The organism is Aestuariirhabdus sp. LZHN29 (genome assembly GCF_049985285.1).
GTDB lineage: Bacteria > Pseudomonadota > Gammaproteobacteria > Pseudomonadales > Aestuariirhabdaceae > Aestuariirhabdus.
In genome coordinates this window covers 111,175-167,641 of sequence record NZ_JBNIEU010000001.1, presented here as the reverse complement: position 1 = coordinate 167,641, position 56,467 = coordinate 111,175, and the positions used below count along the sequence as shown (strand labels likewise).

General features: G+C 53.9%; 54 protein-coding genes, 2 tRNA genes, 1 other RNA gene and 2 pseudogenes (2 of these 59 running past the window's edge). 38 read left to right on the top strand and 21 right to left on the bottom strand.

Annotated elements, in window-relative coordinates:
* Window positions 1-125: the 3' end of a winged helix-turn-helix transcriptional regulator gene (locus ACP3PW_RS00845; RefSeq protein WP_426414758.1), read on the top strand. It extends 232 nt beyond the left edge of the window; the window shows 125 of its 357 coding nt (coding positions 233-357); the start codon falls outside the window, past its left edge; it ends in the stop codon at window positions 123-125.
* Between the two features lie 110 nt (window positions 126-235).
* Here the strand turns inward: ACP3PW_RS00845 and ACP3PW_RS00840 are convergent, their stop codons facing one another.
* Together ACP3PW_RS00840 and ACP3PW_RS00835 are read right to left on the bottom strand one after the other, a co-directional pair.
* On the bottom strand, window positions 236-604 hold the full coding sequence (locus ACP3PW_RS00840) for a helix-turn-helix domain-containing protein (RefSeq protein WP_426414757.1): 369 nt from the start codon (window positions 602-604) through the stop codon (window positions 236-238).
* Between the two features lie 33 nt (window positions 605-637).
* A complete protein-coding gene (locus ACP3PW_RS00835; protein ID WP_426414756.1) occupies window positions 638-940 on the bottom strand; it encodes a type II toxin-antitoxin system HigB family toxin in 303 nt (100 codons plus the stop codon).
* Between the two features lie 59 nt (window positions 941-999).
* Between ACP3PW_RS00835 and ACP3PW_RS00830 the strand changes: the two genes are divergently transcribed.
* The 4 genes from ACP3PW_RS00830 to ACP3PW_RS00815 all read left to right on the top strand — a co-directional run bounded on the left by ACP3PW_RS00830 (window position 1,000) and on the right by ACP3PW_RS00815 (window position 3,977).
* Complete coding sequence (locus tag ACP3PW_RS00830; RefSeq protein WP_426414755.1) at window positions 1,000-1,200, top strand: helix-turn-helix transcriptional regulator; 201 nt, start codon at window positions 1,000-1,002, stop codon at window positions 1,198-1,200.
* Between the two features lie 504 nt (window positions 1,201-1,704).
* Window positions 1,705-2,847, top strand: coding sequence for an ImmA/IrrE family metallo-endopeptidase (locus ACP3PW_RS00825; RefSeq protein WP_426414754.1), 1,143 nt, complete (start codon window positions 1,705-1,707; stop codon window positions 2,845-2,847).
* Window positions 2,847-3,323 (top strand): DUF4411 family protein, encoded by a 477-nt coding sequence (locus tag ACP3PW_RS00820; RefSeq protein ID WP_426414753.1) that lies wholly within the window; start codon window positions 2,847-2,849, stop codon window positions 3,321-3,323. The genes ACP3PW_RS00825 and ACP3PW_RS00820 overlap by 1 nt, the downstream gene beginning before the upstream one ends.
* 75 nt (window positions 3,324-3,398) lie before the next feature.
* Window positions 3,399-3,977, top strand: coding sequence for a hypothetical protein (locus tag ACP3PW_RS00815; protein WP_426414752.1), 579 nt, complete (start codon window positions 3,399-3,401; stop codon window positions 3,975-3,977).
* Between the two features lie 528 nt (window positions 3,978-4,505).
* On the opposite strand, the gene ACP3PW_RS00810 is transcribed toward ACP3PW_RS00815, so the two are convergent.
* The gene (locus tag ACP3PW_RS00810) at window positions 4,506-4,880 is read right to left on the bottom strand and encodes a hypothetical protein (RefSeq protein WP_426414751.1); all 375 of its coding nucleotides are present in this window, start codon (window positions 4,878-4,880) and stop codon (window positions 4,506-4,508) included.
* A 258-nt stretch (window positions 4,881-5,138) separates the two neighbouring features.
* Here ACP3PW_RS00810 and ACP3PW_RS00805 point away from each other — a divergent pair.
* A protein-coding gene (locus tag ACP3PW_RS00805; RefSeq protein WP_426414750.1) for an IS3 family transposase occupies window positions 5,139-6,253 on the top strand; the annotation gives its coding sequence in 2 pieces (ribosomal slippage) (window positions 5,139-5,391 and window positions 5,391-6,253; 1,116 coding nt in all).
* A 204-nt stretch (window positions 6,254-6,457) separates the two neighbouring features.
* Window positions 6,458-6,565: pseudogene (locus ACP3PW_RS00800) on the top strand (glycoside hydrolase family protein); the annotation flags it as partial.
* On the opposite strand, the gene ACP3PW_RS00795 reads toward ACP3PW_RS00800, so the two are convergent.
* The 8 genes and pseudogenes from ACP3PW_RS00795 to smpB form a co-directional block, all read right to left on the bottom strand.
* A complete protein-coding gene (locus tag ACP3PW_RS00795) occupies window positions 6,538-8,325 on the bottom strand; it encodes a DUF2357 domain-containing protein (protein ID WP_426414749.1) in 1,788 nt (595 codons plus the stop codon). The pseudogene ACP3PW_RS00800 and the gene ACP3PW_RS00795 overlap by 28 nt on opposite strands.
* Before the next feature lie 86 nt (window positions 8,326-8,411).
* On the bottom strand, window positions 8,412-10,157 hold the full coding sequence (locus tag ACP3PW_RS00790) for a hypothetical protein (RefSeq protein WP_426414748.1): 1,746 nt from the start codon (window positions 10,155-10,157) through the stop codon (window positions 8,412-8,414).
* Entirely contained in the window at window positions 10,157-11,395 is a 1,239-nt protein-coding gene (locus ACP3PW_RS00785) for a DNA adenine methylase (protein WP_426414747.1), read from the bottom strand. The genes ACP3PW_RS00790 and ACP3PW_RS00785 overlap by 1 nt, the downstream gene beginning before the upstream one ends.
* Before the next feature lie 14 nt (window positions 11,396-11,409).
* Window positions 11,410-11,601, bottom strand: a complete 192-nt coding sequence (locus ACP3PW_RS00780) for a helix-turn-helix domain-containing protein (RefSeq protein WP_426415894.1) — start codon at window positions 11,599-11,601, stop codon at window positions 11,410-11,412.
* 523 nt (window positions 11,602-12,124) lie between these two features.
* Window positions 12,125-12,480: a transfer-messenger RNA gene (gene ssrA / locus ACP3PW_RS00775) on the bottom strand.
* Between the two features lie 47 nt (window positions 12,481-12,527).
* Window positions 12,528-13,121: a histone deacetylase family protein gene (locus ACP3PW_RS00770; protein WP_426414746.1), complete on the bottom strand. Its 594-nt coding sequence runs from the start codon at window positions 13,119-13,121 to the stop codon at window positions 12,528-12,530.
* A 46-nt stretch (window positions 13,122-13,167) separates the two neighbouring features.
* Window positions 13,168-13,566: pseudogene (locus tag ACP3PW_RS00765) on the bottom strand (histone deacetylase family protein); the annotation flags it as partial.
* A gap of 123 nt (window positions 13,567-13,689) precedes the next feature.
* The gene (gene smpB, locus ACP3PW_RS00760) at window positions 13,690-14,166 is read right to left on the bottom strand and encodes an SsrA-binding protein SmpB (RefSeq protein ID WP_426414745.1); all 477 of its coding nucleotides are present in this window, start codon (window positions 14,164-14,166) and stop codon (window positions 13,690-13,692) included.
* A 111-nt stretch (window positions 14,167-14,277) separates the two neighbouring features.
* Here smpB and ACP3PW_RS00755 point away from each other — a divergent pair, with 111 nt between their 5' ends.
* Genes ACP3PW_RS00755 through ACP3PW_RS00745 form a run of 3 tightly spaced genes read left to right on the top strand, consistent with a single transcriptional unit; the run spans window position 14,278 to window position 16,416 of the window.
* Entirely contained in the window at window positions 14,278-15,666 is a 1,389-nt protein-coding gene (locus ACP3PW_RS00755) for a sodium-dependent transporter (RefSeq protein ID WP_426414744.1), read from the top strand.
* A 6-nt stretch (window positions 15,667-15,672) separates the two neighbouring features.
* The gene (locus ACP3PW_RS00750) at window positions 15,673-16,104 is read left to right on the top strand and encodes a type II toxin-antitoxin system RatA family toxin (RefSeq protein ID WP_426414743.1); all 432 of its coding nucleotides are present in this window, start codon (window positions 15,673-15,675) and stop codon (window positions 16,102-16,104) included.
* The gene (locus ACP3PW_RS00745; RefSeq protein WP_426414742.1) at window positions 16,105-16,416 is read left to right on the top strand and encodes an RnfH family protein; all 312 of its coding nucleotides are present in this window, start codon (window positions 16,105-16,107) and stop codon (window positions 16,414-16,416) included. It begins immediately after the preceding gene.
* A 77-nt stretch (window positions 16,417-16,493) separates the two neighbouring features.
* Here ACP3PW_RS00745 and ACP3PW_RS00740 read toward each other — a convergent pair whose 3' ends face one another.
* Window positions 16,494-16,976: an outer membrane protein assembly factor BamE gene (locus ACP3PW_RS00740; protein ID WP_426414741.1), complete on the bottom strand. Its 483-nt coding sequence runs from the start codon at window positions 16,974-16,976 to the stop codon at window positions 16,494-16,496.
* 96 nt (window positions 16,977-17,072) lie between these two features.
* Here ACP3PW_RS00740 and fur point away from each other — a divergent pair, with 96 nt between their 5' ends.
* On the top strand, window positions 17,073-17,474 hold the full coding sequence (gene fur, locus ACP3PW_RS00735) for a ferric iron uptake transcriptional regulator (RefSeq protein ID WP_426414740.1): 402 nt from the start codon (window positions 17,073-17,075) through the stop codon (window positions 17,472-17,474).
* Between the two features lie 23 nt (window positions 17,475-17,497).
* Here the strand turns inward: fur and recN are convergent, their stop codons facing one another.
* On the bottom strand, window positions 17,498-19,168 hold the full coding sequence (gene recN / locus ACP3PW_RS00730; RefSeq protein ID WP_426414739.1) for a DNA repair protein RecN: 1,671 nt from the start codon (window positions 19,166-19,168) through the stop codon (window positions 17,498-17,500).
* 203 nt (window positions 19,169-19,371) lie between these two features.
* Between recN and grpE the strand changes: the two genes are divergently transcribed.
* The 7 genes from grpE (at window position 19,372) to greA (ending at window position 29,274) form a co-directional block, all read left to right on the top strand.
* Entirely contained in the window at window positions 19,372-19,992 is a 621-nt protein-coding gene (grpE, locus tag ACP3PW_RS00725; RefSeq protein ID WP_426414738.1) for a nucleotide exchange factor GrpE, read from the top strand.
* Window positions 19,993-20,164: 172 nt separating this feature from the next.
* Entirely contained in the window at window positions 20,165-22,090 is a 1,926-nt protein-coding gene (dnaK, locus tag ACP3PW_RS00720) for a molecular chaperone DnaK (RefSeq protein ID WP_426414737.1), read from the top strand.
* Between the two features lie 125 nt (window positions 22,091-22,215).
* The gene (gene dnaJ / locus ACP3PW_RS00715) at window positions 22,216-23,361 is read left to right on the top strand and encodes a molecular chaperone DnaJ (protein ID WP_426414736.1); all 1,146 of its coding nucleotides are present in this window, start codon (window positions 22,216-22,218) and stop codon (window positions 23,359-23,361) included.
* A gap of 16 nt (window positions 23,362-23,377) precedes the next feature.
* Window positions 23,378-24,181 carry a 4-hydroxy-tetrahydrodipicolinate reductase gene (dapB, locus tag ACP3PW_RS00710; RefSeq protein ID WP_426414735.1) on the top strand — a complete coding sequence of 268 codons (804 nt, stop codon included), beginning with the start codon at window positions 23,378-23,380 and terminating at the stop codon, window positions 24,179-24,181.
* 193 nt (window positions 24,182-24,374) lie between these two features.
* Window positions 24,375-25,505, top strand: coding sequence for a glutamine-hydrolyzing carbamoyl-phosphate synthase small subunit (gene carA / locus ACP3PW_RS00705; protein WP_426414734.1), 1,131 nt, complete (start codon window positions 24,375-24,377; stop codon window positions 25,503-25,505).
* Window positions 25,506-25,574: 69 nt separating this feature from the next.
* The gene (gene carB, locus ACP3PW_RS00700) at window positions 25,575-28,799 is read left to right on the top strand and encodes a carbamoyl-phosphate synthase large subunit (RefSeq protein ID WP_426414733.1); all 3,225 of its coding nucleotides are present in this window, start codon (window positions 25,575-25,577) and stop codon (window positions 28,797-28,799) included.
* Window positions 28,792-29,274, top strand: coding sequence for a transcription elongation factor GreA (gene greA, locus ACP3PW_RS00695; RefSeq protein WP_426414732.1), 483 nt, complete (start codon window positions 28,792-28,794; stop codon window positions 29,272-29,274). The genes carB and greA overlap by 8 nt, the downstream gene beginning before the upstream one ends.
* Window positions 29,275-29,336: 62 nt before the next feature.
* Here greA and yhbY read toward each other — a convergent pair whose 3' ends face one another.
* A complete protein-coding gene (gene yhbY / locus ACP3PW_RS00690) occupies window positions 29,337-29,645 on the bottom strand; it encodes a ribosome assembly RNA-binding protein YhbY (RefSeq protein ID WP_426414731.1) in 309 nt (102 codons plus the stop codon).
* 150 nt (window positions 29,646-29,795) lie between these two features.
* Here yhbY and rlmE point away from each other — a divergent pair, with 150 nt between their 5' ends.
* The 15 genes from rlmE to pnp all read left to right on the top strand — a co-directional run bounded on the left by rlmE (window position 29,796) and on the right by pnp (window position 45,100).
* Entirely contained in the window at window positions 29,796-30,416 is a 621-nt protein-coding gene (gene rlmE / locus ACP3PW_RS00685; protein WP_426414730.1) for a 23S rRNA (uridine(2552)-2'-O)-methyltransferase RlmE, read from the top strand.
* A 166-nt stretch (window positions 30,417-30,582) separates the two neighbouring features.
* Window positions 30,583-32,541, top strand: coding sequence for an ATP-dependent zinc metalloprotease FtsH (gene ftsH, locus ACP3PW_RS00680; RefSeq protein ID WP_426414729.1), 1,959 nt, complete (start codon window positions 30,583-30,585; stop codon window positions 32,539-32,541).
* A 67-nt stretch (window positions 32,542-32,608) separates the two neighbouring features.
* Window positions 32,609-33,436 carry a dihydropteroate synthase gene (gene folP / locus ACP3PW_RS00675; protein WP_426414728.1) on the top strand — a complete coding sequence of 276 codons (828 nt, stop codon included), beginning with the start codon at window positions 32,609-32,611 and terminating at the stop codon, window positions 33,434-33,436.
* A gap of 17 nt (window positions 33,437-33,453) precedes the next feature.
* Window positions 33,454-34,794, top strand: coding sequence for a phosphoglucosamine mutase (gene glmM, locus ACP3PW_RS00670; protein ID WP_426414727.1), 1,341 nt, complete (start codon window positions 33,454-33,456; stop codon window positions 34,792-34,794).
* Between the two features lie 79 nt (window positions 34,795-34,873).
* Window positions 34,874-35,620: a triose-phosphate isomerase gene (tpiA, locus tag ACP3PW_RS00665; RefSeq protein ID WP_426414726.1), complete on the top strand. Its 747-nt coding sequence runs from the start codon at window positions 34,874-34,876 to the stop codon at window positions 35,618-35,620.
* 4 nt (window positions 35,621-35,624) lie between these two features.
* Window positions 35,625-35,990, top strand: coding sequence for a preprotein translocase subunit SecG (gene secG, locus ACP3PW_RS00660; protein ID WP_426414725.1), 366 nt, complete (start codon window positions 35,625-35,627; stop codon window positions 35,988-35,990).
* A 15-nt stretch (window positions 35,991-36,005) separates the two neighbouring features.
* Window positions 36,006-36,092 (top strand) — tRNA-Leu (locus ACP3PW_RS00655).
* Window positions 36,093-36,203: 111 nt separating this feature from the next.
* Window positions 36,204-36,280 (top strand) — tRNA-Met (locus tag ACP3PW_RS00650).
* Window positions 36,281-36,427: 147 nt separating this feature from the next.
* Window positions 36,428-36,883, top strand: a complete 456-nt coding sequence (gene rimP / locus ACP3PW_RS00645) for a ribosome maturation factor RimP (protein WP_426414724.1) — start codon at window positions 36,428-36,430, stop codon at window positions 36,881-36,883.
* Window positions 36,884-36,944: 61 nt separating this feature from the next.
* Window positions 36,945-38,459, top strand: a complete 1,515-nt coding sequence (gene nusA / locus ACP3PW_RS00640) for a transcription termination factor NusA (protein WP_426414723.1) — start codon at window positions 36,945-36,947, stop codon at window positions 38,457-38,459.
* A gap of 13 nt (window positions 38,460-38,472) precedes the next feature.
* Window positions 38,473-40,986 carry a translation initiation factor IF-2 gene (gene infB, locus ACP3PW_RS00635; RefSeq protein WP_426414722.1) on the top strand — a complete coding sequence of 838 codons (2,514 nt, stop codon included), beginning with the start codon at window positions 38,473-38,475 and terminating at the stop codon, window positions 40,984-40,986.
* Window positions 40,987-40,992: 6 nt separating this feature from the next.
* Window positions 40,993-41,388, top strand: coding sequence for a 30S ribosome-binding factor RbfA (gene rbfA / locus ACP3PW_RS00630; protein WP_426414721.1), 396 nt, complete (start codon window positions 40,993-40,995; stop codon window positions 41,386-41,388).
* 6 nt (window positions 41,389-41,394) lie between these two features.
* Window positions 41,395-42,318 carry a tRNA pseudouridine(55) synthase TruB gene (gene truB / locus ACP3PW_RS00625; RefSeq protein WP_426414720.1) on the top strand — a complete coding sequence of 308 codons (924 nt, stop codon included), beginning with the start codon at window positions 41,395-41,397 and terminating at the stop codon, window positions 42,316-42,318.
* A 142-nt stretch (window positions 42,319-42,460) separates the two neighbouring features.
* Complete coding sequence (rpsO, locus tag ACP3PW_RS00620) at window positions 42,461-42,730, top strand: 30S ribosomal protein S15 (RefSeq protein WP_426414719.1); 270 nt, start codon at window positions 42,461-42,463, stop codon at window positions 42,728-42,730.
* Window positions 42,731-42,991: 261 nt separating this feature from the next.
* Window positions 42,992-45,100, top strand: a complete 2,109-nt coding sequence (pnp, locus tag ACP3PW_RS00615; RefSeq protein WP_426414718.1) for a polyribonucleotide nucleotidyltransferase — start codon at window positions 42,992-42,994, stop codon at window positions 45,098-45,100.
* A gap of 384 nt (window positions 45,101-45,484) precedes the next feature.
* Here pnp and ACP3PW_RS00610 read toward each other — a convergent pair whose 3' ends face one another.
* On the bottom strand, window positions 45,485-46,666 hold the full coding sequence (locus tag ACP3PW_RS00610) for an acetyl-CoA C-acetyltransferase (protein ID WP_426415893.1): 1,182 nt from the start codon (window positions 46,664-46,666) through the stop codon (window positions 45,485-45,487).
* Window positions 46,667-46,825: 159 nt separating this feature from the next.
* Here ACP3PW_RS00610 and miaA point away from each other — a divergent pair, with 159 nt between their 5' ends.
* The gene (gene miaA / locus ACP3PW_RS00605; RefSeq protein WP_426414717.1) at window positions 46,826-47,743 is read left to right on the top strand and encodes a tRNA (adenosine(37)-N6)-dimethylallyltransferase MiaA; all 918 of its coding nucleotides are present in this window, start codon (window positions 46,826-46,828) and stop codon (window positions 47,741-47,743) included.
* 58 nt (window positions 47,744-47,801) lie between these two features.
* Here the strand turns inward: miaA and rpoD are convergent, their stop codons facing one another.
* The 4 genes from rpoD to rpsU form a co-directional block, all read right to left on the bottom strand.
* Window positions 47,802-49,607: an RNA polymerase sigma factor RpoD gene (gene rpoD / locus ACP3PW_RS00600; RefSeq protein WP_426414716.1), complete on the bottom strand. Its 1,806-nt coding sequence runs from the start codon at window positions 49,605-49,607 to the stop codon at window positions 47,802-47,804.
* 187 nt (window positions 49,608-49,794) lie between these two features.
* Window positions 49,795-51,651, bottom strand: coding sequence for a DNA primase (gene dnaG, locus ACP3PW_RS00595; protein WP_426414715.1), 1,857 nt, complete (start codon window positions 51,649-51,651; stop codon window positions 49,795-49,797).
* An 80-nt stretch (window positions 51,652-51,731) separates the two neighbouring features.
* Window positions 51,732-52,181 (bottom strand): GatB/YqeY domain-containing protein, encoded by a 450-nt coding sequence (locus ACP3PW_RS00590; RefSeq protein ID WP_426414714.1) that lies wholly within the window; start codon window positions 52,179-52,181, stop codon window positions 51,732-51,734.
* A gap of 22 nt (window positions 52,182-52,203) precedes the next feature.
* Window positions 52,204-52,419, bottom strand: a complete 216-nt coding sequence (rpsU, locus tag ACP3PW_RS00585) for a 30S ribosomal protein S21 (RefSeq protein ID WP_426414713.1) — start codon at window positions 52,417-52,419, stop codon at window positions 52,204-52,206.
* Between the two features lie 227 nt (window positions 52,420-52,646).
* Between rpsU and tsaD the strand changes: the two genes are divergently transcribed.
* The 3 genes from tsaD to ACP3PW_RS00570 are packed head-to-tail and all read left to right on the top strand — an operon-like array spanning window position 52,647 to window position 54,577.
* Entirely contained in the window at window positions 52,647-53,705 is a 1,059-nt protein-coding gene (gene tsaD, locus ACP3PW_RS00580; protein ID WP_426414712.1) for a tRNA (adenosine(37)-N6)-threonylcarbamoyltransferase complex transferase subunit TsaD, read from the top strand.
* On the top strand, window positions 53,698-54,057 hold the full coding sequence (gene folB, locus ACP3PW_RS00575) for a dihydroneopterin aldolase (RefSeq protein WP_426414711.1): 360 nt from the start codon (window positions 53,698-53,700) through the stop codon (window positions 54,055-54,057). The genes tsaD and folB overlap by 8 nt, the downstream gene beginning before the upstream one ends.
* Complete coding sequence (locus ACP3PW_RS00570; protein WP_426414710.1) at window positions 54,050-54,577, top strand: 2-amino-4-hydroxy-6-hydroxymethyldihydropteridine diphosphokinase; 528 nt, start codon at window positions 54,050-54,052, stop codon at window positions 54,575-54,577. Before folB ends, ACP3PW_RS00570 begins: the two co-directional genes overlap by 8 nt.
* On the opposite strand, the gene ACP3PW_RS00565 is transcribed toward ACP3PW_RS00570, so the two are convergent.
* Window positions 54,506-55,225, bottom strand: a complete 720-nt coding sequence (locus ACP3PW_RS00565) for an SDR family oxidoreductase (RefSeq protein ID WP_426414709.1) — start codon at window positions 55,223-55,225, stop codon at window positions 54,506-54,508. The genes ACP3PW_RS00570 and ACP3PW_RS00565 overlap by 72 nt on opposite strands.
* The gene (locus ACP3PW_RS00560; RefSeq protein ID WP_426414708.1) at window positions 55,218-56,375 is read right to left on the bottom strand and encodes a polynucleotide adenylyltransferase; all 1,158 of its coding nucleotides are present in this window, start codon (window positions 56,373-56,375) and stop codon (window positions 55,218-55,220) included. Before ACP3PW_RS00560 ends, ACP3PW_RS00565 begins: the two co-directional genes overlap by 8 nt.
* A gap of 89 nt (window positions 56,376-56,464) precedes the next feature.
* Here ACP3PW_RS00560 and ACP3PW_RS00555 point away from each other — a divergent pair, with 89 nt between their 5' ends.
* Window positions 56,465-56,467, top strand: the 5' end (the start) of a protein-coding gene (locus ACP3PW_RS00555; RefSeq protein ID WP_426414707.1) for a hypothetical protein. Its footprint extends 297 nt past the window's final position; only the first 3 of its 300 coding nucleotides appear in the window; it begins with the start codon at window positions 56,465-56,467; its stop codon lies beyond the right edge, outside the window.

Sequence of the window (56,467 nt, the reverse complement as noted above, 5' to 3'; positions counted from 1 at the left end):
TGGTAATACGGACTGTAATCAGCGATCGCCCCGTAGCGGTGACTTATGAGCTAACCGAGTTCGGGCGTTCTGCTTTGGATATTCTTGATCAGTTAAGGGTATGGTCTGAATCTAATGAGTTGTGAGTTACAGGAAAGCCTCGGCGCTAATTAGTGCGAACCATTCTGCAACTCGAAAGAGTGTCCGGTTGGGATTGATCAGTACAATCTCGGCTGTGCTTTGAACCCCATCAGTCTTATGCACGCGCTTGCGGTGGCTTGATCAGAGACTCAGCCGGAATACCCAAGCCCTCGTGCAGCTTCCAGATCATTTTTAGCGTGAGCGAGCGTTTGTGATTGAGAATTTCATAGACTCGGTTGCTTTTACCAATCATGGGCTCGAGGTCTTTCACTGTTAAACCTTTACGTTCCATTTCGAACTTGATGGCTTCAACAGGGTCAGGTAGTTCCATAGGGAAATGTTTGGCCTCATAAGCTTCGATAAGCGTGGCCATGACATCCAGCTTTTCACCTTCGGGGGTGTCCGGGCCTGCCATCATCAGGCTTTCAATTTCTTTTAATGCCGCTCGGTAGTCGGCATCAGTTTTAATCGGTTTGATGTCCATAATTTTTACCTCTCGTTTCTACCTTTAGGGCAATTAAATAGTTTGCACTTCAATTTTGTCGTATTGCGCATGGGTACCGATGAAACGGATATAGACCACGCGATAGGCATAGTTGATCCACACGACCAAACGGTACTTGTTACCTGCAATATTGAAAACCACTCGCCCGTCTTTGAGGATGCTGGCATTTCTGAAGTCCTGCTTTACATCAGCTGGAGCGCTCCAGTCAGCTGCTAAGGCATGTCGATACCAAGCAAGCGTAGGCTCTTTCGCATCCATGTATTCTGGGTTTACCTCCCAGAAAGTTTTCAGTGTCGATAAGGCAATGATTCTCATAGAGTTAATGATAGTCCCAAAATGGGACTTGCTCAACTAAAATATACTGGAGAATCAATATGAATGAATATCAAGCACTTATGACGCAAAGAGAGTTATGTAATCGTTGGCAAGTAAGCGAGGCAACGCTTGAGCGATGGCGATCTGAGGGCATTGGCCCAATTTACGTGAAACTGGGCGGCCAGGTCAGATACAGGCGAGAAGATGTGCTGGAGTATGAGGACAGCTGCTTGAGAAGGAGTACGTTTGAAGCTGTTTGAAGGTTGGTTAGTACGCAATTGCCCACATCAGCCCTAATTTCTTGATAGTAAAGTTGTGGGTTAATAAAAAGCCCTAATGGCCGGTGAGGGCTCATTAGGGCTATTTACAAGATGGTGGAGACGGCGGGAATTGAATAGGGCTGCTAACCTATTGTTATTTAATGATTTGGTTTTTATGATTTTGAATTATGTTCCTTCCTGTGTTCCTAAAGTGCTTGGACGGTCGTGGTCCTTAGTGGCTAAACTTATATTTAAATGATTATATAGAGCTACAGAGAGGTTCTTGGAATTCAAAGGTTTGAAGGCAGGGATTACTCTGAAAATGAGGGTTGCTTTGTAGGCATCAAAAAGCCACCTAAGGCAATGAATGGTAGTTGTATGGGCTGCCTTATAACAATAATATTAGTTCAGTGACACTTCTAAAAGAACTCTTGGCTCGACATATACAGCTAGATAATTAAAATACCACGCTGAATTTGAAATGTAATAAAAGCAGAGACATAGATGGCCACGGCTTACGCACACATTAACCCAGATATACTTAGCTGGGCTCGACAACGAGCTCGGATAAGTATTGATGCGTTAGCTAAAAAGCTCAATATTAGTGAAGATCGCTTAGATGGGTGGGAAAGCGGGGAAGTTTCTCCTACGTTCAAGCAGGCTCAAAGTTTTGCCGCTAAAACATATATTCCCTTTGGCTATCTTTTTTTGCGCGAGCCTCCAAGAGAGACTTTACCTTTACCGGACCTTCGCACTGTTGGAGGTGACATACCGTTAGAGCCTAGCACTGAGCTGCTAGATATGGTTCAAATTGTGCTGCGCAGACAGCAATGGTTTCTTGAGTATTTACAAGATCAAGGTGTTGGTGAGAACACTCATGTGGGGCGTTTTAACGCTGGATCTTCTGTTGAAGAAATCGTTACGGATATGCGAAATACTTTGAACGTGGGTCTTTATCCTGAGCGAGGGTCTTGGGAAGATTATTTTAAGGAGCTAGTTCTGCGTATAGAGGGTATTGGAGTGCTTGTTATGAGGCAGGCAGATTTGGGGCATTACACTCGACCATTATCTGTAAAAGAATTTCGAGGTTTTGCTATATACGATTCTATTGCGCCAGTTGTTTTTATAAATCAAGCAGATGCACCAAGTGCGCGCCTTTTTACGCTTATTCATGAGCTTTCTCATATATGGATAGGTCAAAGTGGTATATCTGATGCTGCACCTACAACACAATTTGGTGAAGAAGTTGTTTGTAATGCTGTAGCTGCTGAATTTTTAGTTCCTAAGCTTGAATTCCTTCATTTTTGGAAAGAATTGGAGATGTGGCAGGATAATTTGCCACTAATGGAGGCTCAGTTTCATGTGAGCAAGTGGGTTATTGCAAGAAGAGCCCAATCTTTAAAAAAGATTTCTTTAGAGCAATACCAGCAATATGTAGATGATCTAAAAGAGCAGTATAAGAACCGAGAAAGGCAGAAAGGTGGCCCAAGTTATTATGTGACTAAAAAAGGTCAGGTTAGTGCACTGTTTTCAAAATCTCTTGTTAGCGAGGCCTTGAGCGGGAGGGTTTTGCTAAGAGATGCAGGGCAATTATTGAATATGAAGCCTAGTAATATTGGTAAATATTCTAGGACGTTGGATATTTGATGTACCTTCTTGATGCGAATACGTATATCCAGGCAAAAAATTTACACTACGGTATGAAATTTTGTCCTGCGTATTGGGAATGGCTTGACCAACAGTATGAATTGGGTGTTTTAGGTAGCATAACCAGTGTCTACGAGGAGCTGGCTGGTAAAGGAGATGAGCTCTCTGAATGGGTTACAAATCGGAAAATACAGTTCTTACCGGTGTCGTTACCTGAAGTGCAGGATAAAATGGTTGAGGTCGCCCAACACGTTGTGGACTTGCCAAATAAAACCCAAAGTAATGTTAGTCAGTTTTTGTCAGGGGCCGACCCTTGGCTGGTTTCTAGGGCGGCAGCAAAAGGTGAAACTATTGTAACTCACGAAGTTCTAGTCCCCTTGCAGAGTAAAAAAGTTAAAATTCCAAACCTGTGTCGTGATTTTGGAGTTCAATATATAGCTACTTATCAGCTACTTATCAGCTACTTAGAGAGCTAAATGCTCGTTTCGTCTTGGCTACGTAAATGGTGAGATAGAGGTCCGTTTAACTAGAGCTTATGTTAGGTCAAAATTGTGGATGAATATTTAGACATAGTTATGAATTATATGTCTCAGTATGGATTTTGTGTCAGAGATACATATATTGAGAGTGGAAACCTTGATGATTACTACAAAAACGGGAATCAATTTAACGGGGTTAGGTGGGTTGGTTTTGATTGGATAGGTAATGATGATAATACCCATGTAGACGCAAATTGCTCCTACGAGCTCGATGGTTATGAATCGAAAGCTTATGATAATTACCGTATTAAAGTGCCGTTAAGGTTTGAAGAGTCAGGTAGGTGTGACCCCATAATTCACGAGTGTGTACACTTTCTACAAAGAAACACAGCAGAAGATGAAAGTTCATATGTTCGTTGTAATGAAGATCGTAGTAATTATGTTGATTATGTTTCTCAGTCGCAGGAATACCAGGCGTTCATAGTACAGATTGCTTATATTGTTGATTATCAAAGCGAATATATTTCTTCCCTTATGGATCAGGATGATCTTAATGAAGTTAATCGGTTGTTAAATAGCATTAAAAATAATGGTGATGCGGAAGATGGTGTGGCTTTAATTTTGCTGTGTAGTAATGCAGGAGTGGTGTGAGTCGAACTAACCGATTAGCTTTAATTTAGTAAAGTGTTGCTAGTTACAGCCTTTTAGCTTTCCGCATCTTAATTCTAGGTTCTTTCTAGGTTTACGAGTTGAGGGTATCAGCAGCGCAGTATTTGCCTAGTTATAATCTACCCTAAGCCTTCCTTCCTTGGTTTACCTACATCCCTTCTGAAGCCCAGCAATCACGTGGTTAAAACACTTTTAAGTAAGGAAATATCCAGGAAGTACCAGGCGCACTTGCTGGGTTTGTGTTGGCGTGGTGACTGCTAGAGGGCCCACTTTATTTTCTGCAAGCCACCAGCGGCAGGGGCTCCAGGGTTGCAGAATGCTTAAAACGCCCTAAACCGGCAAACCCAAAGCCAGCAAGCAAGTGCCTAGCAAGTTTTATAACTAAACAAATACTGCGCAGCCTTAACCCGCAGGCTAAAAGTACGAATTAGGACCCGCCATGCCGGCATGATAGCTGGCAAGTTTGAATGACGAATATAGACTGAAAAAACCTAGGGATTTCTAATTTTTCTATGTGGCTTTTTTATGCTGAACCTCACCGTAGCTGTCTGTTACCTCATCAGCTAAAAGCAAGGCCGAAGAGTCTAGAGCTAATTTGTCCGATCCGTGGTGTGAACGAATTGTTTGAATAACATCAAAAGCATAAATTGAGGCAGTTGTTTTTTCGCCCCGAGAAATAGCATCCTCTACCCAGTAGGCCATAATTTCTACAAGGCAACTTTCTGTTCCCCTCTTTGACCTCATGAGTTCCGCGCGAAGAGCCCTTAAATCCGCTCTACTAGCGACAATTAGTTGCTTAGCTTGAAGTACCGACATTTCGCCAATCATTGCTAACGAGTTCGCCAGTTTAGTATCAAACATAGCAAGTTTAATGGCCCCAAACATATCTCTTTCTCCGCTGTAATTCGGGAACAGTTTAACGTTTGTTCCCCTTGGGGAAAAGCCTTGTATGACAGTACGCTTGTCGGGTCCCGCAAAGGAGCAGACTGAGACTCCACCGCCGTGTCTATCGCTTACACGGTGGCGGGGCGTTATCTGCCCCCAAAGCAATGTTAGAAACTATATTGTAAACCTCCCTGTTTTAGTGCCACTGATAGTTAGAGTTCTCCGGCATAATACAGCAATGTGAAAGGAGAACGGACAATGCGCAAAACACGGTTCACGGAATCCCAGATCGTACAGATCTTGAAGTCAGTTGAAGGCGGTCGGAAGGTCAAGGATGTTTGCCGAGAGCAAGGCATCTCTGACGGTACCTATTACAACTGGAAGTCGAAATATGGTGGGATGGAAGCATCCGACATCAAACGGCTAAAAGCGCTGGAGGAAGAGAATAGGAAACTCAAACAGATGTTTGCGGACCTCAGTCTGGAAAACCGAGCGCTTAAAGACGTTATCGAAAAAAAGCTCTGAGGCCAGCAGCTAAACGCGGACTCGTTGATTACCTGCGAGGCACCCACGGATTGAGCATCAGGGCGGCTTGTAAGGCACTGTGCCTGAGCAGGTCCGTTTACCACTATCAGCTCGATACTTCGCGTGATGATCCTGTGATCGATGTGCTGCTGGCTTTAACGGACAAGTACCCTCGGTATGGTTTTAGAAAGCTATTTAAAGTCATGAGGCGCCGAGGGCACGCCTGGAACCATAAGCGGGTTTACCGTGTGTACTGCCTGCTCAAGCTCAACCTGAGGCGAAAAGGGAAAAAGCGTCTGCCTAACAGAAATCCAGAGCCACTGTGCGTACCAGAGCTGGCAAATCACTGTTGGTCGATAGATTTCATGGCCGACAGTTTACGCTGTGGAAGGCGCTTCAGGACATTCAATGTAGTTGATGACTTTAACCGCGAGGCTTTAGCTATCGAAATAGACCTGAACCTACCTGCTCAGCGAGTGATACGGACACTGGATCGAGCCGCATCCTGGCGTGGCTATCCAAAGAAGCTACGCATGGATAACGGGCCGGAGTTTATCTCGACGGCACTGGCTGAATGGGCTGAAGAGAATGGCGTAGAACTGGAGTTCATCAAGCCGGGTAAGCCAACTCAGAACTCCTACATCGAGCGCTTTAATCGGACATATCGAAACGAAGTATTGGACTTTTACCTTTTCTCTCGGCTATCAGAGGTACGAGAGATTACCGACAACTGGCTGCGCGAATACAACGAAGAGCGGCCGCATGAATCACTAGGTGACTTGACTCCTCGAGAGTACCTGGTGACTCATGAGAAACGGTTGGAAAACTCTAAAAACCAGTGGCACTAAAACAGGGAGGTTTACAACTTGACTCCTCGAGAGTACCTGGTGACTCATGAGAAACGGTTGGAAAACTCTAAAAACCAGTGGCACTAAAACAGGGAGGTTTACAACTTGACTCCTCGAGAGTACCTGGTGACTCATGAGAAACGGTTGGAAAACTCTAAAAACCAGTGGCACTAAAACAGGGAGGTTTACAATAGCGAAGCGCCAGAGCAATTCATGCGTTGGGTTTGGGCGGATGGGCGGAAGCTAAACGGCCTCCTCAAGCGGCGGAGTGCTGAATCGATACTTTATCGGAAGCCATACTCTTCTTCATAATTGAAATCATTTTTTATCAACGAGTGGATGCAGTTTTGGATGTGTTTGCTAATGCAGCCCAGTTGTTCGCTCTGAACGTCTGTTTCTGTCGGTTTTAGAGGGAAGGCACCGACGCTCGGCATAAGGTTACTATTCCGATAGGCTTTATCTGGGTTACGCACATACAGTTCATTTATACGCTCATTTCCCGGATAGAGAACATAGCTTCCTCTACTACCAAGTATCGCATCACGGTAGGTGTGCATTTTATGAATATCTTCACGCTTGAAGGACGATGCAATATCGCTACCACTTAATTCTGATTTCCACTTTGATAAATCAAGGCGGTATTTCGCATCAAAATGCAGCCAGTGAACAATGCCGTGCATTTCCATAGAAATGCTTACATCTGGGTTAAACACGCCAGAATAGGAATCCGCCCACTGCGTTGATTTATCATCGAGCAGATTAAAATCTTTGTTGTAATAAAGTTGGAGAATGACCTGCTTATCATCGTGGCTGTACAGAAATTTAATTGGCTTATCGTTCTTGCTGATAAGGTCTTTCATAAACTCTTTATCTCGGTTCATAAAAGACAGATCTGGGTCGCCTGTAGAGTCCGTCAGGCGACAAAGTAAGTCGTGCATCATCAGGTAGCACCACATCTCATAAAGGTCAGGAACAGGTTTTATATCACCGCCTACAGCCAGCAATGTGCTTTCGCTTTCGAGTTTGATGCTCAAGCCAAAAGCAAGGTAAAACATCATAAACTCGCGGTAGCCTTTGCGGTTAGACATTACCATCGAGTTAGGAAATTCCTCGCTTGTGCCTATCTCCTGCCAGAAGGGATGAAACAGAATAGCGTCGAGTTCTTCACTCCAATTATTCATCGCATTGTGCGAGGCTTCATACTTATTAGGCATCCGCCTTTTTAGGTGCTGCAATCGCTCCCTTAACAGCATCAGCGAGGTTTTTACAAAACGATTATCTTTGGTGTCATAGGACGTTTTAATGCGGCGTTCTGGCAAAGTTAACGGTGTATGCCCCGAAAAGCTGTCCTGTAATACTCCACCGCGCATAAAGTCATAATCAATGGCGGATTGCGCTAATGTCGCCCAATCGGGATTTGTGGCAAAGGCAGCATTTTCTTTGGCGATGACGGACGATATTTTTGAAGATGGATTATTGATAATCTCGCGCACATAGTTGGTCAAACGACCATTGCGGAATAATCGCCTGAATGCCATTAGCTCCGCCATCGGAGAAATTTCATTATCAGCAGAAACACCAAAGGCGGTTTCTGTGGCATTGTCAAAGCGTATGAGCAGAGAAGCACTATATTCTGATATTTGATGAAGGAGCTGTTGAAACTCTTCGTAGTAATCGAGTTTTTGCGTCAGCACTTCAACAGGGATAGAAATGGACGTGCCTTGCTCGACCTCAATATCAAGATAAGCTGTGCCTGCACTGTTCTCGAAATTAAACCGCCCCGTAATGCGATAACGCCCGCCCTGTAGCTCTGCACAGGAATCGGGGCCGTTAAATTTCACCAGATGTTTGATTCCTGCATCGGTAAACGGAAAGATAGGGTTATCTTCGCAAGCTGCTAAAAAATCATTTGCCGTGAGTGGTAACTCGATAGCAAATTCATATTCCGTATTATCGCGCAGTTGGATCTTCTGGAAAATATCCGCATCAGCATGATAAGCCAGTAGGGGAATTCCTCGGCATGGCTTATCATCGGGAATGCCACGTATCTCATTGCCTTCAAGATCAATCATCAACGCATCATTAAACGCCCTGACTCCGTTAGGATAAAGGCTAAATAAAATGCCTGAATCAGCAATGACGAGCTTCCGTACACGCATCATAATGTCGAGAAATAGTTAGCAAAGCCGGTGCTCATAACATCTTTCCGCATCTGCTCCAGCTTCTCGGCAGATTGCGTTAACCCTTCTTTTTCAAAGAGGGCTTTCATGCCTTTAAATATCGGCGTTAATGTATCTCTGTTGCCGTGAATCTTGGGAAGGATCTTTTGTACCGTCACACGGTCAAGAATCGCGGTTTTTGAGTTGTAACCATCTTTGGCAGTGAAATTCTCATGGAGCTTGCTACATACCGAAATATAGCGGCGAACCTCGTTGGTCGTGCGCGGCCCGAAACGGAATTTACCAAGCACATCAAACAGCTCGTCAAGATAAGCGTCATAATCAGAGCTGAGGTCAATAGCAGCACTGCCCGTCATAAAGGTAGAGAGTTTCTCTGTCGATACGCCTAATACATCCTCTTCGAACAAGGTAAATTCATGCCCGACACTTGACGGTCTGGGTGGTGCATATTGAATAACAAAGGAACGATCCAACACTTTAGGGGAAAACATATAGGTGGTTTCATCCATGTTAACCGTACCGATAAAAAACACATTGTCGGTAATGTAGAGTCCTTTTTTCTTAATCGCATTGAGAATGTAAGTAGTTTGAATAGGATCTGTTACCCCTGACTTATACAGCAGGTGCAACTCTTCCAAACCAAGCACAGGCTCGGATTTTTCCTCTTTTGCAGTTTCCATTACAGAGAGGAATTTAGAAAAATACATCTCAACATGCGAGAGGTTCATTTCATCCAAGATAATGAAAAACGGTATGTTGGCATATTCGGGATAATTAGCTTTCAGCAAGGTATCAATCAGTTTGGTTGTTACATAATTCTCGCCCGATCTGCCAAATGGATTTTTATAGCCAAGCAAATGACGACCATCTGTCCAGCCTGCTTCTACAGGAATAAAGGCATGATTAAAGTCGGGTTCATCAGGTACAGGATTCATTTTTGCGGCAAGGTCACGAATGGTTTTGGTTTTTCCTGTGCCTGTCGTGCCTGCCAGAATCACAAACGGTTTCGATGCGAGTGCAGAAATCAGCACAGCACTGGTTTCTGTATCCTGATCTACAAGGTCGAGCTTGGGCGGCTCTTCTTTCTTAACTTCATCCCCTTCAAGCCATTGTTTGAACTGCTCCATTGATATGCCAAGCACATCATGGAAGCCGTAATAGGCGCACTGCTCGTAGAAATCCCGTGAAAAATAATCATCGGGTGCAGGAATTTTCCAGCCAGTCTTTTGGAGCTTATAGCCAATGACCTTTTTAACAAGCGGGCCAATCTCCAGGAGGAATAAAGGCGATACATCGTAATCGGTTTCATGTGCGCCCTGATTAAGTGGACACATGCCCTGTTTATTCATTGAATAGACAAGGTTTGTATAGGCTTTTTCTGCGAGATCATCCCGCTTTAAACATCCACGCATTTCCGATAATTTGGATTTGGAAAGCACTTCAATTAGGGTTTTATGCGAGTAGATGATTGAAATAAACACCAGTGCTTCAATAGCTTTATCGCCCAGAGGTCTTACCTCATCCCACACTTCGGGAAATTCACCCGTAGTTTCATTGTAGGAAAGCATCCCTTTAATTTGAGCACCCTCTAAATTGATGCTCTCATAAACCCCTTCGATATTGTCGAGGATTTCATTTCTAGGATGCTTTTTGATGACCTCTGCGACCTTGAAATAGCCGTTCTTGGTGAGCGATACTTTGAGTGCATCAAGACCTTTCGCCATTAGTTTTTCCTCGCCAGTAACATTAATTCTTTAACGTCACGAGAACGATCATTCTGGCGACCCATTGTCATGTGTTGATGATCCAGATCTTCAACCCAGATTTCATAATTAGAGTTAAGTGTTTTCTTCGATATATCTAGCAAGGTTTCCAATGAAATCATTGCTGTATCACTGTAACTCAATGCAAGGTTGGCGCCTGCCATTTTAACGCCAGCAAACAGATCTTCAAATGCGCCATTTACCTGTGATCTTATGCAGAAAGGTGATTGGTGGCGTTCTTCCCTGTAACGCCCTTTAACGATGCTGCCACCTTTAATTTGAAGGTCAGGATAGTCATAGAGGCAAAGCGTTTCCATTGCGTGATAAAAGCGGCTGTAATGCACAAAGGCATAAGGGGGATCAGCGTAAACAGTACCACCCTTTAATTTTTTAAGGCAGTCTGTGTAATTGAGCGTGGTAATGGAATGGTTAAGGTCGGTGACATTTTCTTTTGACCAGATAATCATCTGGTCGAGCTTTTTGACGAAAAGATTCTGTAAAATTTTCTGTCGATAGATATTAATATCGAGCATAGAAGATTCTGTCTTTGCATCCCGATATTGCGCGTAATGTCCTGTTCCCTGACTGCTATATGCCATTGCATGAAGCAAGGTAGACATGGTAAGGGCATATTCCGCCTGTTTAAATTCTCCATTCTTAGCGCGCTTATCAATTGCCTGTTTGATAGCATCGATCCAAAGGCACTGCTCCGCAGACCACCATGTGCCAGAATAATTCTTCACAAATAAATGATAATGATGGCGGAATGTCTGATCGATAAGCGCACGATTGCGTTCTTCAATCTCATTGAACTCTTCCAGAGAGTCAAAGCCTTCATACTCAATATCCGTGGTGATTTTCGCTCTGGCTTTTTTGTAGTAATCCGTTGCTTCCTGCATCAATGATTCACTGTCTATCTTCTTAACAGGCTTTAAATAGACAGAAGCAATGAGCGATGAATAGTGCTGAATATCATTGGTTAAAATGGGATAGGATGCGCCTAATGCCCCTGACAGGCTGGCAGCTCCGCTAAATAAATCACAAACAACGCCACCGTTGTAAATTGACTGAATAGATTCTGAAACAAAGTTGATGATTTTAGCCTTTGATCCCATATATTTTATGAGCTGCGGGTACGCTCTGGGAGTAACGAGCTGTTCTTCTTCTGGGGCGTAATCAATGGCTGCTAATGTGGTCATGTAAGGCGATTCCCCTAACCTATGTTTTTTTTTAATAATGGCTGCTGCATGGAATTGTGTTCTGACTCAATCCATGCGTCGATTTCACAGGACTTGAAACGCCACGATGAACCTACCCGAAAGGCAGGGATCTTCCCTGACATAGCCATTCTGTATATTGTTCTGTCATTCACCTTCAAGTAGGTCGCAACCTCTTTGATGGTCATTATTTGATCGGGCATTACGCTCACCAAGCACTCGGTGTAAAAATGTCGAAAAAGTACAGTTATGTACATAAAAAGTCAATTTTGTTCTACCTGTCCAGTTGTCTCAGTTCGCACTAGGAGGCGGAAAGCGTTGGTTGCATTGCGCTGTGATGCAGCTGTTTTATCTAACACTCCCATCAATTATCTGTTTTGGGGCAAATCTAGGGCGCAGATTTTCATATTGTTTTCTGTCTATCTAAGATGGCTCAAGTTACGCAGCTAACCCAATTTTTTAATCAAACTCCTTTCCTGAGTCCATTAATAAGCTACTGATTTTAAAGGGTTCTCTGTTCTCAGCTCATGGACTTGGGCTTGGCGTGATGAGGAGAGGTACTGAGAGTATTCGGCCATTCAGAGAAGAATTGCCGGTGAAAGTCCGCGATTACAACGGTGGCGAAGTCCGTAAGTCCCTGCCACATAAGGGCTGTAGCGCGGGTTTTAGGCAATAAAAAACCCCAACTGATAACAGTTGGGGTTTCGTATTTGGTGGAGACGGCGGGAATTGAACCCGCGTCCGCCAGCACTCTGCCGTTGGATCTACATGCTTAGATGCGTCTACTGAGTTAACCCAAGTCGGCCCGACGATCAGGGCGAGGAGGGCGAGTCTGTTAGAGTTTTAGCAGCGCCGTTCCAGACAAACTTTGCCGCGATCCTGTTCTGCGTGCCGTCTGAGTCCCGTTTACAGGCATCCGATGTCAGACGTAGGCTGGATTTAGGCAGCCAGTGCGTAGTTTTCGTCGTTAGCAACTATAAAAGTTGCAGCGATTGTTTTACGAGAGTCACTACCCTCTCGACATGCACCTCGGGTTTCGTCACCGTCGTCGAATCCAAATCGTCCCCGGTAAACCTTCAGTTGAGGCGATTATACACCCTTCGGCGCGGCGGGGTTAGGGTTTCTGCTCAAACCCCTGCAACACGTTGGCTGTATTCTCGCCCAGGGCTTCTACGGCGTAGCCCCCTTCAAACACAAAGAGGGTCGGCAGCCCCATACTCTTTAATATGCGGCCCATTTCCAGGTAATCAAGGCTTTGCAGGGAAAATTCTCCCAGCGGGTCGTCGCTATAGGTATCGAGCCCCAGCGAGACCACCAGTGTATCGGGTGAAAATTTGTCGATTCGCTGGCTGCAGGTCTCGAGGGCTTGCCGGTATTGCTGCCAGGATGTACGGCCAAGGGCCAGCGGGATATTGAGGTTGTAGCCTTGCCCCTGGTCTTCGCCGGTCTCATCGGCAAAGCCCAGATAGTGAGGGTACTCGTCGTCGGGGTCGCCATGAATCGAGGCGAACAGTACGTCATTACGATGGTAGAAGATGCTTTGGGTGCCGTTGCCGTGGTGGTAATCGAGGTCCAGTATCGCGATCCGCCCCTGACCCTGGTCGATCAGGTGCTGGGCGGCAATAGCGGCGTTGTTGAGATAGCAGTAGCCGCCCATCAGGTCGCGGCCAGCATGGTGCCCGGGGGGGGCGACAGAGGGCAAAAGCACTGCTCTCCCCGGCCAGTATCAGGTCGGCGGCCGTCAGGGCGCAATCGGTCGAGCTCTGAATGGCGCTCCAGCTGGTTGCTGTCAGGCCAACGCTGAGATCAAAAGCGTAGTACCCCAGTCGTCCCTCAATATGGCGTGGCAGCCGTTGGCGTAATCCGCGATTGGGAAAAAGAAAGGGCAGGGCCACCGCTTTATCGGGGAAGGTTGCCTGCCACTGGTTCCATGCATCGCCCAGAAAGTCGATGTAGTCTGCACTGTGTATCCGCTTTAAGGGGGCGACTCCATGCTCGGTGGGGGGGGTTACGGGGCCAAGCTCCCGTTGCGTGAGGGCGTTGAGTACCTGTAGGGCGCGCCGGGGTTGCTCGAAGTTCGGGGTAGGCTCACCACCGAGAACTTCGAACGGAACATCGTGAAGCAGTTGTTGCTCGGAGTAGATGACCTTCATAAAGGAGCCTGCGCGGGCTGAATCAAGGGCCTTACCATAGCTGCTTCTGTCGTTAACGGGCAATAAAAAAGGAGGCAGGGCCTCCTTCTGTTAGCGCGGTGCTATGGATAACTTCGTCAGGCGTTAGTGGCGCATAATGCGCTGCTTATGGCGATCCCAGTCACGGTCCTTTTCGGTGGCGCGCTTGTCGAAATCTTTTTTGCCTCGAGCCGTAGCGATCTCGGCCTTGACCAGATGCTGCTTCCAGTAGAGCGATGTGCAGACGCAGGTGTGCCCCTGCTGCTCGATGGTTTGCAGTAGTTTGGCTAGCTCGCGCTTGTTAAGCAGCAGTTTTCGGTCGCGGCGGGGGTCGGCCACAACATGGGTCGATGCGGTGTTGAGTGGAGTGATCTGGGCGCCAACCAGCCAGGCCTCTCCATCCTTCAGAATGACGTAGCTATCGACGAGCTGGATCTTGCCCGCTCGCAGGCTTTTTACTTCCCAGCCGGCGAGCATAACCCCCGCTTCGTAGCGGTCGTCGATGTGGTAATCGAAGCGTGCTTTCTTGTTGACGACGATGGTGCCGCCGTTGCCCGCAGATTTTTTCGGTTTCTTTGCCATGGCGCGGATTATAGGGAGAGAGTGGGGTGCAGGCAATCAAAGGTTGAGTCGGTGGGCTAAATCGCTAGAATGGGCGCCTTGTGTCTGGGGTTAAGGCAAATACAGAGGTAAATGATGGCGGACAACACACCCACAGTAGCCGGGACATGGGCGACGAGATGGACCTTTATTCTGGCGGCTTCCGGTTCGGCAATAGGGCTGGGCAATATCTGGAAGTTTCCCTTTATCACGGGCGAATACGGGGGGGGCGCTTTTGTGCTGGTCTATCTGCTGTGTATCGCCATGGTGGGTATTCCGATCATGATGTCCGAGGTGCTGATTGGTCGCCACGCACGCCATAACCCGATTACCGCTATGGGGCAGCTAGCCCGGGAATCCGGTGCCTCACGCCTGTGGGGTGGAGTGGGCTGGATGGGTGTCCTTGCGGGTATCATGATCCTCTCCTTTTACAGCGTGGTGGCGGGCTGGTCCCTCGATTACACCGTGGAGCTGTTTGCGGGTAACTTCAATGGCATGAGTGGCGATGAGGTGGGCAAGGCGTTTGGCGAAGGGCTTTTGCAGGATGTTACCAAGCTAACCATCTGGCACAGCGTCTTTATGGCCATGACGGCGATCGTGGTGGCGTTGGGGATTCACAAGGGCCTGGAGAACAGCGTCAAGGTGATGATGCCCGCCCTGTTTGTGTTGCTGCTGGGTATGCTCGGGTATAGCGCCACCCAGACCGGTCACTTCGGCGAGGGGTTTGCGTATCTGTTTGATTTCGATTTCAGCAAACTTAGCATGGATGCGGTTCTGGCGGCGCTGGGTCACTCGTTCTTTACCCTGAGTCTGGGTATGTGCGCCATCATGGCCTACGGGGCCTATATGCCCAAACAGGCGTCGATTGGTAGTACCGTGATTACGGTGGCACTGCTGGATACGGCGGTTGCGCTGGTGGCGGGACTGGTCATCTTCCCCATTGTTTTTGCCAACGGCATGGAGGCCACCCAGGGCCCTGGCCTTTTGTTTATCTCCTTGACGACCGCCTTTGCCCAGATCCCTGGCGGCCAGATTCTCGGTGGAGTGTTCTTCCTGCTGGTTTCCATTGCGGCCCTGAGTTCATCGATCTCATTGATTGAGCCCTCGGCGGCCTGGATGACCGAGCGGTTTAATCTCGGCCGGGTTACCTCGGTAGTGGTATTGAGTTTGATCGTGTGGGTGCTGGGTATTGGTTGCCTGTTGTCGCTTAATGTCTGGTCTGGCGCTGAATACCAGCTATTCGGGATGGGGCTGTTTGACCTGTTTGATTTCCTCACCGCCAATATCATGCTGCCACTGGGTGGAATGTTTATCGCAATTTTTGCCGGCTGGATCATCAAGCGCTCCGTGGTGTTGAATGAGTTGGCCCTCAAGAGCCTGGTTCGATTTAATCTGTGGCGGGCGATGGTGAGGGTGATCTCTCCGTTGGCGGTGTTTATAGTGTTCGTGGTGACGCTCTACCAGAAATTCAGCGGTGCCTGATTAGCGATGCATAGGGTAAGTCGTAGCGCCTTGATCATGCATTCGGCGCAGAAGATGTACCAGCTGGTGGAGGATGTGGAGTCCTACCCACAGTTTTTGCCCTGGTGCGATGGTGCCGAGGTGCTTATACGCGAAGCCGACCAGATAGAGGCTCGGGTCGATGTTGGCAAAGCGGGCTTGAAGCATAGCTTTATCACCCGCAATCGTTTGTTGCCGGGAAAGGAGCTGCAGATCGCGCTGGTGGATGGCCCCTTTTCGACGCTGCAGGGTTGCTGGCGCTTCACCGAGCTGGAGGATAATGCCTGTAAGGTGGAGCTGGAGCTGGAGTTTGAGTTTTCCAATCGCCTATTGGCGGCCACCTTCAATGGGGTATTTAATAAGGCGATGGAGACGATGATGGATGCGTTTTGCAAGCGCGCCAATGAGGTATACCGTTAAATGGATGGTGAAACCATACAGGTTGAGGTGGCTTATGCCACGCCTGAAAAACAGTTGATTATTCCCCTCAGCGTGCCCTGTGGTACCACCATGCTGGAGGCGGCGAAGCGCTCGGGGATCGTGGATAAATTCCCGGAGATTCTGTTGGAAAGCGCATCTATGGGGGTGTTTGGCAAGAGCGAACCCAAGCCGGCGGAGCGTGAGCTGGTGGCCAACGAGCGGGTAGAGATCTACCGGCCTTTACTGGTGGATCCGAAGCTTGTGCGTAAGCAAAGGGCCGCTGACGCCAAGGCACGAAAAGAGAGTGGGTGATAGCGCATCGTTGGACCCCCACAATAAAAAGGCCGCTTATAAAGCGGTCTTTTTATTGTGGGAGGGGAGTCGTGAATCTACTGTGGGGTGCCAATATTGGGGCTGCCAATTTCCCGAGGCTGCTGGGAAGCGGATGATGGGTCGACACCTTCGGCTTTCATCTCTCCGCTGACATCCTCCAGTAGCTGCTTGGTTCGCTCCTGCTGTTCCTGCTCGGTCTTACTGATGCCGGAGTTGGGGCGGAAATCACCGGCCAGCTGCTTGAGCTCGCCGTTTTCGAAAAATACGCTGAGGGTCTGCTGGGCGCGCTCCCTGCCGCCACGCTGGATACTGTATATATAGTCCCAGCGATTGGGGTCGAAGGTGCTTACCAGTAGTGGTGTGCCCATAACAAAGCGCACCTGACGCTCGGTCATGCCGGGACGAAGCTGGTCAACCATCTCCTGAGTGACTACGTTACCCTGATGCACATCGATCTTGTGCACGCCGGGAAATCCGGAGCAGCCGACGAGGGTTGCCAACGAGAGGCCGAGCAGGCCGTGCTTAATTAGGTTATACATCTTGGTGGGGAGCGCTTTCACTTGATTGTCGGATAGTGTGATAATACCCGATATTCTTTGATCTGCTAAGGGTCAATCGACAGGAAAGGAGTAGTTGTGGAAGAGCAAGACATTAAAAATGCTGGCCTAAAGGTGACTGCGCCCCGGGTTAAGATTTTACAACTGCTCGAATCGGCCCCTAATAGTCACATGAGCGCCGAGGATGTCTACAAGGCGTTGATCGAAAGTGACGAGGATGTGGGGTTGGCGACGGTCTATCGCGTGCTCACCCAATTTGAAGAGAAGGGGCTGCTGGTTCGCCATAACTTCAATGATGGTCGCTCAGTGTTCGAGATCGCCAAGGATGACCATCATGACCATATGGTGTGTGTGGATACCGGCCAGGTCGTTGAGTTCTACAGTGCGGAGATCGAGCGCTTGCAGAAGGAGATCGCCCTCAATCACGGTTACGATCTCATGGATCATAAGTTGGTGTTGTACGTTAAGAAGCGTTGCTGAGGTTTTACCTCCCTGAGTTTGACTTAAACGCTCGCCCTTTCCAGCATTTCACGGGCGTGGGCCAGGGTTTGCTGGGTCATTTCAACACCGCCTAGCATTCGTGCAACCTCTTCAATGCGGCGCTCCCCCTGCAGTGGTTCGATACGGGTATAGGTCTGGTTTTTCAGGTTTTGCTTCTGCACCTGCAGGTGCTGGTGCCCCTGTGAGGCCACCTGGGGTTGATGGGTGACGCAGATCACCTGCCCGCCGGCCTCTCCCAGCTGCCGTAAACGTAGCCCGACGACCTCGGCGATACCACCGCCGATACCCACATCCACCTCATCAAACACCAGTGTGGGAATGGTGCTGGTTTGTGCGTTGATCACCTGAATCGCCAGACTGATACGCGAGAGCTCCCCCCCCGATGCTACCTGACGCAGGGGGCGCACTGGTTGACCTGGGTTCGCGCTCACCATAAATTCGATGCTCTCCAGCCCGTTAGCGGTGCCGTCGCTGAGAGGGGTGAGTTGGACGCTGAATTCACCCTGGGGCATACCCAGTTGACGAATCTGTTCCGTTACGGCCTTCGCCAGCTTCGGTGCAGCACGTTCGCGCTGTTTGCGCAGTTTCAATGCCTGGGTTTGATAGTGCTGTTGCAGTGCCTGAATCTCGTGCTCAAGCTGGTCAAGCTGCTCATCGCTGCATTGCAGCTGGGTTAACTCCTCCGAAAGTTGTTCGCTCAGCCCTACCAGCTCCATCGGGGCCGTACGATGCTTGCGGGCGATACTGTTAAACCCGTTAATGCGTTCCTCGAGCTCATACAATCGCTCGGGATCGGCCTCGAAGTGGTCGAGGTAGTGGTTGAGGGTACCGCAGGCTTCCTCGACCTGAATGCGGGCGCTGGTGAGCAGGTCAATGCTCTCCTGCAGTTGTGGGTGACCTGCTGCTATCTCATGCAGCAGATGCAGGCTGTTGTTGAGTTGCTGCAGGGCATTGCCGCTGTCGGCCTCGGCACACAGCTGCAGCGCTTGCTGGCAGTTTTGCACACACTGGCCGGCGTTGGCTTGTTGGTGATATTCAGCTTCCAGCTCTTCGTACTCGCCTGGTTGGGGGTCGAGGGTTGTGAGTTCATTGAGCTGGTAACTCAGCAGTTGAACCCGTGCGCTATCCTCTTCGCTGGCACTGCTCAGTCGCTCAAGCTGTTGGCGCTGGCGCTGCCATTGCTGCCAGATCTGGCGTAGTTGCCCCGCAAGCTCGTCGCAACCCGCCCAGCGATCGAGTAGGCGTTGATGGGCCTCCTTTTTGAGCAGGGACTGATGTTCGTGCTGGTTGTGGATATCGATCAGCATCTCCCCCAGTTCGCGCAGGTCAGTTAGAGGGGATGCACTGCCGTTGATATAGCCGCGGGAGCGCCCTTCGCGGGTGATGACTCGGCGTAAAATACACTCCTGCTCCAGCGCCAGATCACGCTCGCTCAGCCATTGCAGTGCCTGTGGGCATTGGCTCAGGTCAAAGCTAGCCAGAATCTCGGCCCGTTCACTCTGTTGCCCGACACTGGCCGAATCGGCTCGGTCTCCCAGCGCTAGCCCGAGGGCGTCGAGCATGATCGATTTTCCCGCGCCGGTTTCACCGCTGACGACGGTCATGCCGCGTTTGAGATCCAGCTCGAGCTGATCGACGATGGCGAAGTTGCGAATGGACAGGTGGATAAGCATCGCGGGGCTCCGGGAGATAGTTCAGTTTAGACTGTCTATATATACAGTATTTTGATCGGGCGGTGCAACGCTTTTCAGGTGCAGGAATATAATCCCCCTAATAACCCTTGAAACCCTGCGGAGTAACCCCATATAGAGCAGCACTGACTTTTAGTTGCGAAGGGTAACGCCTTTGCATGAATCAAAATGCGAGAGATATGCGGATGAGCGACAAAAAACCGAACCCGGAGCAGCATGAAGAGGTGCAGGCCGACCTCAACGAAGAGGTGCAGTCCCAGACTGAACAGGTAGCAGCAGAGGGCGCGGACGCAGTGCCGCAGGAGGAGTTGGTGTCGGCTTTGCAGGCAGACCTTGAGGCGGCGCAAGCGGAGCTGGTAAAGGCCAGTGAGCAGGTGTTGCGGGCGCAAGCTGATACGCAGAACGTTCGCCGTCGTGCGGAGCAGGATGTCGAGAAGGCTCACAAGTTTGCGCTGGAGCGCTTCTCTGCTGATCTGCTACCGGTCATCGACAGTCTGGAGCGAGCCGTCGACAGCGCTAATGTCGAGGACGAGGCGCAAAAGGCGATGGTTGAGGGGATGCAGATGACCCTCAATATGTTCCAGGGGGCATTGAGTAAGTACGGTCTGGTGGCCATCGAAGCGGTAGGAGAGCCTTTTGATCCCCAGCTGCATGAAGCGATGAGTATGCAGGAAAACGCGGATGTTGAGCCGGGCACTGTAATCGCAGCGTTTCAGAAGGGCTACACCCTCAACGGCCGCCTGGTGCGCCCGGCGATGGTGGTTGTTTCCAAGGCTTCGCAGTCAAAAGTTGACGAGCAGGCTTGAAAATAGCGAATGCGGACGCATATAGAGAGACAGAAGCCGGTTCAGCAACGCTGATATCGATGCGCCGACAGTCGGCGCCGATTGTTGCCGGATTGCACGGATCACATATTGTTGATAACGAATTTTAGATAGCGAATTGACGCCCTTCGCGGGGCGGGACTGGAGAGAAAAGATGGGAAGAATTATTGGAATTGACCTGGGTACCACCAACTCCTGCGTGGCGATTCTGGATGGTGATAAAGCCAAGGTATTGGAGAATGCAGAGGGTGATCGTACGACTCCCTCCATCATCGCCTTTACCGAAGACGGTGAAATTCTGGTGGGCCAGCCGGCAAAGCGTCAGGCGGTAACGAATCCGCATAACACCCTGTTTGCGATCAAGCGTCTTATCGGGCGCCGTTTTGAAGATGCCGAAGTGCAAAAAGATATCGCCATGGTGCCTTACAAAATTGTTAAGGCCGAAAACGGTGATGCATGGGTTGAGTGCAAGGGCGAGATGAGGGCTCCACCCCAGATCTCTGCTGAAGTGCTGAAGAAAATGAAAAAGACAGCCGAAGATTATCTCGGCGAAGCCGTAACTGAAGCGGTTATTACGGTCCCGGCTTATTTTAATGACTCCCAGCGTCAGGCCACCAAAGATGCCGGTAAAATCGCCGGCCTCGAGGTTAAGCGTATTATCAACGAGCCGACCGCAGCCGCACTGGCCTACGGTATGGATAAAAAAGCGGGTGATAAGACCGTTGCAGTTTATGACCTTGGCGGTGGTACGTTCGATATATCCATTATCGAAATTGCCGACGTCGACGGTGAGCACCAGTTCGAAGTGCTGGCCACCAACGGTGACACTTTCCTCGGTGGTGAAGATTTTGATATGCGTGTTATCGACTATCTGGCTGACGCGTTCAAGAAAGAGAGTGGAATCGACCTCAAGGGTGATCCACTGGCCATGCAGCGTTTGAAGGAAGCTGGCGAGAAGGCCAAGATCGAGCTCTCTTCCGCGCAGCAGACTGACGTCAACCTGCCTTATGTGACCGCTGATGCCACCGGTCCCAAGCACCTTAACGTCAAGCTGACTCGCGCCAAGCTGGAATCGCTGGTTGAGGATCTGGTGGCAAAATCCATTGCGCCTTGCCGTACTGCGCTTAAGGATGCAGATATCGATATCTCTGATATCGATGAAGTGATCCTGGTCGGTGGCCAGACCCGTATGCCGCTGGTGCAAAGCAAGGTAAAAGAGTTCTTCGGGCGCGATCCCCGTAAAGATGTGAACCCCGATGAGTCTGTTGCCATGGGCGCTGCGATTCAGGCGGGCGTACTGTCCGGTGAAAAGACCGACGTGTTGCTGCTTGACGTATCACCCTTGACTCTGGGTATCGAAACCATGGGTGGCGTGATGACGCCACTGATCGAGAAAAACACCACTATCCCGACCAAGAAGTCCCAGGTGTTCTCGACCGCCGATGACAACCAGCCTGCGGTGACCATCCATGTTTGCCAGGGTGAGCGTAAACAGGCCACGCAGAATAAATCACTGGGTCGCTTCGACCTGAGCGATATTCCGCCGGCTCCTCGTGGCATGCCGCAGATTGAGGTGAGCTTTGATATCGATGCTAACGGTATCCTGAATGTGTCTGCCAAGGACAAGGGTACGGGCAAAGAGCAGTCGATCGTGATCAAGGCTTCTAGCGGTCTGTCTGATGACGAGATTGAGAAGATGGTTGCCGACGCCGAGGCCAACGCCGATGAGGATCGCAAGTTCGAGGAGATGGTTACTGCGCGTAACACCGCAGATGGCTTGATCCACGCGACGCGGAAAACCATTGAGGAAGCGGGTGACAAGGCGACCGAAGAGGAAAAAACAGCCATCGAAACTGCGATTACAGAGCTGGAAGAGGCGCTCAAGGGTGATGATAAGGAGTTGATTGAAGCCAAGACTACGGCTTTGACCGAAGCCTCCTCCTCTCTGGCCCAGAAGCTCTACGCTGAGCAGGCTGCCGAGGCCGAAGCGGGGGACGCCGGTGCTGAAGCTGAAGCTAAGGCGAGTGCTGATGATGCGGTTGATGCGGAGTTTGAAGAGGTAAAAGACGACAAGAAGTAAGGTCGTTTTGCCCACCTTGTGGGCTTGTCTTTAACAGCGCGGGAGATGCTCTCCCGCGTTGTTGTATCAAAATAGTGTGAAATATTAGCGGTTGCGATCTAGGCAACGGTGCCAGGAAAACGGATATGTCGAAACGAGATTACTATGAGGTGCTTGGGGTCTCCCGTGAAGTATCGGAAAAAGACCTAAAGAAGGCCTATCGCAGCAAGGCGATGAAGTACCACCCTGATCGTAATCCTGATGATCATACTGCCGAGGAGAAGTTCAAGGAGGTCAATGAGGCCTACGAAGTGCTTTCCGATGAGCAGAAGCGTGGAGCCTATGACCGTTATGGTCATGCGGGCGTGGATGCGAGCCAGGGAGGTGGCGGTTTCGGCGGCGCCGGAGCGGGCAACTTCAGCGATATTTTCGGCGATGTATTCGGCGACATATTTGGTGGCGGCGGCGGTGGTGGTGGCCAGCGCAGCTCGGTACAGCGTGGTTCTGATCTGCGCTACCCTCTTGATCTCTCTCTGGAGGAGGCGGTCAGGGGGGTCACTAAAAAGATTCGCATCCCCACCCAGGTAGAGTGTAAACCCTGTAACGGTAGTGGCGCGGCCAAGGGTTCCAAGGCGGAAACCTGTACGACTTGCGGGGGGGTTGGCCAGGTGCGCATGCAGCAGGGCTTCTTTTCCGTGCAGCAAACCTGCCCCAACTGTCATGGTAGCGGTAAGCAGATCAAGGATCCTTGCCGTAGCTGCCATGGTGAAGGTCGGGTGCAGGAGTACAAGACTCTGTCGGTCAAGGTGCCGTCCGGGGTTGATACCGGAGATCGCATTCGCCTGGCCGGTGAGGGTGAGGCGGGTGTTAATGGTGGTCCCGCCGGTGATCTCTATGTGCAGGTGTCGGTGCGCGAGCACTCCATTTTCCATCGCGACGGCAAGCATCTCTATTGCGAGGTGCCTATCACTTTCGTGGATGCGGCCCTTGGTGGCGAACTTGAGGTTCCCACCCTCGACGGTCGTGTGAAGCTGAAGGTTCCCGCTGAAACCCAGACCGGCAAGCTGTTTCGTTTGCGAGGTAAGGGGGTGACACCGGTGCGTGGTGGTAGTCAGGGAGACCTGATGTGCCGCGTTATAGTAGAGACACCGGTTAGCCTGAGTAAAGAGCAAAAAGAGTTGCTGGAAGCGTTGCAGCGCTCCTTCGAGGAGGAGGGGACCGGAAAGCAATCGCCGCGCAAGACCTCCTGGTTTGAGGGTGTAAAAACCTTTTTCGACGACATGAAGTCCTGACGGGGGAGCGATAGCCATGGTGCGTGTAGCGGTAGTGGGTGCGGCGGGTCGCATGGGGCGCGTCTTGATCGAGGCGCTGAGCGATAGCGAGGAAGCCATGTTGGGCGCCGCGATCGATCGCCCTGATAGTAGTCTTTTGGGTAGTGATGCCGGTGAGATGGCCGGTATTGGCAAGGTGGGTGTCGAACTCTGTGGGCAGTTGGCCGATAAGCTCGACCTGTTCGATGTGCTGATCGATTTCACTAATCCGGAGTTTACGCTCGCCAATGTCGAGTTGTGTCGCGAACACGGTAAGGCTGTCGTTATCGGCACCACCGGGCTCAGCGATGAGCAGAAGCACCAGCTAAAGGTGGCCGCCGAAGATATCCCGCTGCTGTTTGCTCCCAATATGAGCGTGGGGGTTAATCTGTGCTTTAAGTTGCTGGAGATTGCGGCGAAGTCCCTGGGTGATCAGTACGATATTGAAATTATTGAAGCGCATCATCGCCATAAGGTTGATGCGCCCTCAGGGACCGCGTTGCGGATGGGGGAGGTCGTGGCCGATGCCCTGGGTCGCGATTTGGCAGAGTGCGCCGTTTATGGTCGTGAGGGAGTGACAGGAAAGAGGGACCGTAACACCATCGGTTTTGAAACGATTCGAGCCGGTGACGTGGTCGGGGATCATACCGTCCTGTTTGCGACCGAAGGTGAGCGTGTCGAGATCACCCATAAGGCTTCCAGTCGCATGACCTTCGCCAAGGGAGCGGTGCGAGCGGCGGTTTGGTTGCAGCACAAGAGCACGGGTTTGTTCGATATGCAGGATGTGCTCGAACTCGATTAGTGGAAGTTGGCGCAAATGAGCGTGGACAGGCAGGGAATAATTACGTAAAATCCCGCCAATTTTGTGTCCGAATATGGGCGGGTGCGCTTTACGACATGTAAAACAACAAGAACGAGATGAGGCATCGGGTGCTCATCTCGTTTTTTTTTGATTATGTGATTAGCAGTTTCAGGTATGACAGGGGGAGGGATCTTTGACCCAATCAGCGATATTGGTTCTCGAAGACGGGAGCGTATTTAAAGGGGTTTCTATCGGCGCGGCCGGTGAAACAAGTGGCGAAGTGGTCTTCAATACGGCGATGACCGGATATCAGGAGATTCTCACTGATCCCTCATATGCTCGCCAGATGGTCACCTTGACCTACCCACATATTGGTAATACCGGTACCACGCCCGAGGATGAAGAGTCCCGGCAAGTGTGGGCAGCGGGCCTGATTATTCGCGATTTGCCGTTGCTGGCCAGTAGTTGGCGTAACCGCCAGCCCCTGGATGAGTACCTTAAAGAGCGCAATGTTGTGGCGATCGCGGATATTGATACCCGTCGCCTGACGCGCTTGCTGCGTGAAAAGGGCGCCCTGAATGGCTGTATTATAGCCGGCGATACTATCGACGAAGCGCGCGCGCTGAAGCTGGCAAAATCCTTCCCCGGCCTCAAGGGAATGGATCTGGCGAAGGAGGTCTCCACCGCCGAGCAGTATGAGTGGATCAACAGCGTATGGAGCCTGCAATCCGATTCACATCCCGATGCCACAGACCTCCCTTTCCATGTGGTAGCGTACGATTTCGGCGTGAAACGTAATATTTTGCGCATGCTGGTAGAGCGCGGCTGTCGCCTCACCGTGGTGCCGGCGCAAACGCCCGCCAGCGCGGTGCTAGCGATGAACCCCGATGGAGTGTTCCTCTCTAATGGTCCGGGAGACCCCGAGCCTTGCGATTACGCGATTGCGGCTATCCAGCAGATTCTGGAAACGGATATCCCTGTGTTCGGCATCTGCCTCGGCCATCAGTTGATGGCTCTGGCCAGCGGAGCCACAACCGAGAAAATGAAGTTTGGCCATCATGGCGCCAACCATCCGGTACAGGATCTAGCGTCGAAGGTGGTCATGATCACCAGTCAGAACCACGGTTTCGCCGTAAGTGAGAGCTCACTGCCGGACTGTCTGCAGGCGACGCACAAGTCGCTGTTTGACGGCTCCCTGCAGGGGATTGCGCGGACCGACAAGCCAGCCTTTAGTTTCCAGGGGCACCCGGAAGCGAGCCCGGGGCCTCATGATGTGGCACCTCTGTTTGATCGCTTTATCGATCTGATTCGCGAGCGTCGTTAATTACGGCGTCAACCCTTTGTCATGGGTCGCAATGGCGATCCTGAGACCAGCAGACAGAAGATTTACACTATGCCAAAGCGTACAGATATCCAAAGTATCCTGATTATTGGTGCAGGCCCGATCGTTATCGGTCAGGCCTGCGAGTTTGACTACTCCGGTGCACAGGCTTGCAAGGCCCTGCGTGAAGAGGGTTATCGGGTCATCCTGGTGAACTCCAATCCCGCCACCATAATGACCGACCCAGCCATGGCCGATGCCACCTACATCGAGCCGATTCGCTGGCAGACCGTCGCCAAGATTATCGAAAAAGAGCGTCCCGACGTGCTCCTGCCCACCATGGGTGGACAGACAGCCCTGAACTGCGCCCTCGATCTGGAGCATCACGGGGTGCTGGAAAAGTTTGGGGTCGAGATGATCGGTGCCAACGCCGATACCATCGACAAGGCGGAAGATCGTTCACGCTTCGATGTGGCGATGAAAAATATCGGTCTTGAAACCCCCAAGGCGGGCATCGCCCACACCATGGAAGAGGCTCATGCGGTGCAGTCCGAGCTGGGCTTCCCCTGTATTATTCGCCCCTCCTTTACCATGGGGGGAACCGGTGGCGGTATCGCTTATAACCGTGAGGAGTTTGTCGAGATCTGCGAGCGCGGCCTTGACCTGTCGCCAACCAGCGAACTGCTGATCGATGAATCCCTGATCGGTTGGAAAGAGTATGAGATGGAGGTGGTACGTGACCGCAACGACAACTGCATCATCGTCTGCTCCATCGAAAACTTCGACGCGATGGGGGTTCACACTGGTGATTCCATTACGGTGGCACCGGCCCAGACCCTGACTGATAAGGAATACCAGATCATGCGTAACGCCTCGCTGGCGGTGCTGCGTGAGATTGGGGTTGAGACCGGGGGCTCCAATGTCCAGTTCGGCCTAAATCCCAAAGATGGCCGTATGGTCGTTATCGAGATGAACCCGCGTGTCTCGCGCTCGTCGGCACTGGCATCGAAAGCAACCGGCTTCCCGATCGCCAAGATCGCGGCCAAGTTAGCGGTGGGTTATACCCTCGATGAACTGAGTAACGATATTACGGGCGGCGTGACCCCTGCCTCCTTCGAGCCGGCGATCGACTACGTTGTCACCAAGGTGCCGCGCTTTGCTTTCGAAAAATTCCCCAAAGCCAACGACCGACTTACCACGCAGATGAAATCCGTGGGTGAGGTGATGGCGATCGGACGTAACTTCCAGGAATCCCTGCAGAAAGCGCTGCGTGGGTTGGAAGTGGGTGTGCACGGACTCGATCCCATCATTGACCTGTCCGATGAGGATGCCCAGATGCGTCTTGTGCGGGAGCTGAGCACCCCCGGCCCGGATCGTATCTGGTATATCGGCGACGCCTTCCGCGCCGGCATGACCATGGAGCAGGTCTTCGCTCACAGCCATGTCGATCCCTGGTATCTTGTGCAGCTGGAAGAGATCATCGCTGATGAGCAGAAAGTAGCCTCGCTGGGCCTGCATGATTGCGATGAGACGTTGACCTATCGCCTCAAGCGCAAGGGTTTCTCCGATGCGCGCCTAGCGGCGCTGCTGGGGGTGACCGAGAAGAGCTTCCGGGAGCACCGCCAAAAGCTGGGTGTTAATCCAGTCTACAAGCGGGTTGATACCTGCGCCGCCGAATTTGCCTCCGCTACTGCCTATATGTACTCCTCTTACGACGAGGAGTGCGAAGCTATGCCCTCGTCCCGTGAAAAGATCATGGTGCTCGGCGGTGGACCCAACCGCATCGGACAGGGCATTGAGTTCGATTATTGCTGTGTTCACGCGGCTCTGGCGATGCGCGAAGATGGTTTTGAAACCATCATGGTGAACTGTAACCCGGAAACCGTATCCACGGATTACGATACGTCTGATCGGCTCTATTTTGAGCCGGTGACGCTGGAGGATGTGCTCGCTATCGTCGATGTCGAACAGCCCAAGGGTGTTATCGTTCAGTACGGTGGTCAGACGCCACTAAAGCTTGCTCGAGACCTGGAAGCGGCGGGTGTGCCGATTATCGGTACCAGCCCCGAGGCGATCGATCGCGCCGAGGACCGTGAGCGCTTCCAGCAGATGATTCAACGCTTGCAGTTACTGCAACCGGAAAATGCCACCGTGCGCAGCACGGAGGAGGCGATCATCAAGGCCGCTGAGATCGGCTATCCCTTGGTGGTGCGTCCCTCCTATGTATTGGGTGGGCGGGCGATGGAGATCGTTGGCAACGTCGAGGAACTCAAACGCTATATGCGTGATGCGGTGCAGGTTTCCAACGACAGCCCCGTGCTGCTCGACTATTTCCTTAATCGCGCGGTTGAGGTGGACGTGGATGCCGTATGCGATGGCGAGCAGGTGGTGATCGGTGCCATTATGCAGCATATCGAACAGGCGGGTATTCACTCCGGTGACTCCGCTTGCTCCCTGCCTCCCTACAGCATCAGTGACGATCACCAGCTGCGTATCCGCGATCAGGTAACGCGCATGGCGCTGGAGCTCGAAGTGGTTGGGTTGATGAACGTGCAGTTGGCGATTCAGGATGACCAGATCTACGTGATCGAGGTGAACCCGCGTGCTTCGCGGACTGTGCCCTTCGTCTCCAAGTGCATCGGCGATTCCCTGGCCAAGATTGCGGCGCGGGTTATGGCGGGTAAGACTCTCGCAGAGCTTGGATTTACCCAGGAGGTGATTCCGGAGTACTTCAGTGTCAAGGAGGCGGTATTCCCCTTCAACAAGTTCCCTGGCGTGGATCCGATTCTCGGCCCTGAGATGAAATCTACCGGTGAGGTGATGGGGGTTGGAGTGACCTTCGCTGAAGCCTTTGCCAAGGCGCATATGGCCGCTGGAGAACATCTGCCAGAGAGTGGCAATGTCATTATCAGTGTGCGCGATGAAGATAAGTATCGGGCCATCGGTGTGGCACGCAAGCTGGTCGACGAAGGCTTCTCGCTGTACGCCACCGGTGGTACCTGTGCCGCTATCGCCGAAGCGGGCATTCCGGTTGAGCGGGTGAACAAGGTGGTTGAGGCGCGTCCTGACCTGGTCGATATGATCAAGAACGATGAGATTGCGCTGGTCATCAATACCACTGAGGGTCGCCAGGCGACAACCGATTCCTATACAATTCGCCGTTCGTCGCTTCAGCATAAGGTGCCTTATACCACCACGATAGCCGGAGCGGAGGCGATCGCCGAAGCGATCGGATTTGGTCCCGAGCGACAGGTTCGGCGCCTTCAGGATCTACATAAGGGTATTCTGGATGATTAAAATTCCAATGACCGTGGAGGGTGAAAAAGCCCTTCGCGAGGAACTCAACCAGCTCAAATCGGTTGACCGCCCGCGGATTATTGCGGCAATAGCAGACGCACGGGAGCACGGTGATCTCAAGGAGAATGCCGAATACCATGCGGCTCGCGAGCAGCAAGGGTTTGCCGAGGGCAGAATTAGTGAGATCGAGGGTAAGTTATCCAACGCCCAGGTGATCGATATCACGGCCATCGCTCCGAGTGGCAAGGTGATTTTCGGCACTACGGTCACCATCATTAATGTCGAGACTGATGAAGAGGTGACCTACCGTATCGTGGGTGACGACGAAGCGGACATTAAGGCGGGTAAACTCTCTGTAAATTCGCCGATCGCACGGGCGCTGATCGGCAAGGAGGAGGGGGACGAAGTGATCGTCAAGACTCCGGGCGGTGATGTGGAGTATGAAATCGATCAGGTACAGCACCTGGGTTCGTAGCGTCTCGGATAGCCATTAAAAAAGCCGGCGTGTGCCGGCTTTTTTAATGGCTTCTGTAGATGTTACAGCGTCCGGGTCAGATTGGAGAGCTGGACGTTGGGTTTGTCCGCAGGTTTCAGGATCAGGGCGATGTTACCGATGGTTTGCACCAGCTCGGCGTTGCAACGTTCGCAGAGCTGCGGAATCAGTGCTTTTTTGGCTTCGCGGTCACCGACCTGGAATTTCACCTTGATCAGCTCGTGGTCCTCCAGTGCGCGCCGGGTTTCCTCTATCACGCCGTCGGACAGGCCCTTGCCGGCAATGGTCACAACGGGGTTGAGTTTGTGGCCGATCGCTCGGTAGTGCTTTTTCTGTTGCGCTGTCAGGGGCATCGTTTGTTTATCTCCGCATAAGCCTTAAAATAGATTAGTAATGTAAACGCCGCGGTGGCTCGGAAAACGGCGTGAACGCTCATTTTACACCACTCCCTGCGTCGGTCCCAGCATTCCCTGGGCGCGATGGGGTTTCTCCAAGAGGTTTTCATGGCAAGGTCAAAAACCAGTAGTAACTGGCTCAAAGAACATTTTGACGATCCCTATGTCAAAAGATCACAGAAGGATGGCTATCGATCCCGTGCCAGTTACAAACTGTTGGAAATACAGGAGAAAGACAAAATAATGCGGCCTGGCATGTCGCTGGTTGACCTGGGGGCTGCGCCGGGTGGCTGGTGTCAGGTAGCCGCGAAGGTTCTAGGTGACAAGGGCCGGATCGTCGCATCGGACATCCTGGAGATGGATCCGCTGGCCGATGTCGCCTTTGTGCAGGGGGATTTTACGGAAGAGTCGGTGCTGGCGGAAATACTGCAAGCGATCGGTTCCGAGCAGGTAGACCTTGTAATTTCGGATATGGCCCCCAATATGAGTGGTATGACTGCGGTGGATCAGCCCCGGGCGATGTATTTGGCCGAATTGGCGCTGGATATGGCGCGGCAGGTACTGAAGCCTGGAGGGACCTTTCTTACCAAGGTGTTTCAGGGAGAGGGATTTGATGAGTACTTTCGGGATGTGCGGGGCAGTTTTGAGCGCCTGCAGAGCCGCAAGCCCAACTCGTCGCGCCCCCGCTCTCGGGAGGTCTATCTGCTGGCAAGAGGTTTTAAGGGGTAGTTGTGTCGTAAATGACGCTAAAACTATAGGATCGGGGTCTAATCTTGGTAGACTTCGAGTATTGGCAGCGCCAGAGTGATGGGTGCATGGGCCGGGGCCTCGGGCGTCGGCGTGAACATAGGTGGGTATAGTGCCCGCCACGGGTTGAACGAACGAGGATAACCTGTTGAACGATATGGCAAAAAACCTGGTCTTGTGGCTGATCATTGCGTTGGTGCTGCTGACGGTATTCAAGAATTTCGGCACGATGCAGCCTACTTCGTCGGAGCTGAGTTATTCCGATTTTATCTCTCAGGTAGAGAATGACCGGGTTGACCGTGTCACCATCGATGGCTATCGCCTCAATGGAGAGTTAAAGAATAACGAGCGCTTCACTACCAATTTGCCGCCCACCGTGCGTGACGACAAGTTGATGGACGAACTGTTGCGTAACAAAGTGAATGTAGTGGCCAAGCCGATTGAGAAGCAGAGTATCTGGACTCAATTACTGGTGGCCAGCTTCCCGATTCTGGTGATTATTGCCGTCTTTATGTTCTTTATGCGTCAGATGCAGGGCGGTGGCGGCGGTCGCGGCGGCCCGATGAGCTTCGGCAAAAGCAAGGCGCGTCTGTTGAGCGAAGATCAGATCAAGACCACCTTTGCCGATGTTGCCGGGGTGGAAGAGGCCAAGGAAGACGTCAAGGAGTTGGTGGAGTTTCTGCGTGATCCCGGCAAGTTTCAGCGCCTCGGTGGTCGCATTCCACGGGGTGTTCTGATGGTCGGCCAGCCTGGTACCGGTAAGACTCTGCTGGCCAAGGCCATTGCGGGTGAAGCCAAGGTGCCTTTCTTTACCATTTCCGGCTCCGATTTTGTGGAGATGTTCGTGGGTGTTGGTGCCTCGCGCGTGCGGGATATGTTTGAACAGGCCAAGAAGCAGTCTCCCTGCATTATCTTTATCGACGAGATCGACGCAGTCGGCCGTCATCGTGGTGCCGGTCTCGGCGGTGGTCACGACGAGCGCGAGCAGACCCTTAACCAGTTACTGGTCGAGATGGACGGATTCGAGGGCAATGAGGGGGTGATCGTGATCGCGGCCACCAACCGGCCCGACGTACTGGATCCGGCGCTGCTGCGCCCGGGACGTTTTGACCGTCAGGTAGTGGTAGGCTTGCCCGATATTCGCGGGCGTGAGCAGATTCTCAAGGTGCATATGCGTAAAGTGCCGCTCAATGATGATGTTAAGCCTGCGTTGATTGCGCGAGGTACCCCCGGATTTTCCGGCGCGGATCTAGCCAATCTGGTGAACGAGGCCGCCTTGTTTGCCGCTCGTGCTAACCGACGCACCGTGACCATGACCGAATTTGAGCTGGCCAAGGACAAGATCATGATGGGCGCCGAGCGCAAGTCGATGGTCATGAACGAAAAAGAGAAGCGCAATACGGCGTATCACGAGGCGGGGCACGCCATTGTTGGGCGCTTGATGCCCGATCATGACCCTGTCTACAAGGTCAGCATTATTCCCCGTGGGCGCGCTTTGGGTGTGACTATGTTCCTCCCCGAAGAGGACCGTTACAGCCAGAGTAAACAGTCTCTGGAGAGCCAGGTGTGCAGTCTGTTCGGTGGTCGTATAGCCGAAGAGATGACCCTCGGAAAGGGGGGGGTGACGACGGGAGCCTCCAATGATATCCAGCGCGCATCACAAATTGCCCGCAGCATGGTGACCCGCTGGGGCTTGTCCGAGAAGCTCGGGCCCCTGCTTTACGAAGAGGAGGAGGGAGAGGTTTTTCTTGGCAAGCAGCAGGGGAACCGTTTGCATGTGTCGGCAGAGACCTCCAAGGTGATTGACGACGAGGTGCGCCATGTTATCGACAGCTGCTACGAGCGCGCTGAAACGATCCTGCGGGACAATCGTGACAAGCTGGAGGCGATGGCGGATGCCTTGATGCAATACGAAACGCTGGATGCTTCACAGCTTGATGACATTATGGCGGGTCGCTCGCCGCGTCCGCCCCAGGGCTGGGATGATGGAGGTGATGGTGGCTCGGCAACGGCCGAATCGGATCAGCCTGAGTCGAAGGATGAACCGTCCGATAAGCCCAAAGACGCTCCGGATGAACCCATCGGGGGGCCGGCGGGCGAGCACTGATCGCCCCCTGCTTTCCACACTGCAACCGACGGCTGAGGCCGTCGGTTTGCTTTAAGGAGCGGCAATAATGGTTGATTTTGGCTGCCGACAGCTTTCGTTGGACTCACCCCGGGTGATGGGCGTGCTCAATGTGACGCCCGATTCTTTCTCCGATGGGGGGTGTTTTTTTGAACCTTCACAGGCGCTACAGCATGCCCGGGAGATGGTGGCGGCGGGTGCGACTTTTATCGATGTCGGGGGTGAGTCTACCCGTCCCGGGGCGGATCCCCTTAGCGTCGACCAGGAGTTGGAGCGGGTTGTGCCCGTGGTGGAGGCTATCTGTGCCGAACTGGATGCCGTGGTGTCGGTGGATACCAGTACCCCTGAAGTGATGGGGGCCGCCGTCGCGGCCGGAGCCGGTTTGATTAATGATGTACGAGCGCTGCAGCGCCCGGGGGCGATGGAGATGGCCGCGTCCCTTGGGGTTCCTGTGTGTTTGATGCATATGCAGGGGGAGCCGGGTACGATGCAGGCCGACCCGCGTTATGGTGATGTGGTAGAGGATGTGCTGGGGTTTCTGGCCGATCGTATCGGCCATTGTGAGGTGGCGGGTATCCCCCGCTCACGTATCTTGGTCGATCCCGGTTTTGGTTTTGGAAAATCCCTGCAGCATAATCTTCAGCTACTCAAGCACCTGCACCGGTTCTCCAGTTTGCGAACTCCGCTGTTGGTCGGGATGTCGAGAAAAAGTATGATTGGCGCCGTGCTGGGGCGAACGGATCCGGGTGACCGGCTGCATGGTTCGCTAGCGGTGGCGGTGATGGCGGTGATGGCGGGCGCACAGATAGTGCGTGTGCACGACGTGAAAGAGACCGGGGATGCGTTGGCAATGGTCGACGCAGTAAACAGAAGCTAGTGGGCAGGTAGTGGGCAATGTCTAAAAAATACTTTGGTACCGACGGTATCCGTGGCGCGGTGGGTCAGGCACCCATTACTCCTGAGTTTATTTTAAAGTTGGGCTGGGCGGCCGGTAAGGTGTTTGCCCGCGAAGGCCGCAGCAAGATCATGATCGGTAAAGATACGCGAATTTCGGGCTATATGTTCGAGTCGGCACTTGAGGCCGGGCTTTCCGCTGCGGGCGTTGATGTCTGCCTGCTGGGGCCTATGCCAACGCCCGGTATTGCGTACCTGACGCGAACCTTTAATGCACAGGCGGGTATCGTGATCAGTGCCTCCCACAACCCCTATACCGACAATGGTTTTAAATTTTTCTCCGCCAGCGGCTCCAAGCTGGCGGACGAGGTCGAGAACGCGATCGAGGAGATGATCGATCAGCCCATGACGGTGGTGCCGCCGGACCAGCTGGGCAAGGTTACTCGTATCGATGACGCTGCCGGGCGTTATATCGAGTACTGCAAAGGCACGGTCAGCAACCACCTTGATTTACGGGGCATGCGTATCGTGGTCGATGCTGCCCATGGCGCTGCATACAGTATGGGGCCAGCGGTATTTCGAGAGCTGGGTGCCGAGGTGTTTGAGATTGGTGTGCAGCCCAATGGCCTTAATATTAACCGCGAAGTCGGCTCAACCTCGTTGGGCGCCCTGCGCGCGGAGGTGATTGAGCGCCGGGCCGACCTGGGTATCGCCTTTGATGGTGATAGTGATCGGGTCATGATGGTGGACGACCGGGGCGATGTGGTCGATGGTGATCAGATCCTGTTTATTATTGCCAATGCCCGGCACCAGGCGGGAAAACTCGGTGGCGGCGTGGTGGGTACCCAGATGACCAATCTGGGTATGGAGCTTGCGCTGAAAAGGCTGGGTATCGACTTTGGGCGTGCGCGGGTGGGTGATCGTTACGTGAATGAGATGTTGAGTGCCCGTGGGTGGCAGCTGGGTGGCGAGTCCTCCGGACACATTATTTGTCGCCATGTCAGCACCACCGGAGATGGTATCGTAGCCGCGCTGCAGGTGGTGCGGGCGATGGTGGGTAGCGGTCATTCGTTGTATCAGTTGTGCTCCGCCATGACCATGTTTCCGCAAACCATGATCAATGTGCGTTTGCCGGTCAAAACTGATGTAGTGTCCAATCCCGTGGTGGTTAACGCCGTCGAATCGGTGGAGCAGGAGTTGTCTGATAGCGGGCGGGTTTTACTGCGTCCCTCGGGCACGGAGCCTGTGGTTCGAGTTATGGTTGAGGGGGAGAGTGCCGAGCAGGTTGAGCGCCTGGCCAAGCAGTTGGCGGCGGTGGTTGAATCGGTTGTGAGTTCCTGAATTAATTTTTCGGGAGGCGGTTGTATCTTGGGAATCTCTACGCTAAGATTGCCCGCCTTCCTAGCCAGCTGAGGGTTATATGCGTCGATCTTTGGTCGTTGGAAACTGGAAGATGAATGGCAGTCGGTCTGCCAATCGAGAGCTGCTTAAGCAGCTGCTGTCCGCGGAGTCGAGTGGTTCCGATGTGGCGGTTTGTCCGCCAGCAATTTATTTGTCTGAGGTGGCCGAGCAGTTAGGTGGCAGTTCGATTGGGTGGGGTGTGCAGAATCTGAGCGAAGCCGATTCTGGTGCCTATACCGGTGAGATCTCTGCAGCGATGGTTGCAGATCTAGGCTGCAAGTTTGCAATCGTTGGGCATTCGGAGCGGCGTACACTGTACGCGGAAACCGACAGTCTGGTTGCAAGCAAAGCGTTGCAAGCCAGTGCGGCGGGTGTGGTTCCCATAGTGTGTGTGGGGGAAACATTTGAGCAGCGCAATGCAGAGCAAACCCTGCAAGTGGTCGGGCGCCAGCTAAGGGCGCTGCTTGAGCACGAACAGTTTGGTGAGCTCGGTGAATGGGTGGTGGCTTATGAGCCCGTTTGGGCAATTGGTACCGGGCTAACTGCTACCCCCGCCCAGGCGCAGGCAGTGCATGCCTTTATACGGGGAGAGTTGGCCGCAGTTAGCCAGTCTCTTGCGGATAAAGTGAGAATACTTTACGGTGGCAGCGTTAAAGCCGCGAACGCGGTGGAGCTGTTTGCCGAGACTGACATAGACGGTGGTCTGGTTGGTGGAGCTTCCCTTGATGGAAGTGAATTTATAGCGATATGTCGCGCAGCAGGGTAGTTTGATGGAGACAGTGATACTGATCGTACATGTTCTGGTGGCCTTGGCGGTCATTGGTCTGGTGCTATTGCAGCAGGGCAAGGGTGCCGATGCGGGTGCGTCCTTTGGTGGTGGTGCATCGCAGACAGTCTTCGGTAGTCAGGGTTCCGGTAACTTTCTGGGCCGTATGACGGGCGTGTTGGCTACGCTGTTTTTTTTGACCAGTCTTGGTTTGGCTGTGATCGCAAAAGACAAAGCGGCGACCGTTAATGTTAATGATGGAATCCCGACGATTCCTGTTGAGCAGGTGCAACCATCTCTGCCAGCAGATGCGCCAGCTGGGGATCTTTCTCCTGCGGCGGGTGATGCGCCGGAATTGCCGGCGAACTGAGTCGGGTAAGAATTTGCCGAAGTGGTGGAATTGGTAGACACGCCATCTTGAGGGGGTGGTGAGCGATAGCTCGTGCGGGTTCAAGTCCCGCCTTCGGCACCAATTTTAGACAGCGAGCATGAGCTGTCAGGTAAGTGATTGTGAAGGGTCAGCCACAACCAGGCCGGTTGACCTTGCAGGGATTGAAGTCTATAATCCCGATCCGCGAATAGGTGCGGGGTGGAGCAGCCTGGTAGCTCGTCGGGCTCATAACCCGAAGGTCGTCAGTTCGAATCTGGCCCCCGCTACCACTATTAGAAAAGCCCCTATTCAGGGGCTTTTTGTTAGCTGTTTAGAGCGTCGGCAGAGAAGGTCTCTGGTCGGCATTATGGGATGGGCTTTATGCCCATTTTTTGTTGCTGCTGTTTGTGTCGTGATTACGCGCGGGAGGTTGCCTTTTGGCAAGCAAGTTGGAAATCCTTGAAGGTCTGGTGAAGCCAGTCACGGAAGGTCTCGCCCTGGAATTTTGGGGGGTCGAGTACGTCTCCCAGGGGCGCCATACCCTGCTGCGGATTTTTATTGATGCGGCTGACGGGGTCACTCTCGAGCATTGTGAAGCGGTCAGTCGTCAGGTCAGCGCGGTGCTGGATGTAGAGGACCCTATTGCAGGAGAGTACACCCTGGAGGTGTCCTCACCCGGTATGGATCGGCCGCTGTTTACCATTGAACAGTTCAAGGCTTATGTCGGGCAGGCAGTAAGCCTTCGCTTACGCGTGCCCTACGATGGACGCCGTAAGTTTACGGGTGTCATCAAGGATGTGGAGGTCGATGATGTGGTGCTTCTGGTAGAGGATCACGAATATCTATTTCCTATTGATAGTATCGATAAGGCGAACATTGTTCCCCGGTTTTAATTTGTTGGCGTGAATCGGCTTCGTATGTAAGGGGTCGGATCAAGCGTTAGGTGAGGCAAGCATGAGTAAAGAGATTTTGCTGGTTGTTGAATCGGTCTCCAATGAAAAAGGAGTTCCGCAGGATATTATTTTTGAAGCGATGGAAAGTGCGCTAGCCACCGCGACCAAAAAACGTTATGTCAACGAAACTGATGTGGATATTCGCGTCGTCATTGATCGCAATACAGGCGAGTATGAGTCGTTCCGTCGCTGGGAAGTCGTCACAGATGAGGAGTTCTCAATTCCGGGTGCCCAGTTAACGCTGGATGAGGCCAAGGAAAACGACGAAAACCTGGAGATTGGCAGTACCTGGGAAGAGCAGGTTGAATCTGTCGATTTCGGTCGCATCGCGGCACAAACCGCCAAGCAGGTTATCGTGCAAAAGGTTCGTGAAGCAGAGCGCGCTCAGGTCGTCGATCTCTATCGCGAGCGAGTTGGCGAATTGGTAAGCGGTACCGTAAAGAAAGTGAGCCGCGAGAGTGTCATTATTGACCTGGGTAATAATGCAGAGGCTTTGATGCCGCGCGAGTTTATTATTCCTCGTGAGAGTTTCCGTGTGGGAACCCGTGTGCGCGCCATGCTATTGGAGATTCGTGCCGAGCAGCGTGGCCCGCAGCTGATCCTGAGCCGCACCGCGCCAGAAGTACTGATTGAGCTGTTTAAAATCGAAGTGCCGGAAATCGCCGAAGAGGTGATCGAGATTCGTGCCGCAGCGCGTGATCCGGGTTCTCGTGCCAAGATCGCGGTAAAAACCAATGACGGCCGAATCGATCCTGTGGGCGCTTGCGTAGGTATGCGTGGATCCCGTGTACAAGCTGTATCCGGTGAGCTGGGCGGCGAGCGTGTCGATATTATTTTGTGGGACGATAACCCGGCGCAGTTGGTTATCAACGCGATGTCCCCAGCCGACGTTGCCTCTATCGTAGTGGACGAAGAGTCCCATACGATGGATGTAGCGGTGGTCGAAGACAACCTTGCTCAGGCGATTGGTCGCAGCGGTCAAAACGTACGCTTGGCGAGTGAGCTAACCGGCTGGGCCCTTAACGTGATGACCGAAGAGGACGCGCGGGCCAAGCAGAGTCAGGAAGCAGACAGCATTGCGCACACGTTTATGGCGCAACTGGATGTCGATGAAGATATCGCCATGGTGCTGATGGAGGAGGGTTTTACCTCAGTAGAGGAGGTGGCCTATGTACCCGTGGAAGAGATGCTCGACATCGAAGGCTTTGATGAAGCAATCGTTGAAGAGTTGCGCAAGCGTGCCAAGGATCGCCTGTTGACGTTGGCTATTGCGAATGAAGAGAAGCTTGAGTCCAGCCATCCGGAAGAAGATCTTCTGAACATGGACGGTATGGAAAAGCACCTGGCTTTCCTGTTGGCGGCAGAGGGTATCTGCACAATGGAAGACTTGGCCGAGCAGGCTGTTGATGACCTGCTGGAGATTGAAGGTATTGATGAAGAGCGTGCCGGGCAGTTGATAATGACAGCGCGTGCCCCCTGGTTCGAAGACAGTACTCAGGGTTCAGAACCGAATTAGAGGAGAACAGCGAATGTCAGAAGTGACGGTAGATCAGCTCGCACAGGTTGTTGGTACTCCGGTAGATCGCATGCTGGAGCAGATGAAAGACGCAGGGCTATCTCAGAAGTCGGGTGGTGATTCAATTACCGACGAAGAGAAACAGATTCTGTTAGCACACCTTAAGCGTAGCCATGGTGAAGCGGACGACGGGTCCGAGCCCAACAAAATCACCCTCAAGCGCAAGACCGTGAGTCAGCTTAAAGTGGGTGGTACGGCCAAGGGTAAGACCGTTAATGTTGAGGTCAGGCAGAAGCGTACTTATGTAAAGCGCAACCTCGCCCCTGAGGTAGAGGTGGAAAAGTCTCGTCGTGAAGAGGCCTTGCGTAAGGTAGAAGAAGAGGATCGTAAGCTGCAGGAAGCGCGTCAGCGCCTCGAGGCCGAGCGACAGGAGGAGGAAGCGCGCAAGAAGTCAGACTCCGAGCGTCGCGAATCTGAGCGGCTTGACGCAGAGCGCAGCGCGGCAGAGCAGGAGCGCAAGTCTGCGGAAGATGCACGCCGGGCGGAGCTGGAGAAAGCTCGTCGTGAAGCCGAAGAGCAGCGCCGTAAGGAAAATGATCGGGGAGCTGGCCGTGGCAAGCGATCCCCGGGCGGTGGCGGTCGTGGTACCTTGCATCGTAGCGATAAGGCGCGCAAAGGTAGTGCTAAGGCGCGTGCGGGGCGGGCAAGCCAGCGTCGCGGCAACCAGCAAGCAGAGCATGCTTTCGAGAAACCTACCGCACCAGTTGTGCGCGAAGTTGCGCTGCCTGAAACTATCACTGTCGCCGAATTGGCCCAGCGTATGTCGGTGAAGGCTGCTGAAGTGATCAAAATGATGTTCACTATGGGTACCATGGTGACGATCAATCAGGTGATCGATCAGGAGACCGCGAGCATTGTGGTTGAGGAGATGGGTCACAAGGTCAAGTTGGTTAATGCCGATGCGATCGAAGATAGCCTGGGCGCTGATCAGCAGGAAGAACACGAAGGTGAGTCCCAGACGCGGGCTCCGGTGGTTACCGTTATGGGTCACGTTGACCATGGTAAAACCTCACTGCTCGATTACATTCGTAAGGCCAAGGTTCAGGCGGGTGAAGCGGGCGGTATTACCCAGCATATCGGTGCCTACCACGTAGAAACCGGCCACGGCATGATCACCTTCCTGGATACTCCCGGTCACGCCGCATTTACTGCAATGCGAGCTCGGGGAGCCAAGGCAACCGATATCGTCATCCTGGTAGTTGCGGCAGATGACGGCTTGATGCCGCAGACCGAGGAGGCGATTCAGCACGCCAAGGCGGCAGGTGTCCCTCTCGTTGTGGCAATGAACAAAATGGATAAGGAGGGGGCCGACGTCGAGCGTGTTAAGAGCGAAATGTCTGCGCGGGATGTTCTCCCTGAGGATTGGGGTGGTGATACTCCGTTTATTCCTGTGTCAGCCCATACCGGTCTTGGTATCGATGATCTGCTCGACTCAATATTGCTGCAGGCGGAAATGCTCGAACTAAACGCTGTGCCCGATGCTCCTGGTAAGGGTGTTGTGGTTGAGTCGCGTCTGGACAAGGGGCGTGGGCCCGTTGCAACGGTACTGGTTCAAAACGGTACCCTGCGCGCCGGTGATAATGTTCTGGTTGGCCAGCAGTACGGTCGTGTGCGTGCGATGCTTGACGAGAACGGTGCGCCTATTAAGGCGGCGGGACCCTCTATCCCGGTCGAGATCTTGGGCCTCGACGGTACTCCCGATGCCGGTGACGAGATGTTGGTCGTACGTGATGAGCGTAAGGCTCGCGAGATCGCCCTGTTCCGTCAGGGTAAGTTCCGCGAGGTCAAGCTGGCTCGTGCACAAGCCTCCAAGATGGAGAACTTGTTCGATAATATGGGGACCGAGCGCAAGACCCTCAATGTGGTGTTGAAAACCGACGTGCGGGGCTCCCTGGAAGCGTTGATCGGTGCCCTCAGCGATATGGGTAATGAAGAGGTCAGCGTTAAGGTGGTGTCCAGCGGTGTGGGCGGTATCACCGAAACCGACGCCAACCTGGCCCTGGCTTCAAATGCGGTCATCTTTGGTTTTAATGTACGGGCTGATGCCAGTGCGCGTCGAATCGTCGAAAATGAAGATGTGGATCTACGCTACTACAGCGTAATCTACGACATTATCGATGATGTTACCAAAGCGCTGACCGGACTGTTGGGCTCGGAGCTGCGTGAAGAGATCGTGGGTATCGCCGAGGTACGTGACGTATTCCGTTCGCCCAAGTTGGGTGCAATCGCCGGCTGTATGGTGGTTGAAGGCACCGTTTTCCGTAGTGAGCGTATTCGTGTACTGCGTGACAACGTCGTTGTGTTCGAGGGCGAGCTGGAATCCCTGCGTCGCTACAAGGATGATGTTAATGAGGTTCGTAATGGCGTCGAGTGTGGTATCGGTGTTAAGAGCTACAACGATGTGAAGGTCGGCGACATGATCGAGGTCTTTAAAGGTGTCCAAGTGGCCCGTACCCTGGATAAATAATCGATAATGCCAAAAGACTACAGTCGTACCCAGCGTGTTGCGGACCAGCTCCAGAAGGAGTTGGCACGCGCTATACAGCAGGAGATCAAGGACCCCCGCCTGGGTATGGTCACGGTGAGTGGCGTTGACGTCAGCCGTGACCTGGCCTATGCGCGGGTGCACGTGACCTTTATGGGGGAGGAGAGTCAGGACGCTATTGAGGAGCAGCTAAAAGTGCTCAACAGTGCGGCCGGATTCTTGCGCTCCAGGTTGGCGCGTGCGGTGAAATTGCGCATCACCCCCCAGCTCAGTTTTCACTACGATGAGAGCCTGTCCCGTGGGCGTCATCTTTCCTCCCTGATCGACCGGGCGATGACCGAAGACAGTCAGCATCCCCGTGACGATTCCGATACACCGGAGTAGTTGCGGGTGGGGCGACGTCATCGAGGGCGCAATATTAGTGGGATCGTACTGGTGGATAAGCATCAGGGTGAAACCTCTAACGGCGTGTTGCAGCGGGTAAAGCGTCTCTATGGCGCTGCCAAGGCGGGTCATACCGGCAGTCTTGATCCCCTGGCAACCGGTGTGCTGCCCATCTGTCTCGGTGAGGCGACCAAGTTCTCCCAGTACCTCCTCGATTCCGATAAGGGCTATATCACTACCGCGCGTTTTGGTGCGCGCAGTGACACCGGCGATGCCGAGGGTCAGTTAACCGAGGTCGCCCGGCCCGCGTTTGATGATGCCCGGCTGGAACAGGTGATGCAGCAGTTTCGTGGTCCGCAACAGCAGGTGCCGCCGATGTATTCGGCGCTTAAGGTGGACGGAAAGCCGCTTTACAAGCTCGCCCGTGAGGGGATCGAAATCGAACGCAAGGCGCGTTCGGTGGTGATCTATGAGCTGTTGTGTAACGGTTTTAGCGATGGCGAAGCGCAGCTTAAGGTGTTGTGCAGCAAGGGCACCTATATTCGCTCCCTGGTGCAGGATCTTGGTGATGAGCTCGGCTGTGGTGCTTACGTCAAGGCGCTACGTCGTTATCGTGCCGGTCCCTTCGAGGAGTCCCAGAGTTATAGTATTGCAGCGCTGGAGGCAATTCTCGATGAGGGCGGGTTTGATGCCCTTGATGCCCTGCTTATTCCCCCGGACACGGCCGTGATCGATTGGCCGCAAGTGATCGTCGGAGAGACGAGTGCCTACTATATCGGTCAGGGCCAGGCGGTGATGGTGCCCAAGTCCCCCGCTTCTGGCTGGGTGCGTATTTACCAGCAGGCAGATGGGGGTGAGCGCGTATTTTTGGGGATCGGCGAAGTGGACCATGACGGCCGTATTGCGCCCCGGCGATTAATTGTACGCTAGCCAGATATCTCTGTTATAATCGCGCATCCGCTGGCCCCGGAAGGGGTTGCGGCACAATCAGGGTGACTGTAAATATGCACGGTTATACCTGAATATATGGCAGTCCAAGGCTGTCCCATGCATATTTAGATGGAGAAATACCATGGCATTAAGTGCTGAAAAGAAAGCAGAAGTCGTTAAACAGTATCAACAAGCCGAAGGCGATACCGGTTCTCCCGAAGTACAGGTCGCTCTGCTGACCGTTAACATCGAGAGCCTGCAGGGTCACTTCAAGGGTCACCACAAGGATCACCACTCACGTCGTGGCTTGATCCGTATGGTAAACCAGCGTCGTAAGTTGCTGGACTACCTCAAGGGCAAGAACGTTGATCGTTACAAGGCGTTGATTAGCAGCCTCGGTCTGCGTCGCTAAGCCTGAATGACTTTTCGGCTAAATACCCACCTTTTGGTGGGTATTGCGTTTTTCAAGCACCGCTATTGATTCTTTCGGAATCTCTAGCGGTGTTTTGTTTGTGCAGGACTCCCCGACAGTTGGGCCACTTGAAAGAGTAGATGATGTGGTCAGCATGGGGTGCGCAGGCGAGCCGCCTTGCGGCAAAGCAGTAAAGAGAAAGTGGTAAACAGACAAAATCAGATATTTTTGACACACAGTAAGTGAAAGAAGGAAACAACCGTGAACCCGGTAACTAAGACATTTCAATTCGGTGATCAAACCGTAACCCTGGAAACAGGTCGTATCGCGCGCCAGGCAACAGGCGCTGTAATGGTAACTATGGGCGGCTTGTCCGTGCTGACTACAGTGGTTGGCTCCAAGACCGCAGACCCGAGTCGGGGATGGTTCCCCCTCTCTGTTCACTATCAGGAGAAGACCTATGCTGCGGGTAAAATCCCCGGTAGTTTCTTCAAGCGTGAAGGTCGTCCCTCCGAGCGTGAAACGCTGACATCCCGTGTAATCGATCGTCCGATCCGCCCCCTGTTCCCCAAGGGCTTCATGAACGAAGTACAGGTAACCTGTACTGTGATGTCCACCGATAAGGTACAGGATCCAGATATCGCTGCCATGATCGGTACCTCCGCTGCACTGGCCATCTCCGGTATTCCATTTGACGGCCCCATCGGTGTGGCCCGTGTTGGCTTTACCGAAGAAGACGGTTACATGCTCAACCCAAGTTTTGCCCAGCTCGAAGACTCTTTGCTGGACATGATTGTTGCCGGTACCCGTGATGCGGTACTGATGGTTGAATCTGAAGCTGATGAGTTGACCGAAGACGAGATGCTGGGTGCGGTTTTGTTTGCCCACAAGCAATCACAGTGCGTCATCGACGCCATCACCGAGTTGGCCGCTGAAGCGGGCAAGCCGCGTTGGGATTGGCAGCCAGAAGCGCAAAATGAATCGTTGCGCGATGCTGTTAGTTTGGCAGCCGGCGACAAGGTCAGTGCCGCCTACAAAATCACCAACAAGCTTGAGCGCTACGCGGAGTTGGGTCTGGTACGTGACGCGGTTGTTGCACAGCTTGCTGGCGACGCCGAAGGTCAATACTCCTCCGACGACGTGAAGCAAGCATTCGCTTCGCTGGAGAAAACCACTGTTCGCCAGAACGTGGTTAACGGTGAGCCCCGTATCGATGGTCGTGACACCAAGACCGTTCGTGGCATCAATGTTGAAACCGGCATCCTGCCAAGGACGCACGGTTCTGCGCTGTTCACTCGTGGTGAAACCCAGGCGATCGTTACCGCTACCTTGGGTACCGCACGTGATGCAATGCGTGTCGATTCACTCGAAGGCGATAAGCGTGATCCCTTTATGCTGCACTACAACTTCCCTCCCTACTCCGTAGGCGAGTGCGGTCGTGTCGGTAGCCCCGGGCGTCGTGAGATTGGACACGGTCGCCTGGCTCGTCGTGGTATCCAGGCGATGCTGCCAACCGAAGAGGAGTTTCCCTACAGCATTCGTGTGGTGTCTGAAATCACCGAATCAAACGGTTCCAGCTCCATGGCTTCTGTCTGTGGTGCCAGCCTCGCGCTGATGGATGCCGGTGTACCGCTGAAGGCGCCGGTTGCCGGTATCGCTATGGGTCTGGTGAAAGAGGGTGAAAAATTCGCCGTTTTGACCGACATCCTCGGGGATGAAGATCACCTTGGCGACATGGACTTCAAGGTAGCGGGTACTGACGAAGGTATCACCGCACTGCAGATGGATATTAAAATCCAGGGTATTACCGAAGAGATCATGGAGCTCGCGTTGGCCCAGGCCAACGAAGCGCGTATGCATATCCTTGGTGAGATGAACAAGGTACTGGCTGAATCGCGTCCGGAGCTGTCCGACAACGCTCCTGCCATGACCGCCCTGAAAATCGATCCTGATAAGATCCGTGACGTTATTGGTAAAGGTGGCGCGACTATCCGTTCTATCTGTGAAGCGACGGGTGCGTCCGTTGATATCACAGACGACGGTATGGTGAAGATCTACGCAGAAGACAAGGCCGCCAGCCAGGCAGCAGTGGATATGGTGATGAGCATCACCGCCGAAGCTGAAGTTGGCAAGATCTACACCGGTAAGGTCGAGCGTATTGTCGACTTCGGTGCGTTTGTTAATATCCTGCCCGGCAAGGATGGTTTGGTTCACATTTCACAGATCTCTGAAGAGCGGGTTGAGAAAGTGACCGACTACCTGAAAGAGGGTGAAGAGGTGAAGGTGTTGGTGTTGGACGTGGATAACCGCGGTCGCATCAAACTGAGCATCAAGGATGTTGCTGCCGCCGAGGCTGACCAGGAGGATTAATCCTTCGGTTGCCACGAAAAAAGAGAGCCTCGGCTCTCTTTTTTTTTGCTTACAGGACGTAAGTAGATCGCGTGAGCCAAGGATGGCGTAAGCGATCCCGGAGGACGTAAGTAGATCGCGTGAGCCAAGGATGGCGTAAGCGATCCCGGAGGACGTAAGTAGATCGCGTGAGCCAAGGATGGCGTAAGCGGTCCCGGGAGGACGTAAGTAGATCGCGTGAGCCAAGGATGGCGTAAGCGGTCCCGGGAGGACGTAAGTAGATCGCGTGAGCCAAGGGTGGCGTAAGCGATCCCACAGGACGTAAATAGATCCCATGGTAAGGCGCAGGCCGGGTCGAAATAGCACTCCCCTGTCTCCGAGGTGCCTTCCAATCGCTGGTGAGGGCTACTCGCGTTCGATGGCAAGGGCGACGCCCTGTCCGCCCCCGATGCAGAGTGTAGCCAAGCCTTTTTTAGCATCTCTGCGCATCATCTCGTGGAGCAGGGTGACCAGTATGCGGCAACCCGATGCGCCGATCGGGTGACCCAGCGCGATGGCGCCGCCATTCACGTTGATACGTTCGCTGTCCCACCCCAGTTCGGCGTTAACCGACAGGGCCTGAGCGGCGAAGGCTTCGTTTGCCTCGATAAGATCAAGGTCGTCGATGCTCCAGCCCGCCTTTTTCAGGCAGCGACGGGTGGCGGGGATAGGCCCGGTTCCCATGATGTCCGGGGCAACGCCGGCGTTGGCGTAAGCCTTTATCGTCGCCAGCGGCGTGAGTCCCAGTTGCGCGGCTTTGGCCTTGCTGCAGAGTAACACCGCGGCAGCACCATCATTAAGTGTGGAGGCGTTGCCCGCGGTCACGGTGCCCTCTTTTTTGAATGCAGGACGCAGGCGGGAAAGTGACTCTATGGTGGTTTCCGGGCGGGGTTGTTCGTCCCGGTCAACAATAATGGGGTCACCTTTTCGTTGAGGTACGGCGACGGGGGTGATCTCGTCTGCGAAGCGGTTGTTGGCGCAGGCTGCTGCGGCTTTTTGTTGGGAGTGGGCGGCGAAAGCGTCTTGCTGGGCGCGGGTAAAGCCGTACTGCTGCGCGATATTTTCGGCAGTGATTCCCATGTGGTAATCGTTAAACGCATCCCAGAGTCCGTCACTGACCATGGTATCTACCATTGACCAGTTCCCCATGCGTTGACCGTTGCGGCTGTTGGGTAGTACATGGGGTGCCAGGCTCATATTTTCCTGTCCGCCGGCAATGATCATGTCGGCATCACCGAGGCGAATGGCCTGGGTTGCAAGATGCAAGGCTTTCAGGCCCGAACCACAGACCTTGTTGATGGTAAGAGCCGGTACCGAGGCGGGAACGCCAGCGGCGATCAGCGCTTGGCGGGCCGTATTTTGCCCGCAACCGGCGGTGAGCACCTGGCCCATGATAATCTCGTCCAGCTCAGCGGCATCAATGCCACTTTGTTGGATCAGGGAGGAGATCACCCGAGCGCCAAGATCACTCGCAGGCACAGTGGAGAGTCCGCCGCCGAATGCGCCTACGGCGGTGCGGGTGGCTGCGACAATGACAGCTTCGTTTATCTGATTATTCGCCTCGATTTGCATAAGATATCCGCTTTGATCTGTGGTGATGAAGTGTGAGCTCGCAGCATAGGAGGATTATTCGGCGGGAGCAAGGTGCGGAGTGTTTGGTGGAGGCTGGCCTGTGCGATAATGCCGGGGTGGTAAACAGGAGTCGTGATGTCGACGGGAAAACATAATCTATTGGTGGTGCTGGGGCCTACGGCATCGGGGAAAACCCGGCTGGGTATCGAGCTGGCCCGTGACCTGGGTGGTGAGGTGATCTCTGCGGATTCGCGGCAGGTTTACCGGGGTATGGATATTGGTAGCGGTAAGGACCTGGCCGAATATGGGGAGGTCCCCTATCACCTGATTGATATCGTTGATGCGGGCGAGGAATACAACGTCTATCGCTTCCAGCAGGACTTTTTTGCGGTCTTCGAACAGTTACAATCCAAACACTGTTTACCGGTGATGGTGGGCGGCAGCGGCCTCTATCTTGAGGCGATCATTAAAGGGTATCGATTGATCCATGTACCTGAAAACCCAGTGCTGCGTGCGGAGTTGGCGGGGTTGGAGATGACGCAGCTCGAACGGCGTCTCAAGCGCTTGAAACCGCTGCACAACACCACCGATACCCTGGACAGAAAGCGCTTGCTGCGCGCGATCGAGGTGGCGGAGGGCGAAGTGCGCTTGGCGCAAGATCTGCCGGTGTTACCCCCGGTGACTCCGTTTTTGTTGGGGATTCGATGGCCGCGCCCGGTATTGCGTCGGCGAATTACCGAGCGTCTGCGGGCGCGTTTTGATGAGGGGATGATCGAGGAGGTGGAGCGCCTTCATGCCAGCGGTATCCCCTGGTTTCGCTTGCAGTACTATGGCTTGGAGTACCGTTATATTGCCGACTTTTTACAGGGTGAAATCAAGAGTCGAAATGATCTGTTTCAAAAGCTGAATGCGGCGATTCACCAGTATGCCAAGCGTCAGGATACCTGGTTTCGGCGCATGGAGCGCCAGGGTCAGGTGATTCACTGGGTTGATGGCGAAGGTGAGCCGGTATCCGAGGCGCGGGAGTTATTGGCAGCCCGGGACGCAGAATAAAAAAGGCACCCGAGGGCGCCTTTTTTATTCTGCGGTGTACTTTCTACCCTCGTACTTATTACTCGTCGAGGAAGCTGCGCAGGTGATCGGAGCGAGTTGGATGGCGAAGCTTGCGCAGGGCCTTGGCCTCGATCTGTCGAATACGCTCGCGGGTAACATCGAACTGTTTGCCGACCTCTTCCAGGGTATGGTCGGTGTTCATATTGATACCGAATCGCATGCGCAACACTTTGGCTTCTCGTGCGGTAAGTCCTGCCAGTACATCCTTGGTCGCTTCGCGCAGGCCTTCGCCTGTCGCTGAATCAACAGGCGAATGGATGGTGACATCCTCAATGAAATCGCCCAGATGTGAGTCTTCATCGTCCCCGATCGGTGTTTCCATCGAGATCGGCTCCTTGGCGATTTTTAGTACTTTACGGATCTTGTCTTCGGGCATCTCCATGCGCTCACCCAGCTCTTCCGGGGTAGGCTCGCGGCCCATCTCCTGCAGCATTTGGCGAGAGATGCGGTTCAGTTTGTTGATGGTTTCGATCATGTGAACCGGGATACGAATGGTACGCGCCTGATCGGCGATAGAGCGGGTAATCGCCTGTCGAATCCACCAGGTAGCGTAGGTCGAAAACTTGTAGCCGCGGCGGTACTCGAACTTATCAACGGCCTTCATCAGGCCTATGTTTCCTTCCTGAATCAGGTCAAGGAACTGCAGTCCGCGATTGGTGTACTTCTTGGCGATGGAGATAACCAGGCGCAGGTTGGCCTCGACCATCTCTTTCTTGGCGCGGCGGGCACGAGCCTCGCCAATGGACATGCGGCGGTTAATCTCTTTGATTTCGGCAATGCTGAGGGAGATCTGCTCCTCGATGGCGCAAAGGCGGCGTTGGCTACGGAGGATGTCCTGGCGATTTTGCTCCAGGCCCTCGGCGTGGGCGCTGAATTTGTTTGTTACGCCGTCGAGCCACTCAAGGTTGGTTTCGTTGCCTGGGAATTCGGCCAGAAAATTCTTGCGTGGCAAGCGAGCAGAGCGTACGCAAAGCTGCATGATGTCGCGCTCGTTGCGACGAATGATATCCAGCGAACTGCGTACCTTGAACACCAGGTGGTCAAAGTAGCGAGGGGTGAGCTTGATGGGCATAAAGCGCTCGGCCAGCAGTTGCAGGGCTTTTTCTCCCTGCTTGCTGTCGCGACCGTGTTTTTCGGTCGCGGTGTTGGCTTTCTTCAACAGCTTGCGCAGCTCATCGAAACGCTCGCGGGTCTCTTCGGGGTCGGGACCGTTATTGACCTCTTCATCATCGTCGTCATCGCTGTCGGCATCGTCAGCAGAGGGGATTTTTGCGGGAGGAGGAATGACGTCATCGGCATCGAGATAGCCGCTGATCAGCTCCGCGATACGGCCCTCATCCTCGATAATACGGTCGTAGTCGTTGATAATGGATTGCACGGAGCCGGGGAAGTAGGCCAGCGCAGCCATCACTTCGCGGGTACCCTCTTCGATACGCTTGGCGATAACAATTTCGCCTTCCCGTGTTAGCAGCTCGACGGTGCCCATCTCGCGCATATACATGCGTACCGGGTCGGTGGTGCGTCCGCTTTCCTGCTCGACCGCAGCCAGTGCGGCAGCAGCTTCTTCGGCGGCGACTTCGTCGGTTTCCGATCCGGTCAGCAGGAGGTCGTCTGCATCGGGTGCAGCCTCGTACACCTTGATCCCCATGTCGTTGATCATGCGGATAATATCTTCCACTTGATCGGGATCGGAGATATCTTCGGGAAGATGATCGTTAACTTCTGCGTAAGTGAGATAGCCTTGTTCTCGGCCGCGTGAAATGAGATCTTTCAAACGAGACTGCTGTTGTGCGCTTGCGGACATATCGACCCTATTAACAACGGAAAGCGGGGTTACCTGATAAAACGGTAAGCGAGCAATTATAGCGTAGAACTGGCAATTTGTACCAGTACCTCGCCGGGCAAACTTGGGAGTTGTCTCACTATATGGGGGGGCATTGGTTGCTTTGCAACCGCTGGGCTGAAGTTTTTATCGCTGGCCGGGAGGCAGGCTAGTTCAGGCTCTCTCGTTTGGCCTTGATCAACTCTTTCAGGATCTGTTTTTCGTCGCTGGTAAGCGCGCCCTGGTTGTCGCTAACCAGCTTGCTCATGCGGTGGTGGTTTTGGGTTTGTTGCCCCTGTTGCTCGATGCGGCTGAGGATCTCCCTGTAGAGTGTCGCGGGGTCATCGGTGGGTAGCTCAGGATTGCGCCGCGCAGGTGCCAGGGCCTCCTCGAGGGTATCGGTTCCGTAAAATGTTCCCAGCAGGGCGCCAAGTGCCGGAACGGTGTTCTTTTTTAGCTCGTTGATCACTCGCAGCAGGGTTTGGGTGCCGGGTTCCTGACTGCTGCTAATAAAGGGGATGTCCGGGGTTTTGTGCACAATGTGTGGGTAGCGAAGCAGCAAAAACAGCGCCTGCTGGGTCGGCTTGAGGATTCCCAGGGTGACTTCGTGGCGTTGCCGGGGCTGGTTATTGAAGGGCGCGCGCGTGTAGCTGGGTTGCCCTCCCGCCAACGGTTGTCGGTTGTCGGTGGTGCGTTGATCGGGTGTGGCGGCAGGCGGGATTTCATCGATACGTTCGCGCAACTCCTGGGCTTCGAGGCCGGTCAGGTTGGCGAGTCGGCGCTGCATCAGGCTGCGGAAAGTGCCAGCTGGAAGCTGTTGTAGCAGTGGTATGGCCAATTTGGTGAGTTGGGCGCTGCCCGCCGGGCTGTCCAGGTCGAGGTCGCCCCCCAGGTGGTCGAAAAGAAAACGGTCCAGTGGCAGTGCGTCTGCCTGAATGCGGCCCCGCATGCCCTCGGCACCCTCCCGTTGCACCAGGGTGTCCGGGTCGTCGCCTTCGGGCAGGAACAGAAAGCGGCATTGGCGGCCATCACTCATTAGCGCCAAGGCGGACTCCAGTGCCCGCCATGCCGCCTTTCGCCCTGCGGCGTCGCCGTCGAAGCAGAATATGATCTCGGGCACCACTTTGAACAGACGTTGGATATGGTCAGGGGTAGTCGCGGTTCCCAGGGTGGCTACGGCGTTGTTGATGCCGTGCTGGGCCAGGGCCACCACATCCATATAGCCCTCAACCACCATCAGTTGTTGTAGTTGACGGTTGGCCTGACGCGCCTCATAGAGGCCGTAGAGTTCCTGCCCTTTGTGGAAAACAGGGGTCTCGGGTGAGTTGAGATATTTGGGTTTATCGTCCCCTAAAACCCGCCCCCCGAAGGCGATGGTGCGACCTCGGGTGTCACGAATAGGGAAAATGATACGATCGCGGAAGCGGTCGTAGCGGGTGCCTTTGTCCTCGTTCTCGACCAGCAGGCCTACCTCGAGTAGCTCGGCTTCGCCCTGTTCGGCACTTTGCAGGGCTTTTAGCAGGTTATCCCAGCCCGGGGGGGCGTAGCCGATTCCAAACTGGCGTGCGATGGCGCCGGAGAGCTTGCGCTGTTTAAGGTAATCCACTGCCCGTTGGCGTTGCTCGTGTTCGCGCAGTTGCCGTTGGAAATGTTCGCTGGCATTTTCCAGTAGCTCAAAGATGCTGGCGAATCGCTGTTTCTGTTCCTGGTTCTGCTGGTTATTGGTCTCATGGGGGACCTCGATCCCCAGCTTGTTGGCGAGATCTTCCACGGCCTGGGGGAAATCCAGGCGATCGAACTCCATGATAAAACCGATCGCATTGCCGGCCGCACCGCAGCCAAAGCAGTAGAAGAACTGCTTGTCGGCATTGACGCTGAACGAGGGGGATTTTTCCTGGTGAAAAGGGCAGAGTGCGGAGTGGTTTTTGCCAGACTTACGCAGTTTTAGCCGTGAACCGACAACGTCGACAATATCGGTCCGCGCGAGCAGATCGTCGATAAAGGATTGAGGAATCAGACCGGCCATGGATGGTGCACTACCCGCATAAAACAGGGGGGAAGTGTATCACGGTATTGTGGAGTAGTGTGGAGCTGGAAAGCGTGAGCTTAGGCGAGGGAGGCTTTGATCATCTTGCTGACATCGCCCATGTCGGCGCGGCCCTGCACTTTTGCTTTGAGTGCGCCCATCACTTTGCCCATATCCTGCATTGACGCGGCACCGCTGGTGCTAATGGCATTATTGATCAGGGATTGGAGCTCTTCGGTGCTTAGTGGGGCAGGAAGGAACTCTTGCAGAACAGTGACTTCGTAAGCTTCCTGTTCTGCAAGGTCGTCTCGCCCGGCATCCTGGTACTGGGTGCAAGCGTCACGACGCTGCTTGACCATTTTGTCGAGAATAGCCAGTGAGCGGGTCTCGTCGACTTCAATGCGCTCATCTACTTCGATGCGCTTGAAGTCGGCAAGTGCCATACGCACTACGCCCAGACGCGCCTTATCTTTGGCACGCATGGCGCTTTTCATCGCCTCGGTAAGGCGTTGTTTGGTGCTATCGCTCACGGGTTTGAGACTCTAGTTACGACTAGTACAGGCGTACGTGGCGCTTTGATTCGCGAGAAACTTTCTTGGCGTGACGCTTTACAGCCGCAGCTGCGGCGCGCTTACGCACGGTAGTGGGCTTCTCGTAGTGCTCACGGCTACGAACTTCAGCCAGAAGCCCGGCTTTCTCGCAAGAACGCTTGAATCGACGCAGGGCAATGTCAAAAGGCTCGTTTTCTTTAACTTTTACCGCAGGCATTAGGTAATCACCTTCCATTAAATGTGGTTTAGTAAACTCAAGAAACTGGTGGTAATTCCACCAATCCCCATATCAGGGCAGCGAATCTTACTGCCTTTAGTCATTAAATGCAAAGCACCCGAGTAAAAAAGAGCTGCAAGCAAGTGAGGGCAGGCGGATGCAATCGAGCGTCCATGGCAGTATGATTCGCGGCAGTGCCTCCAGGCTGGCAACAGAGAGAGAGTTTAATGAAGGTATTGGGGATCGAAACATCCTGCGACGAGACGGGAATAGCCCTCTACGATAGCGAACATGGGCTGCTGGCTGACGCCCTCTTTAGCCAGGTCCAGATGCACGCAGAATATGGCGGGGTGGTTCCCGAGCTGGCTTCCAGGGATCATGTGCAGCGGGTATTACCGCTGATTCAGAGCGTACTGTCGAGCGCCGGTCTCGATAGCAGTGCCATCGATGGGATCGCTTATACCGCAGGCCCGGGGCTGATCGGTGCGCTGATGGTGGGGAGTTGTACCGCCCAGGCGCTGGCCTATACCTGGGGCGTACCCGCGCTGGGGGTCCATCACATGGAAGGGCATCTGTTGGCACCGATGCTGGAAGAAAAGCCGCCACAATTCCCCTTCGTAGCGCTGCTGGTTTCCGGTGGTCACACTCAACTGGTGGAGGTCGATGGCATCGGTGACTATCGCCTACTCGGCGAGTCCCTGGATGACGCGGCCGGTGAGGCGTTCGATAAAGCCGCCAAAATGATGGAGCTGGATTACCCCGGTGGGCCCCGTATAGCGGCGATGGCCCAGCAGGGAGCGGCGGGGCGTTTTCGCTTTCCGCGGCCCATGACCGACCGCCCCGGGCTCGATTTCAGTTTTAGTGGTCTCAAGACGTTTACCCTCAATACGGTGGCCCGGCATAGCCACGATGGTGTCTGTGATCAGCAGACCAAAGCCGATATCTGTCGAGCCTTCGAGGAGGCGGTAGTGGAGACGCTGGTGATCAAATGCCGACGAGCGCTGCAACAAACCGGTTTGAAACGTTTGGTGATCGCCGGTGGTGTCAGTGCGAACCAGCGCTTGCGCGAAGGGCTCGGGGCCATGGCCCACAAACTGGGGGGAGAGCTTTTTTATGCGCGCCCGGAGTTCTGTACCGATAACGGTGCCATGATCGCTTACGCGGGGTGTCAGCGCCTGCAGGCTGGGGAGCGTGAAGCGCTGGGGGCAAAGCCTCAACCCCGCTGGCCGATGGAGCAACTCAAGCCATTGATCGTGGCGAATGCTGGAGGCAGCAGCGATGGATAGGGTGTCGATCGAAGGCTTGGCGGTAGACGCCGTGATCGGCGTCTATGAGTGGGAGCAACAGCAAACTCAACCCTTGGTACTGGACCTGTGGTTGGAGACCGATTTTACCCCCGCCTTTGCCTCCGACGCGTTGGATGATGCACTCAACTACGCCGCCATCGCCGAACAGATTCGTGGTTTTTGCGAGGCCAGCCGCTACCAGCTACTGGAGGCTTTGGCTGGGGGGGTTCTTCAGCTGTTGCTGGATCACTACCCTGCATCAAAGGTAGGGGTGCGTATTCGCAAACCCAAGGCGATCGCCCCGGCGATGGCGGTGATCGAGTGCGAGCGCGGGCGCGACGCTTTTGTCTGAATGTAGAGGCTACCTGATCGGGGTAGGCAGTAACCTGTCGCCCCGTTATAACTGTGAGCAGGTGGTGGCTGCGGTGCTGGAGTGTTTTGGACGCTGCAGCCTCAGCAGTGCGGTACACACCGCGCCGGATGGAGTACAAACCCCGAACCATTTCGTCAATCTGATGCTCTACCTGGAGACGGACTGGACCCCCGAGCGGCTCAAAAGTTGGACCAACACCCTGGAGGAGCGACTGGGGCGGGACCGTCGCCACCCCCAGCGTAAACTCATCGACCGCCCGGCCGACCTTGATACGCTACTGCAGCGGGTACCTGGTCAGCGGTTTGATACGGCACAGGTAAGGGAAAGCTACTATCAGGAGATCCTGCTCGAACTGGTGGCCCACCTGCAGGGAAAACCTGCGCAGCGCCTGACGTTGAAGCCCTGTGTGCTGCGCCTTATGGATGGCTCAGAGGTTGGCGATGGAGCGGCCACCATCGACCTTGATGGTGCTACCGGTCGTGTACGGGTTATCCAGTAGGGCTTGCAGTGCCAGGTAGATCGCCTCTTCACCGCCCTCACTTTTGAGTAATGTGCGCTCGACGATGCTCTCTTTGAGCGTTTGGCTATGCCAGGGCTTGAACAGAATGGGCCCCGGCGCGATGGCGTTGACCTTGACTTTGGGGGCCAGTCGCTTGGCGAACGACAGGCTGAGGTTGGCCAGACCCGCCTTGCTGGCGCAGTAGATGTCAAACTCAGGATTCGGGTTATCGGCGAAAATATCGGTGATATGGATAATATCGCTGTGCAGGGCGGTGCTGCGTTGCAGTGCCCCGCTCAGGGCCTGGTTGAGCCGGTAGGGGGCGAGCATGTGGATCTGGTAAAAGCGTTCGAACAGGGCGCTAGCCTGGGCCGGATCCTCGGGGGTGGGCTCGAATGCCGAGGCGTTGTGGATCAGGGCGCGCACCGAATGGCAACGAGCGTCGAGTTCGAGGGCAAGCCCCTCGATGCCCTCAGCGCAGGTCAGGTCTCCCTGTAGGCAGGGGATGCCGAGTTGGCGTAGTTGCCCCAGCTCCTCGCGCTCGCTGTGGTAGTGGGCAAGTACAGTGTAGCCGCGCTGATGCAAGCGCAGCGCGCAGTGCAATCCAACGCGAGTACCGGCACCGGTGATAATGACCGTCTCATCCATTATTGGGTTCTCCGGCTAATTGATGCTCTATCCAGCGCTGTGTCAGGTCGATGCGCAGGGCTCGCAACGCCTCCCCCAGCGCGGGCCCCTGAACCCCTTGTTGAATCAGGCTGGAGGTATCGATGGAGCGCGCCTGCCTCAGCAGCGCCATCACCTCAGGCGAGAGGGAGCTGCGCTGTTGCAGTTGGGAAACCATGGTGGCGCACTCGAGGAGCTGTAGCAGGCGCTCCGGGCGGCGCAGGCCATCGAGGCGTTCCAGCAACGACCAGAGCCGGGCACCATCCTCTGCCGGGTGTTGCAGTGCCGGCAGGTACTGGTTGAGCAGTAGCGCCAGCTCTCGATATGACTGGGGTAGGCGCAGGCGTTCGGCCAGGTGCCTTAGGGTTTCGCACTCTGTTTCCCCGGCGCACAGGGTCTGCAATGAAACAAGCGCGAAGCGCTGCAGGGGTGATGAGCAGTGTTGCTGGTAATGGCGCAGGGCCCGCAAAGGGAACTGCTGCAGGCGCTCGATGGCGCTGTCGATCTCGGGCAATACGGCGGCCAGGGCATTGCAGTCGGCAAGGGTAGAGAAAAAGTGGTCGGCGTCTGTCTCCGCCAGCGCGGACAGGGTCTCCTGCCACACCCGTTCCGGTACCAGGTGTGCCAGCTCCCCTGATGCGGCCATGGAGCGCATCAGGACAAGCGTCTCCTCGGCGATATGAAACCCCAGGTGATAGTAGCGGGCGGCGAAGCGGGCAACACGAAGCACTCGCAATGGGTCCTCGCTAAAGGCGTCGGAAACATGGCGCAGGCAGCGGCTTTCAAGATCCCGGGCGCCGTTGTAGGGGTCGATCAGCTGGCCCGATTCATCCCGTGCCATGGCATTTATGGTCAGGTCCCGGCGCAGCAGGTCCTCTTCCAGGGTGACCGCTTCGGTGGCATGGAACTCGAAGCCGCCATAACCGTGACCGCTTTTACGTTCGGTGCGGGCCAGGGCGTACTCCTCGCGGGTCTGTGGGTGCAGAAACACCGGAAAGTCGCGACCCACCGGTTTAAACCCCTGGGCTTGCATCTGTTGGGTGTTGGCGCCGACTACAACCCAGTCACGATCCTTGACCGCTCTGCCGAGCATGGCATCGCGCACGGCGCCGCCTACCAGATAGATTTTCATGGTGGGGGGGTCCCCTGGGCGGGTGGCGATAGGTGCATGGAAGACTCGTTATAAAGGCTATGGGAAGGAGTGTAACCGGTGCTTGCTTGATG

Excerpts from the sequence above, each read along its gene's own strand:
- carB (WP_426414733.1), top strand. The coding sequence starts at position 25,575 with ATGCCAAAGCGTACAGATATCCAAAGTATCCTGATTATTGGTGCAGGC.
- ACP3PW_RS00825 (WP_426414754.1), top strand. The coding sequence starts at position 1,705 with ATGGCCACGGCTTACGCACACATTAACCCAGATATACTTAGCTGGGCT.
- dnaG (WP_426414715.1), bottom strand. The coding sequence starts at position 51,651 with ATGGCCGGTCTGATTCCTCAATCCTTTATCGACGATCTGCTCGCGCGG.
- glmM (WP_426414727.1), top strand. The coding sequence starts at position 33,454 with ATGTCTAAAAAATACTTTGGTACCGACGGTATCCGTGGCGCGGTGGGT.
- ACP3PW_RS00750 (WP_426414743.1), top strand. The coding sequence starts at position 15,673 with ATGCATAGGGTAAGTCGTAGCGCCTTGATCATGCATTCGGCGCAGAAG.
- smpB (WP_426414745.1), bottom strand. The coding sequence starts at position 14,166 with ATGGCAAAGAAACCGAAAAAATCTGCGGGCAACGGCGGCACCATCGTC.
- dnaJ (WP_426414736.1), top strand. The coding sequence starts at position 22,216 with ATGTCGAAACGAGATTACTATGAGGTGCTTGGGGTCTCCCGTGAAGTA.
- ACP3PW_RS00790 (WP_426414748.1), bottom strand. The coding sequence starts at position 10,157 with ATGGCGAAAGGTCTTGATGCACTCAAAGTATCGCTCACCAAGAACGGC.
- folP (WP_426414728.1), top strand. The coding sequence starts at position 32,609 with ATGGTTGATTTTGGCTGCCGACAGCTTTCGTTGGACTCACCCCGGGTG.
- secG (WP_426414725.1), top strand. The coding sequence starts at position 35,625 with ATGGAGACAGTGATACTGATCGTACATGTTCTGGTGGCCTTGGCGGTC.
- ACP3PW_RS00560 (WP_426414708.1), bottom strand. The coding sequence starts at position 56,375 with ATGAAAATCTATCTGGTAGGCGGCGCCGTGCGCGATGCCATGCTCGGC.
- ACP3PW_RS00755 (WP_426414744.1), top strand. The coding sequence starts at position 14,278 with ATGATGGCGGACAACACACCCACAGTAGCCGGGACATGGGCGACGAGA.
- folB (WP_426414711.1), top strand. The coding sequence starts at position 53,698 with ATGGATAGGGTGTCGATCGAAGGCTTGGCGGTAGACGCCGTGATCGGC.
- ACP3PW_RS00810 (WP_426414751.1), bottom strand. The coding sequence starts at position 4,880 with ATGTTTGGGGCCATTAAACTTGCTATGTTTGATACTAAACTGGCGAAC.
- rpsO (WP_426414719.1), top strand. The coding sequence starts at position 42,461 with ATGGCATTAAGTGCTGAAAAGAAAGCAGAAGTCGTTAAACAGTATCAA.
- ACP3PW_RS00785 (WP_426414747.1), bottom strand. The coding sequence starts at position 11,395 with ATGACCACATTAGCAGCCATTGATTACGCCCCAGAAGAAGAACAGCTC.
- ACP3PW_RS00820 (WP_426414753.1), top strand. The coding sequence starts at position 2,847 with ATGTACCTTCTTGATGCGAATACGTATATCCAGGCAAAAAATTTACAC.
- ACP3PW_RS00740 (WP_426414741.1), bottom strand. The coding sequence starts at position 16,976 with ATGTATAACCTAATTAAGCACGGCCTGCTCGGCCTCTCGTTGGCAACC.
- nusA (WP_426414723.1), top strand. The coding sequence starts at position 36,945 with ATGAGTAAAGAGATTTTGCTGGTTGTTGAATCGGTCTCCAATGAAAAA.
- rbfA (WP_426414721.1), top strand. The coding sequence starts at position 40,993 with ATGCCAAAAGACTACAGTCGTACCCAGCGTGTTGCGGACCAGCTCCAG.
- recN (WP_426414739.1), bottom strand. The coding sequence starts at position 19,168 with ATGCTTATCCACCTGTCCATTCGCAACTTCGCCATCGTCGATCAGCTC.
- dapB (WP_426414735.1), top strand. The coding sequence starts at position 23,378 with ATGGTGCGTGTAGCGGTAGTGGGTGCGGCGGGTCGCATGGGGCGCGTC.
- ACP3PW_RS00795 (WP_426414749.1), bottom strand. The coding sequence starts at position 8,325 with ATGATTGATCTTGAAGGCAATGAGATACGTGGCATTCCCGATGATAAG.
- grpE (WP_426414738.1), top strand. The coding sequence starts at position 19,372 with ATGAGCGACAAAAAACCGAACCCGGAGCAGCATGAAGAGGTGCAGGCC.
- miaA (WP_426414717.1), top strand. The coding sequence starts at position 46,826 with ATGTCGACGGGAAAACATAATCTATTGGTGGTGCTGGGGCCTACGGCA.
- ACP3PW_RS00745 (WP_426414742.1), top strand. The coding sequence starts at position 16,105 with ATGGATGGTGAAACCATACAGGTTGAGGTGGCTTATGCCACGCCTGAA.
- ACP3PW_RS00565 (WP_426414709.1), bottom strand. The coding sequence starts at position 55,225 with ATGGATGAGACGGTCATTATCACCGGTGCCGGTACTCGCGTTGGATTG.
- ACP3PW_RS00835 (WP_426414756.1), bottom strand. The coding sequence starts at position 940 with ATGAGAATCATTGCCTTATCGACACTGAAAACTTTCTGGGAGGTAAAC.
- ACP3PW_RS00780 (WP_426415894.1), bottom strand. The coding sequence starts at position 11,601 with ATGACCATCAAAGAGGTTGCGACCTACTTGAAGGTGAATGACAGAACA.
- ACP3PW_RS00830 (WP_426414755.1), top strand. The coding sequence starts at position 1,000 with ATGAATGAATATCAAGCACTTATGACGCAAAGAGAGTTATGTAATCGT.
- yhbY (WP_426414731.1), bottom strand. The coding sequence starts at position 29,645 with ATGCCCCTGACAGCGCAACAGAAAAAGCACTACCGAGCGATCGGCCAC.
- tsaD (WP_426414712.1), top strand. The coding sequence starts at position 52,647 with ATGAAGGTATTGGGGATCGAAACATCCTGCGACGAGACGGGAATAGCC.
- greA (WP_426414732.1), top strand. The coding sequence starts at position 28,792 with ATGATTAAAATTCCAATGACCGTGGAGGGTGAAAAAGCCCTTCGCGAG.
- tpiA (WP_426414726.1), top strand. The coding sequence starts at position 34,874 with ATGCGTCGATCTTTGGTCGTTGGAAACTGGAAGATGAATGGCAGTCGG.
- ACP3PW_RS00840 (WP_426414757.1), bottom strand. The coding sequence starts at position 604 with ATGGACATCAAACCGATTAAAACTGATGCCGACTACCGAGCGGCATTA.
- rpsU (WP_426414713.1), bottom strand. The coding sequence starts at position 52,419 with ATGCCTGCGGTAAAAGTTAAAGAAAACGAGCCTTTTGACATTGCCCTG.
- rlmE (WP_426414730.1), top strand. The coding sequence starts at position 29,796 with ATGGCAAGGTCAAAAACCAGTAGTAACTGGCTCAAAGAACATTTTGAC.
- rpoD (WP_426414716.1), bottom strand. The coding sequence starts at position 49,607 with ATGTCCGCAAGCGCACAACAGCAGTCTCGTTTGAAAGATCTCATTTCA.
- dnaK (WP_426414737.1), top strand. The coding sequence starts at position 20,165 with ATGGGAAGAATTATTGGAATTGACCTGGGTACCACCAACTCCTGCGTG.
- infB (WP_426414722.1), top strand. The coding sequence starts at position 38,473 with ATGTCAGAAGTGACGGTAGATCAGCTCGCACAGGTTGTTGGTACTCCG.